General features: G+C 63.8%; 55 protein-coding genes (2 of these 55 running past the window's edge). 38 read left to right on the plus strand and 17 right to left on the minus strand.

What is annotated here, in order from left to right:
- The 3 genes from mscK to trxC form a co-directional block, all read left to right on the plus strand.
- Window positions 1-123: the end of a mechanosensitive channel MscK gene (gene mscK / locus ABM562_RS21565; protein ID WP_115089331.1), read on the plus strand. 3228 nt of this gene lie to the left of the window's left edge; 123 of the gene's 3351 nt are visible here — the last part of the coding sequence; its start codon lies beyond the left edge, outside the window; it ends in the stop codon at window positions 121-123.
- 58 nt (window positions 124-181) lie between these two features.
- Window positions 182-1642, plus strand: a complete 1461-nt coding sequence (gene selO, locus ABM562_RS21570) for a protein adenylyltransferase SelO (protein WP_460423283.1) — start codon at window positions 182-184, stop codon at window positions 1640-1642.
- A gap of 79 nt (window positions 1643-1721) precedes the next feature.
- On the plus strand, window positions 1722-2156 hold the full coding sequence (gene trxC, locus ABM562_RS21575) for a thioredoxin TrxC (RefSeq protein WP_134061217.1): 435 nt from the start codon (window positions 1722-1724) through the stop codon (window positions 2154-2156).
- Here the strand turns inward: trxC and ABM562_RS21580 are convergent.
- Window positions 2153-2926 (minus strand): ParA family protein, encoded by a 774-nt coding sequence (locus tag ABM562_RS21580; RefSeq protein WP_038997609.1) that lies wholly within the window; start codon window positions 2924-2926, stop codon window positions 2153-2155. The two genes, trxC and ABM562_RS21580, sit on opposite strands and share 4 nt — an antisense overlap.
- A 316-nt stretch (window positions 2927-3242) precedes the next feature.
- On the opposite strand from ABM562_RS21580, the gene ABM562_RS21585 reads away from it, so the two are divergent.
- The 22 genes from ABM562_RS21585 to ABM562_RS21690 are packed head-to-tail and all read left to right on the plus strand — an operon-like array spanning window position 3243 to window position 22124.
- Window positions 3243-3959 carry a beta-ketoacyl synthase chain length factor gene (locus ABM562_RS21585; protein ID WP_134061216.1) on the plus strand — a complete coding sequence of 239 codons (717 nt, stop codon included), beginning with the start codon at window positions 3243-3245 and terminating at the stop codon, window positions 3957-3959.
- Window positions 3935-4747, plus strand: coding sequence for a lysophospholipid acyltransferase family protein (locus ABM562_RS21590; protein WP_115089343.1), 813 nt, complete (start codon window positions 3935-3937; stop codon window positions 4745-4747). The genes ABM562_RS21585 and ABM562_RS21590 overlap by 25 nt, the downstream gene beginning before the upstream one ends.
- On the plus strand, window positions 4722-4994 hold the full coding sequence (locus ABM562_RS21595; protein WP_010222262.1) for a phosphopantetheine-binding protein: 273 nt from the start codon (window positions 4722-4724) through the stop codon (window positions 4992-4994). The genes ABM562_RS21590 and ABM562_RS21595 overlap by 26 nt, the downstream gene beginning before the upstream one ends.
- Window positions 4995-5003: 9 nt before the next feature.
- Window positions 5004-5258 (plus strand): acyl carrier protein, encoded by a 255-nt coding sequence (locus ABM562_RS21600; protein WP_115089345.1) that lies wholly within the window; start codon window positions 5004-5006, stop codon window positions 5256-5258.
- On the plus strand, window positions 5255-5800 hold the full coding sequence (locus ABM562_RS21605) for a COG4648 family protein (RefSeq protein WP_115089347.1): 546 nt from the start codon (window positions 5255-5257) through the stop codon (window positions 5798-5800). The genes ABM562_RS21600 and ABM562_RS21605 overlap by 4 nt, the downstream gene beginning before the upstream one ends.
- Window positions 5797-7476, plus strand: a complete 1680-nt coding sequence (locus ABM562_RS21610) for an acyl-CoA synthetase family protein (RefSeq protein WP_115089349.1) — start codon at window positions 5797-5799, stop codon at window positions 7474-7476. The genes ABM562_RS21605 and ABM562_RS21610 overlap by 4 nt, the downstream gene beginning before the upstream one ends.
- Window positions 7469-8203: a glycosyltransferase family 2 protein gene (locus ABM562_RS21615; RefSeq protein WP_115089352.1), complete on the plus strand. Its 735-nt coding sequence runs from the start codon at window positions 7469-7471 to the stop codon at window positions 8201-8203. Before ABM562_RS21610 ends, ABM562_RS21615 begins: the two co-directional genes overlap by 8 nt.
- The gene (locus tag ABM562_RS21620) at window positions 8200-9138 is read left to right on the plus strand and encodes an LpxL/LpxP family acyltransferase (RefSeq protein WP_115089354.1); all 939 of its coding nucleotides are present in this window, start codon (window positions 8200-8202) and stop codon (window positions 9136-9138) included. Before ABM562_RS21615 ends, ABM562_RS21620 begins: the two co-directional genes overlap by 4 nt.
- On the plus strand, window positions 9119-10663 hold the full coding sequence (locus tag ABM562_RS21625; protein WP_115089356.1) for an HAL/PAL/TAL family ammonia-lyase: 1545 nt from the start codon (window positions 9119-9121) through the stop codon (window positions 10661-10663). Before ABM562_RS21620 ends, ABM562_RS21625 begins: the two co-directional genes overlap by 20 nt.
- Window positions 10656-11081: an acyl-CoA thioesterase gene (locus ABM562_RS21630; protein WP_115089357.1), complete on the plus strand. Its 426-nt coding sequence runs from the start codon at window positions 10656-10658 to the stop codon at window positions 11079-11081. Before ABM562_RS21625 ends, ABM562_RS21630 begins: the two co-directional genes overlap by 8 nt.
- A complete protein-coding gene (locus ABM562_RS21635) occupies window positions 11078-11677 on the plus strand; it encodes an outer membrane lipoprotein carrier protein LolA (protein ID WP_115089358.1) in 600 nt (199 codons plus the stop codon). Before ABM562_RS21630 ends, ABM562_RS21635 begins: the two co-directional genes overlap by 4 nt.
- Entirely contained in the window at window positions 11667-13979 is a 2313-nt protein-coding gene (locus tag ABM562_RS21640) for an MMPL family transporter (RefSeq protein WP_115089359.1), read from the plus strand. The genes ABM562_RS21635 and ABM562_RS21640 overlap by 11 nt, the downstream gene beginning before the upstream one ends.
- On the plus strand, window positions 13976-15136 hold the full coding sequence (locus ABM562_RS21645; protein WP_115089360.1) for a sodium:proton antiporter: 1161 nt from the start codon (window positions 13976-13978) through the stop codon (window positions 15134-15136). The genes ABM562_RS21640 and ABM562_RS21645 overlap by 4 nt, the downstream gene beginning before the upstream one ends.
- Window positions 15123-16370, plus strand: coding sequence for an NAD(P)/FAD-dependent oxidoreductase (locus tag ABM562_RS21650; protein ID WP_460423287.1), 1248 nt, complete (start codon window positions 15123-15125; stop codon window positions 16368-16370). Before ABM562_RS21645 ends, ABM562_RS21650 begins: the two co-directional genes overlap by 14 nt.
- Window positions 16367-17101, plus strand: a complete 735-nt coding sequence (locus tag ABM562_RS21655; RefSeq protein WP_115089362.1) for a class I SAM-dependent methyltransferase — start codon at window positions 16367-16369, stop codon at window positions 17099-17101. The genes ABM562_RS21650 and ABM562_RS21655 overlap by 4 nt, the downstream gene beginning before the upstream one ends.
- Entirely contained in the window at window positions 17098-17583 is a 486-nt protein-coding gene (locus ABM562_RS21660; RefSeq protein ID WP_460423289.1) for a hypothetical protein, read from the plus strand. Before ABM562_RS21655 ends, ABM562_RS21660 begins: the two co-directional genes overlap by 4 nt.
- A complete protein-coding gene (locus ABM562_RS21665; protein ID WP_258578658.1) occupies window positions 17580-18779 on the plus strand; it encodes a beta-ketoacyl-[acyl-carrier-protein] synthase family protein in 1200 nt (399 codons plus the stop codon). The genes ABM562_RS21660 and ABM562_RS21665 overlap by 4 nt, the downstream gene beginning before the upstream one ends.
- Window positions 18776-19246 (plus strand): hotdog family protein, encoded by a 471-nt coding sequence (locus ABM562_RS21670; RefSeq protein ID WP_115089365.1) that lies wholly within the window; start codon window positions 18776-18778, stop codon window positions 19244-19246. Before ABM562_RS21665 ends, ABM562_RS21670 begins: the two co-directional genes overlap by 4 nt.
- Window positions 19239-19967 carry a 3-oxoacyl-ACP reductase FabG gene (gene fabG, locus ABM562_RS21675; RefSeq protein WP_460423292.1) on the plus strand — a complete coding sequence of 243 codons (729 nt, stop codon included), beginning with the start codon at window positions 19239-19241 and terminating at the stop codon, window positions 19965-19967. Before ABM562_RS21670 ends, fabG begins: the two co-directional genes overlap by 8 nt.
- Complete coding sequence (locus ABM562_RS21680) at window positions 19967-21193, plus strand: beta-ketoacyl-ACP synthase (RefSeq protein ID WP_115089367.1); 1227 nt, start codon at window positions 19967-19969, stop codon at window positions 21191-21193. Before fabG ends, ABM562_RS21680 begins: the two co-directional genes overlap by 1 nt.
- A gap of 25 nt (window positions 21194-21218) precedes the next feature.
- On the plus strand, window positions 21219-21662 hold the full coding sequence (locus ABM562_RS21685; RefSeq protein WP_115089369.1) for a hypothetical protein: 444 nt from the start codon (window positions 21219-21221) through the stop codon (window positions 21660-21662).
- 15 nt (window positions 21663-21677) lie between these two features.
- On the plus strand, window positions 21678-22124 hold the full coding sequence (locus tag ABM562_RS21690; RefSeq protein WP_115089371.1) for an excinuclease: 447 nt from the start codon (window positions 21678-21680) through the stop codon (window positions 22122-22124).
- A 1-nt stretch (window position 22125) separates the two neighbouring features.
- Here the strand turns inward: ABM562_RS21690 and ABM562_RS21695 are convergent, their stop codons facing one another.
- Window positions 22126-23025, minus strand: coding sequence for a LysR family transcriptional regulator (locus ABM562_RS21695; protein ID WP_115089373.1), 900 nt, complete (start codon window positions 23023-23025; stop codon window positions 22126-22128).
- Window positions 23026-23193: 168 nt separating this feature from the next.
- On the opposite strand from ABM562_RS21695, the gene ABM562_RS21700 reads away from it, so the two are divergent.
- Window positions 23194-24408, plus strand: a complete 1215-nt coding sequence (locus ABM562_RS21700; protein WP_460423346.1) for an MFS transporter — start codon at window positions 23194-23196, stop codon at window positions 24406-24408.
- A 67-nt stretch (window positions 24409-24475) separates the two neighbouring features.
- Here the strand turns inward: ABM562_RS21700 and ABM562_RS21705 are convergent, their stop codons facing one another.
- The 10 genes from ABM562_RS21705 to pilM form a co-directional block, all read right to left on the minus strand.
- Window positions 24476-24823 carry a YgiW/YdeI family stress tolerance OB fold protein gene (locus tag ABM562_RS21705; protein WP_346617473.1) on the minus strand — a complete coding sequence of 116 codons (348 nt, stop codon included), beginning with the start codon at window positions 24821-24823 and terminating at the stop codon, window positions 24476-24478.
- 140 nt (window positions 24824-24963) lie between these two features.
- Entirely contained in the window at window positions 24964-26025 is a 1062-nt protein-coding gene (gene hemE, locus ABM562_RS21710) for a uroporphyrinogen decarboxylase (protein ID WP_134061207.1), read from the minus strand.
- Between the two features lie 189 nt (window positions 26026-26214).
- Entirely contained in the window at window positions 26215-27633 is a 1419-nt protein-coding gene (locus tag ABM562_RS21715; RefSeq protein ID WP_010222236.1) for an FAD-dependent oxidoreductase, read from the minus strand.
- A gap of 33 nt (window positions 27634-27666) precedes the next feature.
- Window positions 27667-32112, minus strand: coding sequence for a glutamate synthase large subunit (gltB, locus tag ABM562_RS21720; protein ID WP_233674186.1), 4446 nt, complete (start codon window positions 32110-32112; stop codon window positions 27667-27669).
- 363 nt (window positions 32113-32475) lie between these two features.
- Window positions 32476-34080, minus strand: a complete 1605-nt coding sequence (locus ABM562_RS21725; RefSeq protein WP_115089380.1) for an SPOR domain-containing protein — start codon at window positions 34078-34080, stop codon at window positions 32476-32478.
- 16 nt (window positions 34081-34096) lie between these two features.
- Window positions 34097-35194, minus strand: a complete 1098-nt coding sequence (gene aroB, locus ABM562_RS21730; RefSeq protein ID WP_460423296.1) for a 3-dehydroquinate synthase — start codon at window positions 35192-35194, stop codon at window positions 34097-34099.
- Window positions 35195-35293: 99 nt separating this feature from the next.
- Window positions 35294-35812: a shikimate kinase AroK gene (gene aroK, locus ABM562_RS21735; protein WP_115089385.1), complete on the minus strand. Its 519-nt coding sequence runs from the start codon at window positions 35810-35812 to the stop codon at window positions 35294-35296.
- Between the two features lie 4 nt (window positions 35813-35816).
- A complete protein-coding gene (locus ABM562_RS21740) occupies window positions 35817-37058 on the minus strand; it encodes a type IV pilus secretin PilQ (RefSeq protein WP_460423297.1) in 1242 nt (413 codons plus the stop codon).
- A 24-nt stretch (window positions 37059-37082) separates the two neighbouring features.
- Window positions 37083-37886 (minus strand): pilus assembly protein PilP, encoded by an 804-nt coding sequence (locus ABM562_RS21745; protein WP_460423299.1) that lies wholly within the window; start codon window positions 37884-37886, stop codon window positions 37083-37085.
- A gap of 47 nt (window positions 37887-37933) precedes the next feature.
- Window positions 37934-39055, minus strand: a complete 1122-nt coding sequence (gene pilM / locus ABM562_RS21750) for a type IV pilus assembly protein PilM (protein ID WP_460423300.1) — start codon at window positions 39053-39055, stop codon at window positions 37934-37936.
- A 135-nt stretch (window positions 39056-39190) separates the two neighbouring features.
- Between pilM and ABM562_RS21755 the strand changes: the two genes are divergently transcribed.
- Window positions 39191-41644, plus strand: a complete 2454-nt coding sequence (locus ABM562_RS21755; protein ID WP_166675627.1) for a penicillin-binding protein 1A — start codon at window positions 39191-39193, stop codon at window positions 41642-41644.
- A gap of 186 nt (window positions 41645-41830) precedes the next feature.
- On the opposite strand, the gene ABM562_RS21760 is transcribed toward ABM562_RS21755, so the two are convergent.
- The 3 genes from ABM562_RS21760 to rpmE all read right to left on the minus strand — a co-directional run bounded on the left by ABM562_RS21760 (window position 41831) and on the right by rpmE (window position 44317).
- Window positions 41831-43099 carry a malic enzyme-like NAD(P)-binding protein gene (locus ABM562_RS21760; RefSeq protein ID WP_115089391.1) on the minus strand — a complete coding sequence of 423 codons (1269 nt, stop codon included), beginning with the start codon at window positions 43097-43099 and terminating at the stop codon, window positions 41831-41833.
- 178 nt (window positions 43100-43277) lie between these two features.
- The gene (locus ABM562_RS21765) at window positions 43278-44099 is read right to left on the minus strand and encodes a thermonuclease family protein (protein WP_134061201.1); all 822 of its coding nucleotides are present in this window, start codon (window positions 44097-44099) and stop codon (window positions 43278-43280) included.
- A gap of 2 nt (window positions 44100-44101) precedes the next feature.
- Window positions 44102-44317 carry a 50S ribosomal protein L31 gene (rpmE, locus tag ABM562_RS21770; RefSeq protein WP_010222223.1) on the minus strand — a complete coding sequence of 72 codons (216 nt, stop codon included), beginning with the start codon at window positions 44315-44317 and terminating at the stop codon, window positions 44102-44104.
- A 171-nt stretch (window positions 44318-44488) separates the two neighbouring features.
- On the opposite strand from rpmE, the gene ABM562_RS21775 reads away from it, so the two are divergent.
- From ABM562_RS21775 to ABM562_RS21785, 3 genes are all read left to right on the plus strand, one after another.
- Window positions 44489-46708: a primosomal protein N' gene (locus ABM562_RS21775; RefSeq protein ID WP_115089393.1), complete on the plus strand. Its 2220-nt coding sequence runs from the start codon at window positions 44489-44491 to the stop codon at window positions 46706-46708.
- A 218-nt stretch (window positions 46709-46926) separates the two neighbouring features.
- Window positions 46927-48663 (plus strand): arginine--tRNA ligase, encoded by a 1737-nt coding sequence (gene argS / locus ABM562_RS21780; protein ID WP_134061199.1) that lies wholly within the window; start codon window positions 46927-46929, stop codon window positions 48661-48663.
- A gap of 1 nt (window position 48664) precedes the next feature.
- Window positions 48665-49354, plus strand: a complete 690-nt coding sequence (locus tag ABM562_RS21785; RefSeq protein ID WP_038997644.1) for an SPOR domain-containing protein — start codon at window positions 48665-48667, stop codon at window positions 49352-49354.
- Between the two features lie 48 nt (window positions 49355-49402).
- On the opposite strand, the gene ABM562_RS21790 is transcribed toward ABM562_RS21785, so the two are convergent.
- Complete coding sequence (locus tag ABM562_RS21790) at window positions 49403-49822, minus strand: NINE protein (protein ID WP_115089394.1); 420 nt, start codon at window positions 49820-49822, stop codon at window positions 49403-49405.
- A 139-nt stretch (window positions 49823-49961) separates the two neighbouring features.
- Between ABM562_RS21790 and ABM562_RS21795 the strand changes: the two genes are divergently transcribed.
- Entirely contained in the window at window positions 49962-50705 is a 744-nt protein-coding gene (locus ABM562_RS21795) for a C40 family peptidase (RefSeq protein WP_415842488.1), read from the plus strand.
- Here ABM562_RS21795 and ABM562_RS21800 read toward each other — a convergent pair.
- The gene (locus ABM562_RS21800) at window positions 50702-51730 is read right to left on the minus strand and encodes a type IV pilus twitching motility protein PilT (RefSeq protein ID WP_460423303.1); all 1029 of its coding nucleotides are present in this window, start codon (window positions 51728-51730) and stop codon (window positions 50702-50704) included. The genes ABM562_RS21795 and ABM562_RS21800 overlap by 4 nt on opposite strands.
- 66 nt (window positions 51731-51796) lie before the next feature.
- Here ABM562_RS21800 and ABM562_RS21805 point away from each other — a divergent pair, with 66 nt between their 5' ends.
- The 7 genes from ABM562_RS21805 to rdgB form a co-directional block, all read left to right on the plus strand.
- Window positions 51797-52483, plus strand: a complete 687-nt coding sequence (locus tag ABM562_RS21805; protein ID WP_115089397.1) for a YggS family pyridoxal phosphate-dependent enzyme — start codon at window positions 51797-51799, stop codon at window positions 52481-52483.
- A gap of 38 nt (window positions 52484-52521) precedes the next feature.
- A complete protein-coding gene (gene proC / locus ABM562_RS21810) occupies window positions 52522-53340 on the plus strand; it encodes a pyrroline-5-carboxylate reductase (protein ID WP_115089398.1) in 819 nt (272 codons plus the stop codon).
- 10 nt (window positions 53341-53350) lie between these two features.
- A complete protein-coding gene (locus ABM562_RS21815; protein ID WP_115089399.1) occupies window positions 53351-53941 on the plus strand; it encodes a YggT family protein in 591 nt (196 codons plus the stop codon).
- 165 nt (window positions 53942-54106) lie between these two features.
- Window positions 54107-55246 (plus strand): homoserine O-succinyltransferase MetX, encoded by a 1140-nt coding sequence (gene metX / locus ABM562_RS21820; RefSeq protein WP_115089400.1) that lies wholly within the window; start codon window positions 54107-54109, stop codon window positions 55244-55246.
- Between the two features lie 7 nt (window positions 55247-55253).
- A complete protein-coding gene (metW, locus tag ABM562_RS21825) occupies window positions 55254-55874 on the plus strand; it encodes a methionine biosynthesis protein MetW (protein ID WP_038997652.1) in 621 nt (206 codons plus the stop codon).
- A 24-nt stretch (window positions 55875-55898) separates the two neighbouring features.
- Window positions 55899-56333 carry a DUF4426 domain-containing protein gene (locus ABM562_RS21830; RefSeq protein WP_115089401.1) on the plus strand — a complete coding sequence of 145 codons (435 nt, stop codon included), beginning with the start codon at window positions 55899-55901 and terminating at the stop codon, window positions 56331-56333.
- On the plus strand, window positions 56330-56628 hold the 5' portion of the coding sequence (gene rdgB / locus ABM562_RS21835) for an RdgB/HAM1 family non-canonical purine NTP pyrophosphatase (RefSeq protein WP_460423306.1). Its footprint extends 298 nt past the window's final position; the window shows 299 of its 597 coding nt (coding positions 1-299); it begins with the start codon at window positions 56330-56332; the stop codon falls past the right edge of the window. Before ABM562_RS21830 ends, rdgB begins: the two co-directional genes overlap by 4 nt.

Here is a 56628-nt window from a genome sequence, read left to right on the forward strand (position 1 = left end):
CTGAAGAACATGCAGGGCCAGGAGTACAAGATGGTCCCGGTGGAAAACCTCGACAAGACCGTGCTGCCAAACGCCACGAATGGCGACAAGCCCGGCGACGAGGCCCCGGGCAAACCGGCCTGACTGGACGCCAACGGCCATACCCTTGCAGAATACTCAGGTTTTCTCCAGGAGATGGCCGTTGAAAGCCCTCGACGAACTGACTTTCGATAACCGTTTCGCCCGCCTGGGCGATGCCTTCTCTACTTCGGTGTTGCCCGAGCCGATCGCCGAGCCGCGCCTGGTGGTCGCCAGCGAAGCGGCCATGGCGCTGCTCGACCTGGAGCCAACCGAAGCCCATTCCCCGGTATTTGCCGAACTGTTCGGCGGCCACAAGCTGTGGGCCGAGGCCGAGCCGCGGGCGATGGTCTACTCCGGGCATCAGTTCGGCTCCTACAATCCGCGCCTGGGTGATGGCCGCGGCCTGTTGCTGGGCGAAGTGCACAACGACGCCGGCGAATCCTGGGACCTGCACCTCAAGGGCGCCGGGCAGACGCCATACTCGCGCATGGGGGATGGCCGTGCGGTACTGCGTTCGTCGATCCGCGAGTTCCTCGCTTCCGAAGCCTTGCCAGCCCTGGGCATCCCCAGCAGCCGAGCGCTGTGCGTGATCGGCTCGAGCACCCCGGTCTGGCGTGAAACCCAGGAACGCGCGGCCATGCTGCTGCGCCTGGCACCGAGCCATGTACGCTTCGGCCATTTCGAGTATTTCTATTACACCCGCCAGCCCGAACAGCAGCGCATCCTCGTCGATCACGTACTCGACACGCACTTTGCCGAATGCCGCGAAGCGCCCGAGCCGTACCTGGCCATGTTCCGCACCATCGTCGAGCGCAATGCCGAGCTGATCGCTCGCTGGCAGGCTTACGGTTTCTGCCACGGGGTGATGAACACCGACAACATGTCGATCCTGGGCATCACCTTCGACTTCGGCCCCTATGCCTTCCTCGACGACTTCGACGCCAACTTCATCTGCAACCACTCCGATGACCAGGGCCGCTATAGCTACAGCAACCAGGTGCCCATCGCCCACTGGAACCTCAGCGCCCTGGCCCAGGCCCTGACGCCGTTCATCAGTGTCGAAGCGCTGCAGGAAACCCTCGGGCTATTCCTGCCGCTGTACGAGGCCCATTACCTGGACCTGATGCGCCGGCGCCTGGGCCTGACCCGGGCCGAAGACGACGACAAGCCGCTGATCGAACGCCTGCTGCAACTGATGCAACCGGGCGCGGTGGACTACACCCTGTTTTTCCGTAATCTCGGCGACCAGCCCGCCGAGCAGGCGCTGCAGGTGGTGCGCGACGACTTCATCGACCTGGCCGGCTTTGACCTGTGGTCAGCAGACTACCTCGCACGCCTGCAGCGCGAACCCGGCAACGCCGAAGGCCGGCGCGAACGCATGCATGCGGTCAACCCGCTGTACATCCTGCGCAACTACCTGGCCCAGCGCGCCATCGAGGCGGCTGAGAGGGGCGATTACGAGGAAGTACGCCGGCTGCACCAGGTGCTGAGCAAGCCATTCGACGAGCAGCCGGGAATGCAAGCCTACGCCCAGCGGCCACCTGAGTGGGGCAAGCACCTGGAGATCAGTTGCTCGTCGTGACGGACTTGAACTATTTAACCTGTAGGAGCGGGCTTGACCCGCGAACGACCGCAAACCGGTCGCAATCTCCGGAGCTGTCATGACTGACCCACTACTCATCCCCTGCCCCCACTGCAACGGCCTCAACCGCATTCCCGGCGAGCGCCTTGGCGACAGTCCGAAATGCGGTCGCTGCAAGAACCCGGTCCTGCTGAGCACGCCGTTCGATTTGCAACAGGGCGACTACGCCAGCCAGATCAAGGGCGACCTGCCGCTGCTGGTCGATGTCTGGGCCGACTGGTGCGGGCCGTGCAAGTCGTTTGCGCCGATCTTTGCCCAGGCGGCCAGCCAGTTGAGCGGGCGCTGTCGCCTGGCCAAGCTGGACAGCGAAGCCAACCAGCAACTGGCCGGACAATTGGCGATTCGTTCGATTCCCAGCCTGATCCTGTTCAGAAACGGCCGGGAAGTGGCACGCCAGAGCGGTGCATTCCCACTCCAGCAACTGCTGGAGTGGCTACGCAGCCAGGGGATTTAAGCGTTTTCTTCGAGCAGGGCGTGCAGTTCGACGAACTGCTGGGTCAGCTTGTGCCGCGGTTCCAGGTGAATCAGCGGCAGGCTGGCCTGGTGTGACTCACGCATTTTCACCGAGCTGTTGAGGTACACCGGCAGCACCGGCAGGCCCTCGGCGATCAATTCGTCAAGCATCTGCTGGGGCAGGCTGGCGCGGGCCTGGAACTGATTGACGACGATGCCTTCGACCTGCAGCTCTTCGTTGTGATCGTCCTTGAGTTCTTCGATTTCGGCCAGCAGGCCATACAGCGCCTGGCGGGAAAAACTGTCGCAATCGAAGGGAATCAATACACGATCAGCGGCGATCAACGCAGAAACAGCGTAGAAGTTAAGCGCCGGCGGAGTATCCAGGTAGATTCGGTCATAGTCCTCATCCAGCTCATCCAGCAGTTTGCGCAGCTTGTTGATCTTGTGCTTGGCCTCAAGCTTGGGCTGCAGGTCCGCAAGCTCGGCGGTGGCGGTCACCACATGCAGGTTGTCGAAGGGCGTTTCGTAGATATCGACTTTGTTCTTCTTGGCAAACGGTCCGGAGGACAGGGTCTGCTTGAAGAAGTCGGCAATGCCCATGGGAATGTCCTCGCCGGTCAGGCCGGTGAGGTACTGGGTCGAGTTGGCCTGGGCATCCAGGTCGATCAACAGCGTCCGATAGCCTTCATTGGCACTCACCGCCGCCAGGTTGCAGGCAATGCTCGATTTGCCAACGCCACCTTTCTGATTGAACACCACGCGCCGCATGGAATGACCTCCGTGTGTCTGGGGATGACCGAGTATGTGTGCACAGGGTCCACTTGACCAGCACCGTCGGGCTCAAGTTGTCGAGGAATCGACCGACAACCCGTGACCGCCGTTGGTCGGGAAAAAACCAGGCTTACCTGACGAAGCAGAACATTCGAGGTCTGTTTCAAACTGCAGTTTTGTAACCAGTATTTGCTACACGCCGACGGCACCGGGATAATGCGCGCCACTCGGCGATTGCGCCACACCCTGTCAGGTCGTTGTTCCGAGTTACTCCCTCGGCAAGGAAGTCCCTCAGGGCGGGAAGTACAGCAAAGTGATCACATTCAATATCAGCCAGTGGCGCGCGTGGGCACCAGGCCTGCAGACGGCTGCCGATTGGCAGGCCTGGAGCCAGGCAAACCACTTGCCAGAAATGGCTGAACAGGCACCGGATGTGTCGTTTTTGCCGGCCATGCAACGCCGTCGTCTAAGCCGCCTGGCGCGCATGGCTTTTGCCGTGGGCTGGCCACTGGCCGAAGGTTTGCAAGATTTGCCGCTGGTGTTCGTTTCCCGGCATGGCGAAACCCCGCGCACCTTCGAAATCCTCAGCGACCTGGCCAATGAGCAGCCGCTGTCGCCAACCCAGTTCAGCTTGTCGGTACACAACGCGGTCATCGGCCTGTGGTCGATCATGCGTGGCGAAACCAGTGAAATGACCGCCCTGGCTGCTGCCGGCGACGGTTTCGAACAAGGCGTAATGGAAGCCGCCTGCCTGCTGCGCGAAGGCGCGCCCGCGGTGCTGTTGATCGTCACCGAAGAACAGCCGCCAGCGGCCTATGGCCCAAGGATCGATGACGTGCCTTTCGCCTATGCCCTGGGCCTGTTGTTGACCCCCGGCGATGACTGGCAACTGGACCTGGGCGGTAAAGCCGCCGTTGCTGCGGTAACAGAACCCCATGCCTTGAGCTGGTTGCGTTGCCTGCTCACTGGCCAACGCACTTGTACCCACACCTGGAAGAGCCGCACATGGAACTGGCAACGCAAGCCATAAGCAGACCGCGTGACGCCTATTACTGGCGCCTGCTCGCCACCGCCATCAGCTTCCTGCTGTTCGGCATCGGCGGCCTGTGCCTGCGCCTGCTGGTCTTCCCGTTGCTGGCCTGTCTGCCCGGCGATGCCGCACGCCATCGCCAGCGCGCCCGGCACACCATCAGTTGGCTGTTCTGGCGCTTCATCCGCTTCATGGCCGCCAGCGGCGTGCTCACCTATGAGGTCAAGGGCGCCGAAAAGCTCGGCCGCCCGGGGCAGATGATCATCGCCAACCACCCGTCGCTGATCGACGTAGTGTTCCTCATCGGCCTGGTGCGCCAGGCCAACTGTGTGGTCAAGCAGAGCCTCTGGCACAACCCCTGCACCCGCGGCCCGGTGCGTTCGGCCGAATACATCAGCAACGACGGCAGCATCGACATGCTCGACAGCGCCGTAACGGCGCTGCAAGGCGGCCAGACCCTGATCATCTTCCCCGAAGGCACCCGCACCCAGCCGGGCCAGCCGCCTGCCTTTCATCGCGGCGCCGCAGCCATTGCCCTGCGCGGTGCAAAGATCATCACCCCGGTCACCATCAAGGTCACCCCCAGCACCCTGACCAAGGCCGAACCCTGGTACCGCATTCCCCAGTGCCGGGTGCATTTCAGCCTGCAGGTCGGTGCCGACATCGACCCGCAGGCCTTCGCCGCACAAGGCCCTGCCCCGCAGGCCTCGCGCAAACTCAATGATCACCTGCATCAGCACTTCACCAAGGAGCTCGCCGAAGATGAGCGATCCACAGAACACCCTTAACCACGACATCAAGCTGTTGATCATCGACGCCCTGGGCCTGGAAGACATCAGCGCCCAGGACATCGGCGACGAGCAGACCCTGTTCGGCGAAGGCCTGGGTCTGGATTCGGTGGACGCCCTCGAGCTCGGCCTGGCGATCCAGAAAAAGTACGGCATCAAGATCGACGCCGACGCCAAGGACACCCGCAACCATTTCACCAGCGTGGCCAGCCTTGCGGCTTTCGTCACCGCCAAACAGGCAGCCTGAGACAGCACCATGCAAACCCGCGAAGACATCTTCAACACCCTGCGCGACGCCCTGGTCGAACTGTTCGAACTGGACCCGGCCAGCATCAGCCTGGAGTCGAACCTGTATCAAGACCTGGAAATCGACAGCATCGACGCCGTCGACCTGATCGATCACATCAAGCGCCAGACCGGCAAGAAAATCGCCGCCGACGAGTTCAAGGCCGTGCGTACGGTCAATGACGTGGTCGAGGCGGTGTACCGCCTGGTCAACCCTGCGGCATGAAACGCCTGATCGGCCTCGGCCTGCTGCTGGCCGGTCTGCTGTACCCCTTTGCGGTGCATTTTGGCATGGCCCACTTTGCCCCCTGGCAGTTCGGCCTGCTGCTTGGCGGCCTGTGGCTGGCGCGCGCCTTGAGCGAACCGCGGCGGCCCGGCGGACACTGGATGGCCGTGGCGGCGATTGCCTTCTGCGCGTTGCTGGCGCTGTTCAACAGCCCGCAGCTGCTGCGTTGGTACCCGGTGCTGATCAGCGCTTTCATGCTTGGCCTGTTTGGCCTGAGCCTGAAATTCGGCCCGCCGGTGGTCGAGCGCCTGGCGCGGCTGCGTGAGCCGGAGTTGCCCGCCGTGGCAATTCACTACACGCGCCAGGTAACCAAGGTCTGGAGCCTGTTCTTCCTGGCCAACGGCCTGGTCGCCGCCGCCCTGACCCTGTGGGCGCCACTGAGCTGGTGGACCCTGTACAACGGCCTGATCGCCTACGGGCTGATGGGCCTGCTGTTTGCCATTGAATGGCTGATTAGACAACGCGTGCGAGGACGCTCATGAAATGGATTGCCCTTGAGCAACTGCTGCATCCGGCCAGCGCGCCGCGCCCGGTCAGCGTCGCCCCGGCGCTGGACCACGCGAGCTTGTGCCAGCAAGCCCTGCAACTGGCCGCAGGCCTTCAGCAGCGAGGTGTAAAGCGCATTGCCGTGCACCTGGAAGACGCCGCGCAACTGGCCGTCGCGCTGCTCGGGGCCTGGCGCGCCGGGGTGCAGGTGCTGCTGCCTGCCGACCTGCAAGCCCAGACCCGCCAGCGCTGGCTCGGCGAGGTCGAGCTGTGGCTGAGCGACCAAGCGCAGGACACCGCACTCGAGGCACTGTTGCAAGCGCCCCTGGCCGCCGCTGACCTGGACCTGGACAACTGCCAGCTGAGCCTGTGCACCTCCGGCTCCAGCGGCGAAGCCAAACGCATCGACAAGAGCCTGCGCCAGCTGGCCAATGAAGTGCAGGCCCTGGAACAGCTGTGGGGCAAGGACCTGGGCGCTGCCTGCATCATCGGCAGCGTCGCCACCCAGCACATCTACGGCCTGCTGTTTCGCGTGCTTTGGCCGCTGTGCGCCGGGCGCCCGTTCGTGCGCCGCCAGTTGCCCTTCCCCGAAGACCTGCAGCGCGCCAGCCGCGAGCACCCGGCCTTTGCCTGGGTCGCCAGCCCGGCGCTGCTCAAGCGCATGGGCGACAACCTCGACTGGCCAGCATTGAGTGCGGTACGCCGGGTGTTTTCCTCCGGCGGCGAACTGCCGGCCAGCGCCGCCCAGGCCTTGCACCAGCGCTTGCAGCAATGGCCGACGGAAATCCTTGGCAGCTCGGAAACCGGCGGCATCGCCTGGCGCCAGGGCGACAGCCTGTGGCAGCCATTTGCCGAGGTGCGCCTGAGCCAGAACCAGGACGGTGCGCTGCGCATTGAATCGCCTTACCTGCCACCCGGTCATATCGAACAAAGCGCCGATGCCGTCGAGTTCGCCGCTGACGGTCGCTTCCGCCTGCTCGGGCGCCTGGACCGCATCGTCAAACTGGAAGAAAAACGCATCTCCTTGCCGATGCTGGAACAGGCCCTGGTCGAGCACGTCTGGGTCGAGGAAGCGCGCCTGGCGGTGATCCAGGAAAACCGCGCCAGCCTTGGCGCCCTGCTGGTGCTCAGCGCCGCAGGCCTGTATGCCTTGCGCAACCAGGGCCGCCGTGCGGTCACCGAAGGCCTGCGCCAACACCTCAGCCAGCACTGCGAAGCCCTGGCCCTGCCCCGGCGCTGGCGACTACTGCGGCAACTGCCGTTCAACGCCCAGGGCAAACTGCCCCAGGCCGAACTCGAAGCCCTGCTGCTGGCACCACGGCCGAAAGGCCCGGACGTCCTGAGCCAGGCCGAGGTGGACGGCGAGCTACAGCTGCAACTGGCAGTGTCGGCGGACCTGGCCTATTTCAACGGTCACTTCCCGCAGACCCCGGTGCTGCCAGGCGTGGTCCAGGTCGACTGGGCGCTGGCCCTGGGACAACAATTGCTCGACCGGCCGCGCCAGTTCGCCGGCATGGAAGTGCTGAAATTCCAGCAACTGGTGCGCCCCGGCGACCCGCTGCAGCTAACCCTGCGTTTCGATGCCGAACGCAGCAAGCTCTACTTCGCCTACAGCAACGCCGGAGCGCCCTGCTCCAGCGGCCGCATCGTGCTGGAGGCCGTCGGTGAATAAGCCTTGTGCGGTGATCCCGGTGTACAACCACGAACTGGCGGTGCCGGCGGTGGTTGCCGACCTGCTCGCAGCCGGCCTGCCCTGCGTACTGGTCGATGACGCCAGCAGCCCGGCCTGCGCCACCGTGCTGCGCCAGCTGGCCGAGCACCAGCAGGTGTTCCTGGTACAGCTGAAGGTCAACCAGGGCAAGGGCGGCGCGGTCATGGCCGGCCTGCGCGAAGCCGCACGCCTGGGCTTCAGCCATGCCCTGCAGGTGGATGCCGACGGTCAGCATGACCTGGCCGATGTCAGCCACTTTCTCGAACAGTCGCAGGCGTATCCACAGGCGCTGATCTGCGGTTATCCACAGTACGACGCCAGCGTGCCCAAGGGCCGTCTGTATGCGCGCTACCTGACCCACGTATGGGTGTGGATCAACAGCCTGTCGCTGCAGATTCCCGATTCGATGTGCGGTTTTCGGGTCTACCCGCTGCCGCCGACCCTGGCGCTGATCGAGGCGGTGAACCTCGGCAAGCGCATGGACTTCGACCCGGAGATCCTCGTGCGCCTGGCCTGGCGCAACCAGCCGATGCGCTGGCTGCCCACCAAGGTGCATTACCCGGCCGACGGCCTCTCGCACTTTCGCCTGTTCCACGACAACGCATTGATCTCGAAGATGCACACCAAGCTGTTCTTCGGCATGTTGCTGCGCGCCCCGGCCATCCTCTGGCGGCGGTGGCAGGCATGAGCAACGGCGAACAACACTGGGCCGAACACCAGGAACGTGGCAGCTTCTGGCTGATGAAGCTGACCGCCCTGGGCATCAAGCTGCTCGGTCGGCGCCTGCTCAGCCCGGTGCTGTATGGCATCGTCCTGTACTTCTTCGTGTTTGGCCGCCGTGCCCGGCAGAGTATCTGGCAATACCAGCAGCGCCTGGCCGACTGGAGCGGGCAAGCCAGCCTGCGCCCCAGCCACACGCGGGTGTTCGGCCAGTTCATGGCCTTCGCCGATGCCCTGCTGGACAAGCTCGACGTATGGAACGGCAAGCTGCGCCTGGAACAGATCGAGATCGTCGACCCCGGGCAGTTGCGCGGCCAGCTGCGCGCCGAGCGCGGACAGATGCTGGTGGGGGCGCACCTGGGCAATCTTGAAGTCTGCCGCGCCCTGGCCGAGCTTGGCGAGCAGGTGACCATGAACGTGCTGGTGCACACCAAGCACGCCGAACGCTTCAATCGCCTGCTCGGTGAATCGGGTGCGACCAACCTGCGGCTGATCCAGGTCAGCGAGCTGGACCCGGCGATCATGCTGCAACTGAGCCAGCGCCTGGACCGCGGCGAATGGCTGGCGATTGCCGGCGACCGCGTGCCGCTGCATGGCGCGCGTACGGTCGAGGCGGATTTCCTCGGCCACCGCGCCGCCTTCCCGCAGGGCCCGTGGCTGCTGGCCGGGCTGCTCAAGTGCCGGCTCAACCTGTTCTTCTGCCTCAAGCAGCAAGGCCGCTACCAGGTGCTCCTCGAACCCTTCGCCGAGGCCATCGAGTGGCGCCGCGGCCAGCGCGATCAGGTGATCGCCGACTGGGCCGGGCGCTACGCCGAACGCCTGGGCCACTATTGCCTGCAAGCGCCGCAGCAATGGTTCAATTTCTACCCTTTCTGGAAGACCGATGACGATGCATCCGCATAAGCCCGTGACCTTCGGCGCGCTGCCGTTGGCAATCGAAGACGTCCTCGCCCTGGCCCACCGCCAGGCCGAAACCCGCCTGCAGGACGACAGCGACTACCGCGCGCGGATTGCCCGTGGCGCGCAGTTCCTCGACTCGCTGCTGGACAAGGAAGGGGTGATCTACGGGGTGACCACCGGCTACGGTGACTCGTGCGTGGTGGCGGTGCCACTGGAGCATGTCGAGGCCCTGCCCAAGCACCTGTACACCTTCCATGGCTGCGGCCTCGGCCAGTTGCTCGATGCGCCATCCACCCGCGCCGTACTGGCCGCCCGCTTGCAGTCGCTGTGCCATGGTGTGTCCGGCGTGCGCGTCGAGTTGCTGGAGCGCCTGCAGGCGTTTCTTGCCCACGACATCCTGCCGCTGATTCCCCAGGAAGGCTCGGTCGGTGCCAGCGGCGACCTGACGCCACTGTCCTACGTGGCCGCGACCCTGTCGGGCGAGCGCGAAGTCATGTACCGCGGCGAGCGCCGCAGCGCTGCTGACGTACACCGCGAACTGGGCTGGCAGCCGCTGGTGCTGCGGCCCAAGGAAGCCCTGGCGCTGATGAACGGCACCGCGGTGATGACCGGCCTGGCCTGCCTGGCGTTCGCCCGCGCCGATTACCTGCTCAAACTCGCCACACGGATCACCGCGCTGAACGTGGTCGCCCTGCAAGGCAACCCGGAACACTTCGACGAGCGCCTGTTCGCCGCCAAGCCGCATCCGGGGCAAATGCAGGTGGCTGCCTGGTTGCGCCATGACCTGGCCATTGACGCGCCGACCGCGCCGCTGCATCGCCTGCAGGACCGCTACTCGCTGCGCTGCGCGCCGCATGTGCTGGGCGTGTTAGCCGACAGCCTGGGCTGGCTGCGCGGCTTTATCGAGACCGAACTGAACAGCGCCAACGACAACCCGATCATCGACGCCGAAGCCGAACGCGTACTACACGGCGGCCACTTCTACGGCGGCCATATCGCCTTCGCCATGGACAGCCTGAAGAACCTGGTGGCCAACGTCGCCGACCTGCTCGACCGCCAGCTCGCCTTGCTGGTCGACACGCGCTACAACCACGGTCTGCCGAGCAACCTGTCGGGCGCCAGCGCCGAGCGGGCGATGCTCAACCACGGCTTCAAGGCCGTGCAGATCGGCGCCAGCGCCTGGACCGCCGAAGCCCTGAAAAACACCATGCCGGCCAGCGTGTTCTCGCGCTCCACCGAATGCCACAACCAGGACAAGGTGAGCATGGGCACCATCGCCGCCCGCGATGCCCTGCGCACGCTCGAACTGACCGAACAGGTTGCCGCCGCGACCTTGCTGGCGGCCAACCAGGGCGTCTGGCTGCGCAGCCGCGAAGCCGATGCCCGTGACCTGCCACCGGCCCTGGCCGAGATGCACAGTGCGCTGCTCGAAGACTTCGCCCCGGTGATCGAGGACCGCGCCCTGGAAGGCGACCTGCGCCTGTGCCTGAGCCGAATTGCCGAACAACACTGGAGGCTGCATGCGTAGTCAGGGAGTGCTGCACGTCGATACCGAAGTGCTGGTGCCGTTCTTCGATGTCGACAGCATGCTGGTGGTCTGGCACGGCCACTACGTCAAGTATCTGGAAGTAGCGCGCTGCGCGCTGCTCGACCGCCTCGAACACAACTACCTGCAGATGCAGGCCTCCGGCTTCGCCTGGCCGGTGATCGACCTGCAGTTGCGCTATATGCGTGGCGCCACCTTTGGCCAGCGCCTGAACGTGCGTGCCAGCCTGGTGGAGTGGGAGAACCGCCTGAAGATCAACTACCTGATCAGCGACGCCGCCACCGGCGAACGCATGACCCGCGCCAGTTCCGTGCAGGTCGCGGTCGAAATCGCCAGTGGCGAGATGCAACTGGCCTCGCCGCAGGTGATGCTCGACGCCGTGAACAAGGTGCTCAAATGAACACGCTGCTGCGTAGCCTGCTGTGCATCGGCCTGCTTGCCAGCTGCACCCTGGCTCAGGCCTTTGGCCTCGATGACCTGAGCAAGCAATTGGGCGAGCCTGCAGTCATCAAGGGCCCGTTCATCCAGGAAAAACACCTGCGCGCCCTGACGCAGCCGTTGCTCAGCAAGGGCCAGTTCGTCCTGGCCCGTGACCACGGCCTGCTCTGGCTGCTGCAAACACCGCTCAAGCAGGACTACCGCCTCAACGCCCAGGGCATCGCCCGCCGCGACCCGTCCGGTTGGCAGATGCTGCCGGGCAAGAGCGCCGGCGCCGAGCAGAACCGCCTGTTCTTCGCCGTGCTGCAAGGCGACAGCAGCGGCCTGCAGCGTGACTTCGAGCTGAGCCTGCAAGGCGATGCCAAGCACTGGCAATTGCGCCTGACCCCGCGTTCGCTGCTGCTCAAACAGGTGTTCAAGCAGATCGATATCGACGGCGGGCGCTACGTCGAACGCATCCAGCTGCTGGAAACCCAGGGCGACAGCACGGTACTGCGCATGCCATCGAGCAGCAGCGCCAGCCTGACCGACACGGAGCGCCGCGATTTTGCCGAGTGAGCGCCTGTTGCCACGGCTGTTTTTGCTGCTGCTGATCGCTGTGCTGGCCCTGGCCGGCTGGCAGTGGCACCGCGCTGCACCCTTGTCTGCCGACCTGATGACGCTGGTGCCCGGCGCCACCCAGGACCCGCTGGTGCAACGCGCCGAGCAGCGCATGCAAGAGCCGCTGAACCGCGAGATGCTGGTACTGGTCGGCCACCCCCAGCGTGACCAGGCCATTGCCCTGGCCCAGCGCCTGGCGGAACAATGGCAGGCCAGTGGCTTGTTCGAGAAGGTCCAATGGAGCCTGCAGACTGACCTGCAAGCACTGCGTGAACAGTTGCTGCAAGGGCGCCTGGCGATGCTCTCGCGCGCTGACCGCAGCAGCCTGATCGACAATCCGCAAGGCTTTATCGAGCAGCGCGTACAGAACCTCTACGACCCCTTTGCCGGCTTCAGCCTGGTGCCCAGCCAGGACGACTGGCTGGGCCTGACCGGGCGCATCCAGAACAGCCAGCCACGCCCTGCCGCAGTACAGCTGGACACCGCCAGCGGCGCGCTGGTGGCCGAAGCGGACGGGCAGAACTGGGTACTGCTGCGTGCCCGCACCCTGGGTAATGCGTTCGATATGCAACTGCCCCTGCAAGTCGCCGACCTGCTCGCCAGCGGCCGGGTTGAAGCCGGGCACAACGGTGCCCGCCTGCTGGCCGCCAGTGGTTTGCTGTACGCCGCCAACGGCCAGCGCCAGGCCAGCCAGGAAATCACCTGGGTCGGCGGCGGCGCCACGGTTGGCATCCTGTTGCTGCTCCTGCTGGCGTTCCGCCGTTGGCGCATTCTTCTGGCCTTCGTTCCGGTACTGGTCGGCATGTTGTTCGGCGCGGTGGCCTGCGTGGCGCTGTTCGGCCAGATGCACGTGATGACCCTGGTACTCGGCTCAAGCCTGATCGGCGTGGCCGTCGACTACCCGCTGCACTATCTGTCCAAGAGCTGGAGCCTGCGCCCCTGGCAGGCCTGGCCGGCCTTGCGGCTGACCTTGCCGGGCCTGAGCCTGAGCCTGGCCACCAGTTGCATCGGCTACCTGGCCCTGGCCTTCACGCCGTTCCCGGCCCTGACCCAGATCGCAGTGTTTTCCGCCGCGGGCCTGATCGGCGCCTACCTCAGTGCCGTGTGCCTGCTGCCGGCACTGCTCAAGGGCATCGACCTGCAGCCGGCGCAGTGGCCGCTGCGCATTGCCCAATGGCTGGTGGATCTGCGTGAGAAACTACTGAGCAAGATTCCCAGCCCGGTGTTGCTCGGTTTGCTGATCCTGTTCTGCGCTGCCGGTCTATGGCAGCTGGACAGCCGCAACGACATCCGTCAGTGGGTCGGCAGCCCGCCGCAACTGCTCGAAGAAGCCCAGGCTGTGGCACGTATCACGGGCTACCAGCCGACCAGCCAGTTCTACCTGGTTCGCGGCGCCGACCAGACGCAGTTGCTGGGTCGCCTGCAAGCGCTGAGCACGCGGCTCGATGAACTGGTCGAAACCGACAAGCTCAAGGGCTACATGGCCCTCAGCCAACTGGTCGCCAGCCCTGGCGAACAAGAACAGGTACGCGATGCACTCGGCAAGCTGCCGCTGCAACCGCTGTTGGCCCTGGGCGTGCCGCAAAGCGCGCTACAGGCCGAACTGACACAACTGCAGGCACTGGCTGCCCTGGACATCGATCACGCCCTCAGCGGCCCGCTAGGCGAGCCATGGCGCACCTTGTGGCTGGGCACCGACGCTCAGGGCGTGGCCGCCATCGTCAGCCTGCAAGGCTTGAACGATCCGGCGTTGCTGCGCCTGCAAGCCGACGACCTTGAAGGCGTGCAACTGGTGGACCGCCTCGGCGACCTCAACCGGGTGTTCGCTGCCACCCAGGTCAGTGCTGCAGAGCTCAAGCTGTTGTCGTGCGCGCTGATCGTGGTGCTGTTGATCCTGCCGTTTGGCCTCGGCGGTGCCCTGCGCATCGTCGCCCTGCCATTGCTCGCCGCGCTCTGCAGCCTGGCTTGCCTCGGCTGGCTGGGCCAGCCGCTGACCCTGTTCAGCCTGTTCGGCCTGCTGCTGGTCACCGCCATCAGCGTCGACTACGCGATCCTCATGCACGAGCAGATCGGCGGCGCCGCCGTCAGCCTGCTCGGCACCCTGCTCGCGGCGACCACCACCTGGCTGTCGTTCGGCCTGCTGGCGGTGTCGAGTACCCCGGCGGTGAGCAACTTTGGCCTGGCAGTCAGCCTCGGCCTGGCCTTCAGTTTTGTCCTGGCGCCCTGGGCTGCCACCGGCCACAAGGAACAGGCGGCATGAGTATCGTGTTGTTCTGGGTCCTGGCCCTGGCACTGTTCTGGATCGCCAGTGAGCTCGGCCGGCGCCTGGGGCTGATCCCGATTGTCAGCCAGTTGCTGCTGGCGACCCTCGGCCTGCCGCTGCTGATGCTATTCTGGGTCGAGCCGCACTGGCAGCTCAGTGGCGCCGCGCTGGTGGCGCCGTCCTGGCTGAAAACCCTGTATGGCCTGAGTTTCGCCCTGCTGCTGGGGCATATTCTGGCTGACGTGGTGGAGCTGAAATTCGACCGTCAGAGCCTGAAGATCGCCCTGCCCAGCTTCTTCGTGCCCTTCGCCTGTGGCCTGGCCTGCGGCGCGTTGTTGCTGCCCGAACAGCCCTGGCTGACCACCCTGGCCCTCGGCCTGGTGTTTGCCATCACCGCCATCCCGGTGCTCTACCTGTACCTGCGCAACATCGACTACCCACCCGCCGCAACCCGCCGGCTGATGCAGTCGGCGATCCTCATCGACCTGACCTGCTGGCTGCTGTTCGGCCTGGGCAAGGGCAGCCTCGAACCCGTGAGCCTGTTGCTGCCACTGCTCGGTGCCTGCCTGCCGTTACCACTGTATGCCCTCGGTGTGCGTCGGCCCTGGGTCTACAGCCTGGGCTTTTTCGGCCTGCTGTTCGTCGCCGAGCACTACCGGCTCAACGCGCTGATCTTCGGCATCGGCTACCTGTGCTGCCTGGCCTGGCTCAAGTTGCCGCTGCGCATGCCGTTATCGGAGCTGTGGATAAAACGCCTGCAGAACGGTGTGGCGATCCCGCTGATCCTGACCTTCGGCATCATCCAGATCGATATCCACAACGTGCTGCAGGGCTTCGATGCCATCCAGTTGAGTGCCCTGCTGCTGTTGCCGATCGTCAGCAAGCTGCTCGGCAACTGGCTGGGCCTGTGCTGGGCGACGCCGTCGTTCGCCGGCGCGAGCAAATGGCGGGAAAGCCTGCTGCTCAATATTCGCGGCTTGAGCGAGATCGTCTTTCTCAACCTGCTGCTGCAACAACAGTTGATCAGCCCGGCGCTGTACTTCGCGCTGATGCTGATGAGCCTGGTCGCCACGCTGATGCCCGCGCTGGCCGGCCTGCACCGGATTCCATTGAAGACTGCCCAACCGGCAAGGAGGCCTTATGCCGAACACTGAACTGCAACAACGGCAGGTATTGATTATCGGCGCCGGCCCGTCCGGCGCCATCGCCGGGGCCTTGCTCAAGCGCAACGGCCACGACGTGCTGATCATCGAGCGCCAGCGCTTCCCGCGTTTTTCCATCGGCGAGAGCCTGTTGTCGCACTGCATCGACTTCGTCGAGGAAGCCGGCATGCTCCCGGCCCTCGAAGCGGCAGGCTTCCAGCGCAAGAACGGCGCGGCCTTCGCCTGGGGCGATGAGTACAGCGCCTTTGATTTCGGCGACACCTTCAGCAATGGCAAGCCGAGCACCTTCCAGGTCCAGCGCGCCCAGTTTGACCAGTTGCTGGCCGACCAGGCGGCAGCCCAGGGCGTGGAAATCCGCTACGAAGAAGAGATCATCGCCGCCGACTTCGAGCGCCCGCGCCCACAGGTCCGCGTGCGTCGCCTGGATGGCAGCGAGTACCGTGTCGAAGCCGAATTTGTCCTCGATGCCAGCGGTTATGGCCGCGTGCTGCCGCGCCTGCTGGACCTCGAAGCACCGTCGAATTTCCCGGTGCGCCAAGCGGTGTTCACCCACATCGAAGACCGCATCGACCACCCGGCTTTCGACCGGGAAAAGATCCTCATCACCACCCACCCGCAGCACCGTGATATCTGGTTCTGGACCATTCCGTTCAGCAATGGCCGCTGCTCCCTGGGGGTGGTCGCCGCCGCCGAGCACTTTGCCGCCGCGCCGGCCGACCTGGATGCCTGCCTGAAGGACTTCGTCGCCCAGACGCCAAGCCTGGCCAAGGTGCTGGCCAATGCCGCATGGGACACTCCGGCGCGGACCATCGGCGGCTATTCGGCCAACGTCAAGACCCTGCATGGCCCGGGCTTTGCCCTGCTCGGCAACGCCGCCGAATTCCTCGACCCGGTGTTCTCCTCCGGGGTGACCATTGCCATGCGTTCGGCGAGCATGGCCGCCGACGTGCTGCACCGTCAGTTGCAGGGCGAAAGCGTCGACTGGCAGAGCGAGTTCGCCGAGCCGCTCAAGCGCGGCGTCGACACCTTCCGCGCCTACGTTGAAGGCTGGTACAACGGCAGCTTCCAGGACGTCATTTACCACCCGGCCAGCTCGCCGGAAATCCGCGCAATGATCAGCTCGATCCTTGCCGGTTACGCCTGGGACCAGCGCAACCCGTTCGTCAGCGAGCCCAAGCGGCGCCTGCGCATGCTCGCCGAAGTCTGTGCCAGGACGCCGGCATGAGGTTCCTCAGCGACAGCTACGTCGAGGAGACCCGCTTCGGCTTCTGGTTCCTGCGCAGCCACACCTGGCAGCACCATGTGCTGCGGGTAGCGATCAACGATCTGCGCCGGCTGTTCGACCAGGCACCACCCAGCGCACCCGTGCTGCTCGATGCCGGCTGCGGCCAGGGCAAGTCGTTCCAGTACCTGCAGCAGGTGTTCGCCCCCGGCCGGTTGCTGGGCACCGACGCCGACCCGCACAGCCTCGAGCTGAGCCAGGCCGAAGCCGGGCGCCTGGGCCTGAATGTCGAACTGCGCGGCAGTGACTGCGCGGCGTTGCAGTTTGCCGACAACAGCGTCGATATCCTTTTCTGCCACCAGACCTTCCACCACCTGGTCGAGCAGGAACAGGCCCTGGCCGAGTTCTACCGGGTACTCAAGCCCGGTGGCTACCTGCTGTTCGCCGAGTCCACCGAAGCCTATATCGACACCTGGGTGATCCGCTGGCTGTTCCGCCACCCCATGCACGTGCAGAAAAGTGCCGAACAGTACCTGCAGATGCTCCGCGACCAGGGCTTCGAATTCGGCGCGCAGAATGTTTCCTACCCGTACCTGTGGTGGAGCCGTTCCAGCGACTTCGGCCTGCTCGAACGCTTTGGCCTGCGCAAGCCGCCACCGGTCGGCCAGCGCGAAGAAACCCTGGTCAACGTGGTTGCCCGTAAACCTTTGAAGCCAGCCGAGCCGAGTGCATGAAACGCCTGTTGCTGATCCTCGCCTTCGCCCTGTTGAGCGCCTGCGCCAGCCGTGCGCCGCTGCCCGCGCAGTTGCCGCCGCTGACGCTGCCGATGCAGCTGCACATCCAGCGCGAACAGGCAGGAGAAAGTCAGGACTGGCTGCTGGTGATCCAGCGCGAGAACGCCAGCCTGCGCTGGTCGTTGCTGGACTTGCTGGGTATTCCGCAAGCCCGGCAGTTGCTCAACGACGGTCAGTGGCAAGCCGATGGCCTGCTGCCGCCCAACCCGGGCGCCCGTGAATTGTTCGCCGCCCTGCTGTTCGCCCTGACCCCGGCCGGGCAGCTGCAAGCGCTCTACCCCGGTGCCCACCAGCAAGGCCAGCAGCGCTGGCTGGGTGAGCGCTGGCGCGTCGACTACCGACAAGCCGACGACTTCACCTTGAACCTGGGCCAGGGCCTGCGTTATCTAGTCAGCCCACTGCCCAGCGAGAACACGCCATGACCGCTTACCTCAATGCCCTGGGCCTGGTCTGTGCCCTGGGGCGCGGCCAGGCCGAAGTCGCCCGCAAGCTGTTTGCCGGCGACTGCTCGGGGATGCGCGTGGAAGACGGCTGGGTGCCGGACCGCAGCCTGCCGGTGGCGGGCGTGCAAGGCGAGCTGCCTGAGTTGCCAGCCGAGATGCAGGCCCATCACAGCCGCAACAACCAGTTGCTGTACGACGCCTGCCTGCAGATCGGCGCCCCGATCGAAGCGGCCATCGCCCGCTTTGGCCGCCAGCGCATCGGCATCGTCCTGGGCACCAGCACCTCGGGCATCAAGGAAGCCAGCGACGACATCGCTCACTACCTGCGCGAACACGCGTTTCCGGCCAGCTACGACTATGCCCAGCAGGAGCTCAGCGCCCCGGCCAATTTCCTCGCCGACTGGCTGCAACTGAGCGGCCCGGCCTATGTGATCTCCACTGCCTGCACCTCCAGTGCCCGGGCCTTGATGAGTGCCCGCCGCCTGCTTGATCTCGACATGTGCGATGCGGTGATCTGCGGCGGTGTCGACAGCCTGTGCAAGCTGACCCTCAACGGTTTCAGCGCCCTGGAAGCGGTCAGCGCCGAGCGCTGCAACCCGTTTTCGGTCAACCGCAACGGCATCAACATCGGTGAAGCTGCGGTGGTGTTTCTGATGACCCGTGAAGCCCACGCTGAAGGCAACAACATTGCCCTGCTCGGCGCCGGCGCCAGCTCCGATGCGCATCACATCTCGGCGCCCGAACCCGGCGGCAAAGGCGCCTTGCAGGCCATGCGCAAGGCACTGGACAATGCCGGCCTGCAACCAGCACAGATCGATTACCTGAACCTGCACGGCACCGCCACCCGCCACAACGACGCCATGGAAAGCCTGGCCGTGCATGAGTTGTTCGGCAGCCAGTTGGCCTGCTCGTCGAGCAAGCCCATGACCGGCCATACTTTGGGTGCGGCCGGCGCTCTGGAAGCAGCGTTCTGCTGGTTGAGCCTGGCCGCCGACAATGCCGAAGGGCGCTTGCCGCCGCATGTCTGGGATGGCGTGGATGACCCACAGCTACCGGCCCTGAAGCTGGTCGATGCCAGCCAACGCCTGCCGGCCCGAGGCCCGCGGCGCCTGATGAGCAACTCGTTCGCCTTCGGCGGCAACAACGTCAGCCTGATTCTCGGAGACACCCCATGATCACCTGGCCACTGGCCGAACTGCTGCCTCATGCCGGCGACATGATCCTCATCGATCAGGTCGAGTCGTTCGATGAAGAGCAGATCCACACTCAACTGACCGTGCGCCCCGGCGGCCTGTTCAACCGCGCCGACGGCAGCCTGCCGGCCTGGGTCGGCATCGAGCTGATGGCCCAGAGCGTCGCCGCCTACGCCGGTTGTCGCGCGCGCCAGCAAGGCCGGCCGGTGGAGCTGGGCTTTTTGCTCGGCACGCGCAAATTCGAATGCAATGTCGAACATTTCCCTGCCGGCGCCCACTTGCGCATCCATGCCCTGCGGTCGCTCGAAGACGACAACGGCATGGGCGTGTTCGAGTGTCACCTGCGCGGCCCGGGCATCCATGCCATGGCCCGCTTGAACGTTTTTCGCCCGCCGCAAGTTGCCAGCTACCTGGCCGAAGCGGGCCCAGAGGAGTCCCCCCATGACTGACACCATCCTGGTCACCGGTTCCAGCCGTGGCATTGGCCGGGCCATCGCCCTGCGCCTGGCCCGGGCCGGTTTCGACCTGGTCCTGCATTGCCGAAGCGGCCGCAGTGAAGCCGACGCCGTTGCAGAAGAAGTCCGGGGCCTGGGCCAGCAAGCCCGCGTGCTGCAATTCGACGTTGCCGATCGCGCTGCCTGCGCGACCATCCTCACCGATGACGTGGAAACCCACGGTGCCTACTATGGCGTGGTCTGCAACGCCGGCCTGACCCGCGACGGCGCCTTCCCGGCGCTCACCGAAGAGGACTGGGACCAGGTGCTACGAACCAACCTCGATGGCTTCTACAACGTCCTGCACCCGCTGATGATGCCGATGATCCGCCGACGCAAAGCGGGGCGCATCGTTTGCATCACTTCGGTATCGGGAATGATCGGCAACCGTGGCCAGGTCAATTACAGCGCTTCCAAGGCCGGGGTGATCGGCGCCGCCAAGGCTCTGGCAATCGAGCTGGGCAAGCGCAAGATCACCGTCAACTGCGTGGCCCCTGGGTTGATCGATACCGCCATGCTCGACGAGCACGTGCCGGTCGATGAGCTGCTGAAGATGATCCCGGCACAGCGCATGGGCACCCCGGAAGAAGTCGCCGGCGCGGTGAATTTCCTCATGTCGGCCGAAGCCGCCTACATCACCCGCCAGGTGCTGGCAGTCAACGGAGGCCTGTGCTGATGAAACGTGTGGTCGTCACCGGCATGGCCGGTATCACTTCGCTGGGCAGCGACTGGCAGACCATTGCCGGCAACTTCGCCAGCAACCGCAGCGGCATTCGCCGCATGGACGAATGGGACCGTTTCGAGGAGCTCAACACGCGCCTGGCCGGCCCCATCGATGACTTCAAGGTGCCGAGCGGCTGGACCCGCAAGCAACTGCGCAGCATGGGCCGGGTCTCGCGCCTGGCCGTGGCGGCCGCGCAGAACGCCCTGCGCGATGCCGGCCTGCTCGACGACCCGTCGATCCGCGACGGGCGCATGGGCGTGGCCTGCGGCTCGTCCACCGGCAGCACCGACGAGATCAAGGCGTTCGGCAACATGCTGCTCAACTCGGTGGCCGAAGGCCTCAATGCCAACTCCTATGTGCGGATGATGCCGCACACCACCGCGGCCAACATCAGCATTTTCTTCGGCCTTACCGGGCGCCTGATCCCCACTTCGAGCGCCTGTACCAGCGGCAGCCAGGGCATCGGCTATGCCTATGAAGCGATCAAGTTCGGCCGCCTGCCGTTGATGCTCGCCGGCGGCGCCGAAGAGCTGTGCCCGACCGAAGCCATGGTCTTCGACGCACTGTACGCCACCAGCCTCAAAAACCATGCCCCCCACACCAGCCCGAGCCCCTATGACAGTGGCCGCGACGGCCTGGTGATCGGTGAAGGCGGCGGCATGCTGGTGCTCGAAGAGCTCGAACACGCCCTGGCCCGTGGCGCGCACATCTACGCCGAGATCGTCGGCTTTGGCAGCAATGCCGACGGCCAGCACACCACCCGTCCGGAGCAGGCAACCATGCGCCGGGCCATGGAGCTGGCGCTGGAAGACGCCAGCCTCGCGCCGGCTGCCATCGGTTACGTGAACGGCCACGGCACCGCCACCGAGCAGGGCGACATCGCCGAAACCCTGGCCACCAGCAGCCTGTTCGGCCCGCGCATGCCGATCAGCTCGCAAAAAAGCTTCCTCGGCCACACCCTCGGTGCTTGCGGCGCGCTGGAGTCCTGGTTCAGCATCGAGATGATGAACAGCGACCGCTATGTGCACACCCTCAACCTGGAGCACATCGACCCGCGCTGTGGCGAGCTGGACTACCTGTGCGGCGAGTTTCGCAGCATGAGTCACGACTATGTGATGAACAACAACTTTGCCTTTGGCGGGGTCAACACCTCGCTGATTTTCCGTCGCTGGAACTGAACTGAAACCTGCTGGAGAGAAAGGAATGTCTTCATTGATTCGCGCCGCTGTCCTCGGCCTGGCCCTGGCGGGCCTCGCTGGCTGTACCTCGAAACCGGTACTGACCCCGCAAGAGCAACTGGTGGTTGGCCACAACTACAGCCAGGAGCAGGTACAGCAGGCCATCCTCAAGGCCGTGGCCGAGCGTGGCTGGACCGCCCGCAAGATCAGCCCGAACCTGATCCAGGCCGACATCCTGGTGCGCAACACCTTCTACGCCGCCGTCGACATCCGCTACAGCGTCAGCAACTTTCGCATCAATTACCGCGACAGCCGCGAGCTGGGCTACAACAACGGCAAGATTCACCGCAACTACAACCGTTGGGTGAACAACCTCGACAAAAGCATCCTGCAAGAGCTGAACAGGATGGAAGCGCAAAACATCATGCAACGCGCCATCAACGAACAGCATTCGAACACTGTTAAATAATCAAGGAACGACCCGATGCGCCTGAAAACCTGGACCGCCACCGCCACTCTGCTGCTCTGCGCCCTGCCCGGCCTCAGCCAGGCCCGTGACACCACCCACTACCTGCCGTTCGAGAAAGTCGTGGCGCAGATGACCGCCGAGAACAAGCTCGACGGTTCGGTGAAGTTCTACCTGGCCGGCGTGCAGCCCAAGGGCAAGGTCACCGTAGTCAGCCCGGCGGCGGTCACCAACAAGAAGACCAACGCCTTCAACAAGACTGACGAAGCGGCCTGTGAATGGGCCCTGCAATCGGCGCTGCTGACCATGCAGGACGCCGCGCGCAAGGTTGGCGCCAACGCCGTGACCAACATCAGCAGCTACTACAAGCGCAACGAGCGCAAGGACGCCACCACCTACGAATGCCATGCCGGTGCGGTCATGGCTGGCGTTGCGCTGAAGGGCGACCTGGCCAAGGTCCAGTAACTCAGCTGCGTTCCAGGGCCTGCCGGGTCAACAGCTCGGCAAAGGCCCTGGCCATCGCTGACGGCGCATCGCGGCGCTGCACAAGCCACACGGCCGTCACCGCGTCGTCGTCGAGCAAGGTCCGGTACACCACCCCGTCGATACGCATGCGCTGGAACGAGGCCGGCAACACCGATACCCCCAGCCCCGCCGCCACCAGGCCGATGATGGTCATCGCCTCCCCCGCCTCCTGGGCAAAATGCGGACTGAACCCGGCCTGACGCGCCAGGCTCAGCAACTGCGCGTGCAAGCCGCTGCCATAGCTGCGCGGAAAGAACACGAACGGCTCGTGGGCCAGGGCCGCCATGCGCACCCCGGCTTCGCTACTTTGCGCCAACGGGTGAGCGGCATTGATCACTGCCACCAGTGGTTCGCGAAACAGCTCGACAGCATTCAGGCTCTCGGGCAACGCCAGCGGCCGCATCAGGCCGACTTCGATCGACTCGTCGAGCAAGGCATCGGCCACGTCGCGGCTGCTCATCTCCTTGAGGTTCAGGTGCACCGCCGGGAAGCGTTGGCGAAAGGCGTGAATGGCCTTGGGGATGCTCGAATTGAACGGCGCCGATGAGGTGAAGCCGATCTTCATCTCGCCCAGCTCACCCAGTTGCGCACGTCGGGCGACATCGGCAGCCTTGTCGACTTGCGCCAGCACCAGCCGTGCCTCTTCGAGGAACAGGCGCCCGGCCTCGCTGAGCTCGACCCGACGATTGGTACGCTCGAACAAGCGTGCCCCCAGCTCCTGTTCCAGGGCCTGGATCTGCTGGCTCAACGGCGGTTGGGAGATCCCCAGGTTCTGCGCCGCCCGGCCAAAATGCAGCTCTTCGGCGACGGCGATGAAGTAGCGCAGGTGACGCAATTCCATGGCAGCTCCAATAGGTCGTAAAACCTCTTAAACAGGTCGAACAATATATTGGAAATGATCATTAGCCAGCTATATGCTTTTTTCACTGCCTGCCAGGCCGTAGCGCCCCCGAGGTCACCCGTGAAAACTGCTGTTGCGCCACACTCCCACGAACTCCCCCCTGCTCCCCTGGACGAAATCGTCGCCACCTTCAACGAAAGCTGGATCGAAAAAGGCACCCCGGCCTTTTTACGTACCGTGCTGGCGCTGTTCTGCGGCGGCTTTGCCACCTTTGCCCTGCTGTACTGCGTGCAGCCGATGATGCCGCTGCTGTCCCAGGAGTTCTCGATCAGCGCCGCGCAAAGCAGCCTGATCCTCTCGGTATCCACCGGTATGCTGGCATTCGGGCTGCTGATCACCGGGCCGATTTCCGACCGCATCGGACGCAAGCCGGTGATGGTTTTCGCCTTGTTTTGCGCAGCGCTGTGCACCATCGTCAGCGCCCTGATGCCCAGCTGGCACGGCGTACTGCTGACCCGCGCCTTGCTCGGGCTGTCGCTGAGCGGCCTGGCGGCGGTGGCCATGACTTACCTCAGCGAAGAGATCCACCCCCAGCACATCGGCCTGGCCATGGGCCTGTACATCGGTGGCAATGCCATTGGCGGCATGAGCGGGCGCTTGATCACCGGCGTGCTGATCGACTTCGTCAGCTGGCACACGGCGATGCTGGTGATCGGCGGCCTGGCGCTGGTTGCGGCGGCGGTGTTCTGGAAGATCCTCCCGGAATCGCGCAACTTCCGCCCGCGCTCGCTGCACCCGCGCAGCCTGCTTGATGGCTTCACCCTGCACTTTCGCGATGCCGGCCTGCCGTGGCTGTTCCTCGAAGCCTTCCTGCTGATGGGCGCTTTCGTCACCCTGTTCAACTACATCGGCTATCGCCTGCTGGCCGAGCCCTATCACATGAGCCAGGCGCTGGTCGGGCTGTTGTCGGTGGTGTACCTGTCGGGGATCTACAGCTCGGCACAGATCGGCGCGCTGGCCGACAAGCTGGGCCGGCGCAAGGTGTTCTGGGCCACCATTTTGCTGATGTTCAGCGGCTTGCTGGTGACCCTGCTCAGCCCCTTGCTGCTGATCATCGTTGGCATGCTGGTGTTTACCTTCGGCTTTTTCGGCGCGCACTCGGTGGCCAGCAGCTGGATCGGCCGACGGGCGACCAAGGCCAAGGGCCAGGCGTCGTCGTTGTACCTGTTCAGTTACTACGCGGGGTCGAGTGTGGCGGGGACAGCGGGCGGGGTGTTCTGGCATCAGGCGGGGTGGAACGGCATCGGCCTGTTCATTGGCAGCTTGCTGGTGGTGGCCTTGCTGGTGGCGGTGCACTTGAGCCGGTTGCCGGCCAAGGCTTGAGCTGAGGGCCGCTACGCGGCCCATCGCCGGCAAGGCCGGCTCCCACAGGAGCTGGCCTGCCACTGGATCAGTTGATTACTTCAACCCGATCAACATCCACTTCACGGCTCATCAGGTGCTTCTCGACTTCACCGGTCAGCTTGACCTTGGTCTTGTCGTTGAAGGCCACCGGCGGCAGGTCTTCGTCATCGATCTCGACGGTGATGGTGCCGGTGGTGTCCTTGAACTCGTACTTGTCATCGTTGTTCACTTTCTTGATGACGTAGCCTTGCAGCACAACCGGGGTGTCGTCAGCGGCATCATTGGCGGCGGCAACTGTGGTCACCGACTGGGCGCCAGGGCCGGTGTAGCCGGCAGCCAGGGCAGCGGTGCTGAACAGCGGGGCAAGCAGCAGAGCGAGGTAACGAGCTTTCATGGTGAAGATCCTGTGTGGGTTTCGATGGAGCCAGATTACCCAGGCAGGCTGAATTGAACCTTAATGGCAGTGGGAGCGGGCTTGCCCCGCGATCGCGCTGGTTCAGCCAGGTCGCAATCGCGGGGCAAGCCCGCTCCTACTTAGTGGTACTGCGCCGACAGCTCGTGCACGGCGTTGATGAACGCGCCGGCGTGCTCCGGATCAACCTCCGGGGTGATGCCGTGACCGAGGTTGAACACATGACCGGTGCCATGGCCGTAGCTGGCGAGGATGCGCCCGACTTCGGCACGAATGGCCTCCGGCTTGGCGTACAGCACGGTCGGGTCCATGTTGCCCTGCAGGGCGACCTTGCCACCGACGCGCTGACGGGCTTCGCCGATGTCGCAGGTCCAGTCCAGGCCCAGGGCATCAGCGCCGGCATCGGCGATGCTTTCCAGCCACAGGCCGCCGTTCTTGGTGAAGAGGATCACCGGCACCTTGCGCCCTTCGTGCTCGCGGATCAGGCCGCTGACGATCTTGCGCATGTAGGCCAGGGAGAACTCCTGGTAGGCCGCCGCCGACAGGTTGCCACCCCAGGTATCGAAGATCTGCACCGCTTGCGCGCCGGCGAGGATCTGCCCGTTGAGGTAGCTGATGACCGACTGCGCGAGCTTGTCGAGCAGCAGGTGCATGGCCTGCGGATTGTCGTAGAGCATGGCCTTGGTCTTGCGGAAGTCTTTCGACGAGCCGCCTTCGACCATGTAGGTGGCCAGGGTCCAGGGGCTGCCGGAGAAGCCGATCAGCGGCACGCGGCCATTGAGCTCGCGGCGGATGGTGCTGACCGCGTCCATGACGTAGCCCAGGTCCTTCTGCGGATCAGGGATCGGCAGCGCTTCGATGTCGGCCAGGGTGCTGATGACCTTCTTGAAACGCGGGCCTTCGCCGGTTTCGAAGTACAGGCCCTGGCCCATGGCGTCAGGGATGGTGAGGATGTCCGAGAACAGGATCGCGGCGTCCAGCGGGTAGCGGTCCAGCGGTTGCAGGGTGACCTCGCAGGCAAACTGCGGGTTCATGCACAGGCTCATGAAGTCGCCGGCCTTGGCGCGGCTGGCGCGGTACTCCGGCAGGTAGCGGCCGGCCTGGCGCATCATCCACACCGGGGTGACGTCTACGGGTTGCTTGAGCAGGGCGCGCAGAAAACGATCGTTCTTCAAGGCAGTCATGTCGGCATCCGGAAAAAAAGTGGGGGCATTTTCTCAGAGCCCAACGTAAAAGGCACGGTATCAACCGTGCCTTTTGTCTATCGACTTGTGACAGGTCAATAGATTTCCTTAAAAGCATCGCTGGCAAGCCAGCTCCCACAGTGTACGCGGTGACTTTGTGGGAGCTGGCTTGCCAGCGATGAGGCCCGATCAGACCTCCAGGTAATCCAGAATCCCCTCGGCGGCATTGCGCCCCTCGAAGATCGCCGTCACCACCAGGTCGGAACCGCGGACCATGTCGCCACCGGCGAAGATCTTCGGGTTGCTGGTCTGGTGCTTGTAGGTGTTCTTCTCCGGTGCCACCACGCGGCCCTGGCTGTCGGTCTGGATGCTGAACTGCTCGAACCACGGCGCCGGGCTCGGGCGGAAGCCGAAGGCGATGACCACGGCATCGGCCGGGATGATCTCTTCGGAGCCCGGGATCGGCTCGGGGCTGCGGCGGCCACGGGCGTCCGGCTCACCGAGACGGGTCTCGACCACCTTCACGCCTTCGACCTTGTCTTCACCGACAATCGCAATCGGCTGGCGGTTGTAGAGGAACTTCACGCCTTCTTCCTTGGCGTTCTTCACCTCTTTGCGCGAGCCGGGCATGTTCGCCTCGTCCCGACGGTAGGCACAGGTCACGGCCTTGGCGCCCTGGCGGATGGAGGTGCGGTTGCAGTCCATCGCCGTGTCGCCGCCACCGAGTACCACGACCTTCTTGCCCTTCATGTCGACGAAATCTTCCGGCGACTTTTCAAAGCCCAGGTTGCGGTTGACGTTGGCCACCAGAAAATCCAGGGCATCGTGCACGCCGGGCAGGTCTTCACCGGGGAAGCCGCCCTTCATGTAGGTGTAGGTGCCCATGCCCATGAACACGGCATCGTATTCCTCGAGCAGCTGCTCCATGCTGACATCCTTGCCCACCTCGGTGTTGAGGCGGAACTCGATGCCCATGCCGGTGAAGACTTCGCGGCGATTGCTCAGCACGGTCTTTTCCAGCTTGAACTCGGGGATGCCGAAGGTCAGCAAGCCGCCGATTTCCGGGTTGCGGTCGAACACCACCGGAGTCACCCCGCCGCGCACCAGCACGTCGGCGCAACCCAGGCCGGCCGGACCGGCGCCGATGATGGCAACGCGCTTGCCGGTCGGCTTGACCTTGGACATGTCCGGGCGCCAGCCCATGGCGAAAGCGGTGTCGGTGATGTACTTCTCCACCGAGCCGATGGTCACCGCGCCAAAGCCGTCGTTGAGGGTGCAGGCACCCTCGCACAGGCGGTCCTGCGGGCACACCCGGCCGCAGACTTCCGGCAGGGTGTTGGTCTGGTGCGACAGCTCCGCGGCGGCGAGGATGTTGCCTTCGGCGACCAGCTTCAACCAGTTGGGGATGAAGTTGTGCACCGGGCACTTCCACTCGCAGTACGGGTTGCCACAGCCCAGGCAGCGGTGGGCCTGTTCGGCCGACTGCTGGGGTTTGAAGGGCTCGTAGATTTCCACGAACTCTTTCTTGCGTTGACGCAACAGTTTCTTCTTCGGATCCTTGCGCCCGACCTCGATGAACTGGAAGTCATTACTCAGACGTTCAGCCATGTTCAAAACCTCATCAAACTCTTCAGGCGCATATCACTGCGGGTTGGCACGGGTGCTGGACAGCAGGTTCTTCAGGTTGGCCGCCTTCGGCTTGACCAGCCAGAAGCGCCGCACGTAGTCGTCCAGGTTTTCCCAGAGCTCACGACCCCATTCGCTGTTGGTTTCTTCGACGTATTCAGCCAGCACGCGCTGCAGGTGGCTGCGATAAGCCTCCATGGCCTCGCCGCTGATGCGCTGGATCTCGACCAGTTCGTGGTTGAGCTTGTCGACGAAGCTGTTGTCCATGTCCAGCACGTAGGCAAAACCACCGGTCATGCCCGAGCCGAAGTTGTAACCGGTCTTGCCCAGAACGCAGACAAAGCCACCGGTCATGTACTCACAGCAGTGATCGCCTGTGCCCTCGACAATCGCGTGGGCACCGGAGTTGCGCACGGCAAAGCGCTCGCCCGCGGTACCGGCGGCGAACAGCTTGCCGCCGGTGGCGCCGTACAGGCAGGTGTTGCCGATGATGGCGCTGTGCTGGGTAGCGAACGGGCTGCCCGCAGGCGGTACGATCACCAGCTTGCCACCGGTCATGCCTTTACCGACGTAGTCGTTGGCATCGCCTTCGAGGTACATGTTCAGGCCACCGGCGTTCCATACGCCGAAGCTCTGCCCGGCAGTGCCCTTGAAGCGGAAGGTGATCGGTGCCTTGGCCATGCCCTGGTTGCCGTGCAGGCGGGCGATTTCGCCGGAAATCCGCGCGCCGATGGAGCGGTCGCAGTTGCAGATGTCCAGGGCGAACTCGGCGCCCGACAGGTCGCGGATGGCCGGCAGGGCCATATCGACCATCTTCTCGGCCAGCACGCCCTTGTCGAACGGCGGGTTGCGGTCGACTTCGCAGAACTGCGGCTTGTCGGCCGGCACGTGCTCGCTGCCCAGCAGCGGGCTGAGGTCCAGGTGCTTCTGCTTCTCGGTTTCGCCGGGGAGCATTTCCAGCAGGTCGGTACGCCCGATCAGCTCGCCGAGGCTGCGCACGCCCAGCTTGGCCAGCCACTCACGGGTTTCTTCGGCGACGTAGGTGAAGAAGTTCACCACCATGTCGACGGTGCCGATGTAGTGATCCTTGCGCAGCTTGTCGTTCTGGGTGGCGACGCCGGTGGCGCAGTTGTTCAGGTGACAGATACGCAGGTACTTGCAGCCCAGGGCGATCATCGGTGCGGTACCGAAGCCGAAGCTTTCGGCGCCAAGGATCGCCGCCTTGATCACGTCCAGGCCGGTTTTCAGGCCGCCGTCGGTCTGCACCCGGACCTTGCCGCGCAGGTCGTTGCCGCGCAGGGTCTGGTGGGTTTCGGCCAGGCCAAGCTCCCACGGCGCACCAGCGTACTTGATCGAGGTCAGCGGCGAAGCGCCGGTACCGCCGTCGTAGCCGGAGATGGTGATCAGGTCGGCATAGGCCTTGGCCACGCCGGCGGCGATGGTGCCAACACCCGCTTCTGCCACCAGCTTGACCGAAACCAGCGCCTGCGGGTTGACCTGCTTGAGGTCGAAGATCAGCTGCGAGAGGTCCTCGATCGAGTAGATGTCATGGTGCGGCGGTGGCGAGATCAGGGTCACGCCAGGCACGGCGTAGCGCAACCGGGCGATCAGGCCGTTGACCTTGCCGCCAGGCAGTTGCCCGCCCTCACCCGGCTTGGCGCCCTGGGCCACCTTGATCTGCAGCACTTCGGCGTTGACCAGGTACTCGGGGGTTACGCCAAAGCGGCCGGTGGCCACCTGCTTGATCTTCGAGCTCTTGATGGTGCCGTAGCGGGCCGGGTCTTCGCCGCCCTCACCGGAGTTCGAGCGCGCACCCAGGCGGTTCATCGCCTCGGCCAGGGCTTCGTGAGCCTCCGGCGACAGCGCGCCAAGGGAGATACCGGCGGAGTCGAAACGCTTGAGAATCGCTTCCAGCGGTTCGATCTCGCTCAGCTCCAGCGGCTGCTCCAGGGTTTTCACCTTGAGCAGGTCGCGAATCATCGACACCGGGCGCGTGTCGACCAGCGCGGTGTATTCCTTGAACTTGCTGTAGTCGCCCTGCTGCACGGCGGCCTGCAGGGTGTTGACCACGTCCGGGTTGTAGGCGTGGTATTCGCCACCGTGGACGAACTTCAGCAGGCCGCCCTGCTGGATCGGCTTGCGCGCGCTCCACGCTTCGGCGGCGAGCAGCTTCTGCTCGTTCTCGATGTCGACGAAACGGGCGCCTTTCAGGCGGCTGGCAACGCCACGGAAGCTCAGGTTCACCACTTCTTCCGAGAGGCCGACGGCTTCGAACAACTGCGCACCACGGTAGGAACCGACAGTCGAGATACCCATCTTCGAGAGGATCTTCAACAGGCCCTTGGAGATGCCCTTGCGGTAGTACTTGAACACTTCGTCCAGGTCACCGAGCACTTCGCCGGTGCGGATCAGGTCGGCCAGCACTTCATAGGCCAGGTACGGATAGACGGCCGAAGCACCGAAACCGATCAGCACGGCGAAGTGATGCGGGTCGCGGGCGGTGGCGGTTTCCACCAGGATGTTGCTGTCGCAACGCAGGCCCAGCTCGGTCAGGCGGTGGTGCACGGCACCCACGGCCAGCGAGGCATGTACCGGCAGCTTGCCCGGGGCGATATGGCGGTCGCTCAGCACCAGCTGGGTCTTGCCGCTGCGCACGGCTTCTTCGGCCTGGTCGGCGATGTTGCGCACCGCTGCTTCCAGGCCAAGGCCTTCTGCGTAGTTGAGATCGATCAACTGACGCTCGAAACCGGGACGGTCGAGGTTCATCAGCGAACGCCACTTGGCCGGCGAGATCACTGGCGAGCTGAGGATCACCCGCGAGGCGTGCTCGGGGGATTCCTGGAAGATGTTGCGCTCGGCACCCAGGCAGATCTCCAGCGACATGACGATCGCTTCACGCAGCGGGTCGATCGGCGGGTTGGTGACCTGGGCGAACTGCTGGCGGAAGTAGTCGTAGGTCGAACGCACGCGCTGCGAAAGGATCGCCATCGGCGTGTCGTCGCCCATCGAACCGACCGCTTCCTGGCCTTGTTCGCCGAGCGGACGCAGCACCTGGTCGCGCTCTTCGAAGGTGACCTGGAACATCTTCATGTATTGCTTGAGCTGGTCAGCGTCGTAGCTGGCCACGCCCTGGTCGTCGCTGAGGTCAGCCTGGATGCGCAGGGCATTCTGACGCAGCCAGCGCTTGTACGGGTGGCGCGACTTCAGGCGGTTGTCGATGGCATCGGTGTCGAGGATCTGCCCGGTTTCGGTGTCCACGGCAAAGATCTGCCCCGGGCCGACACGGCCCTTGGCGATCACGTCCTCCGGCTTGTAGTCCCACACGCCGATTTCCGACGCTAGGGTGATGTAGCCGTTCTTGGTGGTGACCCAGCGCGCCGGGCGCAGGCCGTTGCGGTCGAGCAGGCACACCGCGTGGCGGCCTTCGGTCAGTACCACACCGGCCGGGCCGTCCCACGCTTCCATGTGCATGGAGTTGTATTCGTAGAAGGCGCGCAGGTCGGCGTCCATGGTCTCGACGTTCTGCCACGCCGGCGGAATGATCATGCGCACGCCACGGAACAGGTCGATGCCGCCAGTGACCATCAGTTCGAGCATGTTGTCCATGCTCGAGGAGTCGGAACCGACACGGTTGACCAGCGGGCCGAGCTCTTCGAGGTCGGGGATCAGGTCGTTGGCGAACTTGGTGCGACGCGCCTGGGCCCAGTTGCGGTTACCGGTGATGGTATTGATTTCGCCGTTATGGGCGAGGAAGCGGAACGGCTGCGCCAGCGGCCATTTCGGCAAGGTGTTGGTCGAGAAGCGCTGGTGGAACACGCAGATCGCGGTTTGCAGGCGCTCGTCGCTCAGGTCCGGATAGAAGGCGGCGAGGTCCGCCGGCATCATCAGGCCTTTGTAGATGATGGTCTTGTGCGAAAAGCTGCAGATGTAGTGGTCGGTGTCGGCGGCATTGGCCACCGAAGAGCGACGACGGGAACTGAACAGCTTGATGGCGAATTCCTGATCGCTCAGGCCTTCACCGCCAACGAACACCTGCTCGATCTGCGGCAGGCGCTCCAGGGCCAGGCGGCCGAGGACGCTGGTGTCGATCGGCACTTTGCGCCAGCCCACCAGTTGCAGGCCCGCCGCGAGGATCTCGCGGTTCATGTTGGCGCGCGCGGCTTCAGCCTTGGCGTTGTCCTGATTGAAGAACACCATGCCTACCGCGTACTGCTTGGGCAGCTCATTGCCGAACTGTTCGCGGGCCACGGCGCGCAGGAACTGATCGGGCTTCTGCATGAGCAGACCGCAACCGTCGCCGGTCTTGCCGTCGGCGTTGATCCCACCGCGGTGGGTCATGCAGGTCAGGGCCTGGATGGCCGTTTGCAAAAGGTGGTGGCTGGGTTCGCCCGTCATATGGGCGATCAGGCCGAAACCACAGTTATCCTTGAATTCTTCGGGATGGTACAGACCTGTTTTCATAGACACTTTCTCACCAGGTTCGCCTCTCACCAAGGCAAATCTTTTTTTAGTACAACCACTTACCATCCACGCCGAACGAATGCCAGCTTTGCGGGGGCAATAGGGGAGCCATTGTTGCACAGCGACAGGGAAGCCCACAAATTTACGACGAATTGCCGTAAATCCATGTCGCGTTTTTGAATGTTTTTAAGCGTGCGCCGTGGTAACGGCATGGCTTGAGTCTGAAGCGTTTCAGCCTGGACTGCAAGATGGGCTTGTGGCCGGCAGTCTGGGACAGAAAAGCCTGCCGCGCAGTACGCAGCAGGCTTGACCGATGTTCAGGAGTCGCTCAGCAGGTGGCGGGGGTAGTGCCACCAGGCTATATCAGCGGGTCGAGGCCAGTTCTTGTTGGACGCTGGCGACGGTACGTGGCCAAGGTTTACCAGCCTGGACCTTGGCTGGCAAGGCCTTGATTGCAGCCAGAGCAGCATCACGGCTGGCAAAGTTGCCGTAAGTGATGACGTACAGTGGCTTGCCCTGCAGGGTTTTCTTGAAGTAGCGATAGTCGCCACCTTGAGCCTTGACGAAGGCCTGGGCCGACGCTTCGGAGCTGGTACCGAGGATTTGCACGACATAATTGCCCGGTTTCTGCCCGGCATACCAGCTACCACCGGCCGCAGGCTTGGCCGCCGGCTTCTCTGCAGGTTTAGGCGCAGGCTTGGCGGTTGCAACCTGGGTTGGCGCAGGCTTGGCCACCGGTGCAACCGGCTTGCTGGCAACTGGCGCTACCGGCTGCTGCACAGGTGCAACCGGCTGTGCCGCAGCAACAGGCTGTGCTGGCGTTGGCGCCGGGCCAGCGGCGACACCCGCTGGCGGTGCAATCGTGGTGACGGTCGGCGGTTGCAGAGCGGTTTCGCCAGCCGGCGTGGATTCTTCGCCTTCACCCATGCCGGTGGACTCGGCCAGCGGGCCACGCATGACCGGTTGCGACTGGCCTACCAGCGGCAGGGGCATCGGCTGCGAGTTGCCGGCGAATTCGATCGCCGGGCCGCCATTGTTCGACTGGGCATTGCCTGGCTGACCTTCGCCCAGTGGCAGTTGCGCCTGCTCGGCAGGGGCAGTAGGCGCCTGGTCACCCTTCTTCGGCATCAGCACGGCGGCCGCAACGGCGACCACAACGACTGCAGACAACGCCAGCACATGTTTCTTCGGCATATTGAACCCCATTGATGGTCGCTTCGCCGTTGTGCGGCTGGCGATCATGGCTTCGATCAAGGTATCGCGGGCGACCTGGTTGATTGCCCCAGGCCAGCCGTCAGAGTTTTGGTGAATATCAACGATCTGCTCACTGCTGAACACCTCGATGCCCCGCCCGGCACCTTCCAGGCGCTGCTCGAGGTATTCACGGGTTTCTTCTTCGCTGTAGGGCTCAAGCTCGATGACGTGAAACCGCTCTTGCTCGGCATTGAGCTCTTCCAGCCCGGCGATCAGTGACGGCTCGCCAAACAGGAAGACATGCGGACGCCCTTCCGGAGTGCCCGCCGCCAACTCCAGCAAGGCTTGGAGTGCCGACTCGCCAAGTTGTTCCGCATCGTCCACCAGCAGATAGACTTCCTGCCCGGTCAGTGCCAGTTGCACCACCTGGGCAAGAATGTCCGGAACTTCAGCCTGGGCCACGCCCAGCGACTGGGCAACCTGGGCGAGCAGGCTGGCGGCATCGCTGGCGCCACGGGCGGAAACCACCACGCTCTGCACCGATTGCTTGTTGGTGCTGGCCACCAGGGCCTGGCGCAGCAGGGTCTTGCCACTGCCTTGAGGGCCGGTGACCACCAGCAGCAACTGGCTGTAACGGGCCAGGTGGTGCAGTTGACCGAGCACCGGCTTGCGCTGGGCAGGGAAGAATTTGAAACCCGGCACCCGTGCAGCGAAGGGGTCGTGGTTCAACTGGTAATGGCCGAGAAAGGCCTCGTCGGCATGCAAACTAGTCATCGGACGCTCATCAACCTCAAAGCTGGGCCACGATCGCGCGGTAATCCGCGGCCAGCGTGGCCTGAAGAATCTCTTTTGAATAGTCGTCGGTGACCACCGCTTCGCCCATGCGGCGCAGCAGGACCAGACGCAGACGACCGTCGAGTACCTTTTTATCTACTGCCATGTGTTCCATGAACTGCGCCGGGGACATCTGTGCCGGCGGCACAACCGGCAAGCCTGCATCCTGGAACAGACGGATACCACGGTCACGCTCCTGCTGGCTGATCCAGCCCAGGCGCATGGACATCTCCAGGGCCATTACGGTGCCAGCAGCGACGGCCTCACCGTGAAGCCACACACCATAGCCCATGTGGGTCTCGATGGCGTGGCCAAACGTGTGGCCCAGGTTCAGGGTGGCGCGCACGCCCGACTCGCGTTCATCGGCGCCAACCACCGCGGCCTTGGCCGCGCAGGAACGGCGGATGGCTTCAGTCAGCGCCGCCTGGTCGAGGCCGCGCAGGGCCTGCATGTGCTCTTCGAGCCAGCCAAGAAACGGTTCGTCACAGATCAGGCCGTACTTGATCACTTCGGCCAGGCCCGCCGACAGCTCGCGCGGTGGCAGGGAATTGAGGCTGCGGGTGTCGATCAGCACCGCGTTGGGCTGATAGAAGGCACCGACCATGTTCTTGCCCAGCGGGTGGTTGATACCGGTCTTGCCACCCACCGACGAATCGACCTGGGACAGCAAGGTCGTCGGCACCTGGATGAAATCCACGCCGCGCTGGTAGCAGGCAGCAGCAAAGCCGGCCATGTCGCCAATCACCCCGCCGCCAAGCGCGACCACGGTAGTACGGCGGTCGTGGCGGGCAGTCAGCAGCGCATCGAAGATCAGCTGCAGGGTTTCCCAGTTCTTGTAAGCCTCACCATCCGGCAAAACCACCGGCAGCACCGAATAGGCACCCAGGGTCTTGCGCAGACGGTCGAGATAGAGGGGCGCGACAGTCTCGTTGGACACGATGGCGACCTGCCGGCCAGCGATATGCGGCGCCAGCAGTTCAGGCTGATCCAGCAGGCCTTCGCCAATGTAGATCGGGTAGCTACGTTCGCCCAATTCGACCTTTAGTGTCTGCATGTGTCCCCACAATGAACTAGGCGCGGCATCGATGGCTCGAACCGCGCGATAACGGTGTGCCCTGTCACGGCATGACTGGTCGCCGAGGATAGTCCTGGCTTAACGGGGCGGCAACTTCTGCAAGCGCTCGAGAATATCCTGCACCACCATCCGCGGCGGCCGTTCGTCGGTTTCCACCACCAGATCGGCAATCTCGCGGTAAAGCGGGTCGCGAACCTCCAGCAGCGCGCGCAAGGTCGCCTCCGGGTTGGCCGTGCGCAGCAACGGCCGGTTGCGATCACGCGAGGTGCGCCCGACCTGCTGCTCGACCGAGGCGTGCAGGTACACCACCCGCCCGCCGGCATGCAGGGACTGGCGGTTGGCATCGCGCATCACCGCGCCACCACCGGTAGCCAGCACCACGCCATCTAACGCGCAAAGCTCGGCGATCATCGCCTGCTCGCGGTCACGAAAGCCCGGCTCGCCTTCCTTATCGAAGATCCACGGGATATTGGCGCCGGTGCGCAATTCAATTTCCTTGTCGGAATCCTTGAACGGCAGGCGCAGCTCTTTGGCCAGCAGGCGGCCGATGGTGCTTTTGCCAGCACCCATCGGCCCCACAAGTATCAAATTTCGCACAGAATCAACGACTCACAGCAATCGCCTGGTCACTCATGATACGCGGAGTCAGGAAGACCAGCAGCTCGGATTTTTTCTCTTGTAGAACATCGCGACGAAACAGCCGCCCAACATACGGCACATCGCCGAAAAATGGCACCTTGTCGACAACTTTACTTTGCACCGTCGAGTACACGCCGCCGATCACGATGGTCTCGCCATCATTGATGCGTACCTTGGCGTTGACCTCGTTCTTGCGAATCGCCGGCACGTGATCAAGGGCATTGAGGTAGTCGGGCTCGTCCTTGGTCACCTTGACCGCCATGATCACCCGGTTGTCCGGGGTAATCTGCGGGGTCACCTCAAGAGACAGCGACGCCTCGCGGAAGGTCACGGACGTGGCACCGCTGCCGCTGGTTTCCTGGTACGGCACTTCGGTGCCCTTGAGGATCCGCGCGGTTTCCTTGTCGGCGGTAACCACCTTGGGCTGGGAGATGACTTCGCCGTTGCCGGTCTTTTCCATGGCGCTGAGTTCCAGATCGAGCAGTATGTTATTGCGCACCAGGCCAACCCCGATGCTAGCCGCCGCCCGATCGACACCGAGGTCGACAAAAGTCTCGGCGCTGCCAAGGCTCAAGCCCTTGCCCACCTGCACAGCCCCACCCCAGCGCACCCCAAGACTCTTCTCGAAATCGACATTGGCCTCGACGATGCGTGCTTCGATCATCACCTGACGAACCGGCACGTCCAGTTCGCCGATCAGCCTGCGCAGCTCTTCCAGGCGCTCCGGCGGCTGACTGGCGACCAGGGTGTTGGTGCGCTCGTCGACACTCAGCGAGCCGTGGCTGGCGCCCCCGGCCTCATGGGCCATCAGGGCATGGAAAAGCTCGGCAATATCAGTGGCCTTGGCGTGGTGAATCGGGATCAGCTCGCGCCGTGACGGCACTGATCCGGCCAGCTCGGCAAGCGGCGCGACCAACAGCACATTACCGTCCTTGCGTTGCTCCAGGCCCTTGCTGCGCAGCACCAGGTCCAACGCGTGATCCCAGGGCACATCCTGCAAACGCAAAGTCACCTTGCCCTGCACCGCATCACTGGCCACCAGGTTGACCCCGGAAAAGTCAGCCAGCACCTGCAACACCGTGCGTACCTCGACATCCTGGAAATTCAACGACAGCGGCTCACCGCCGTACAGCTGCTTCCCCGCAAACGCACCGGCAGACAGGCAGCTCCCTATCAGCGCGGCAACAACACCTCCCTTGCCCATCGATGACCTCCCTGGTCAGCACCTTCATCGCAGGGCGAGTATTCGCCGCCGCGCTTGCCAGCCTTGGCCGGCGACAAAAACCTGCTCGATGACTTCGATCTGGCGCTCACCGACCTCGACAACCTGCCCCTGATCACGGCCCAGCCGGTCGCCGACCTGCAGCCGATGCACCCGGCCATCGGCCTGAATCAGCGCGTAGCGGACTCCGCGACTGGCCAGGCTACCGACCATCTCTAGCCGCTCCAGCGCCAGGCGCTGCAACCCATCGGCATACGGCTGCAGAGCAGAAGGCGCAAAGGGATCGCGCAGCACAGTGACTGCTCGTCGCTCGGGAAGCGACGGCTGCAGCCCCTCTGCCAAGGCATGCAGCGAGTGCTGACGATAGGACCGGGCTTGCAGCTCCATGTGCATAAGCCCCGCATCGGCCGGCTTGAGCGAAAGGCCATGCAAGGTCACCAGCCGCGATTGCCCGGCCAGGTCAGCAAAGAACGCGGCGAGGGCCGAAAAGGCGCCACGCAGACGCAGTTGCAGGGGGAGTTCAAGGTAGTGCTCCGCGGACGACGCTTCGAGTACCTGCAACTGTTCGATGGCCACCTCATGGGCCTCGGCCAGGCGGGACAGGGTTTCGAACACCGCAGGCTCGTCACTCCCCACCGACAATTGCCAGCGGGCTTGTTGCAGTCGGCTGCGCACTGCTGCGGCCTGCTCGACGCTGCCTGCACCCTCGCGCGGCGATTGATCGGCCACTTGGGCTGCCTGCGTCATCAACGGCCGCAAATGCAGGGTGTAAGCCAAGCCCGCCAGCAGTGCCAGCAACCCTATCAGCATCACAACCTGCACAGGCCAGATGCACCGTGCTACCCGACCCCAGAAGCTCAAGGCTCAACCTTCAGGGCTGCGACCAGCTCGAACGCATGGCCTTCCTCGACTGCACTCACCTGCTGTAATTCGGCAGAACTGATCAAGGGTGAAGACGAAAGGCTGCCTGCCAACTGCGCAACCGCTGAAGCCGACTGAGCCATCCCGGCAAGCCTTAGCGCAGTCGGCTCCTGGCTCAGGGCGGTGAGGTACAGTCCGTCGGGCATGGCCCGCTCGACCTGCTCGAGCAAATCCACGGCGAAATAGCGACCGGCCTGCAAGCCCTCCAACTGACGCAGTTCATGCAACAAGGCCTCAGGCTCCCGCTGCCCACCGCCCTGTTTGAGCGCGGCCTGACTCAACGCCTGTTCCTGCAACACGCCCCGAAAATGGTAATCAACAACCCCGGTGGCAACAGCCGCCAGCAGCACAACACCGGCACAGCCTGCCTGAAACCTTCGAATACGCAGTTGATGGCGGCGCTCGCGCCATGGCAACAGGTTTAGCCGCACACCCCGCATGGCCAGGCCGCAGGCAACGGTCAGGCTCGATGCCTCGTGGGAAAGATCGGCGTCGATCTGCAGCGTTGCCGCATCGTCAGTGGTCGCACGCTGCAATGCATGGCTATCAACCTCCAGCACCCTGGCGCTCAGCCCTGCGACTTCAAAGGTGCCCTCCAGCACATCCAGCAACCCGCGATGGCAGGCCGCAACAGCCACCTGCACGCTCACAGCATCGCCGGCAGGCGGCTCCAGCACCCGGTAATCCAGAGCGGTGTCTTCAAGGTCAAAGGGGATGAACTGCTCGGCGGCATCGCGCACCTGTGCAGCGACTTCGGCATCGCTCAGGCCTGTCGGCAGCGTCATCAATTTGCTGATGGCCCGCGTGGCCGGCAATGCCACAGCGGCCTGCCGACAGCGGCTACCACTGCGCTGCAGCGCGCGTTTCAAGGCCTGGCCGACCACTTCGGGGTCGGCAATCCAGCCGTCCAGCATGGCCCCTGCAGGCAGCGGCTCAAGCGCCCAGGCCCGCACGTGCCAGGCGCCTTTGCGTCGGTGCAACTGCACCAGTCGGATAGACGGAGGGGCAATTTCTATCCCCAGGAGTGAACCGGCATCCATGCCGAAGCGTCCAAGCATTGGTTTTTTCCTTGCTGACGACAGCCGCGCGCGTAACGCGGCGAGTTGAAAAATGCTTATAATGCCCAGCGTTTATCCTTTGTCCGCTGGCCCCGCGCGCAACCCATTCTTCTATCTGGACGCCCAAAAGCCTTGATACGCCTGCTGAAGTTCTTCTGGTGGTCTTTCGTCGCAGTCATCTGCGCGCTCGTGCTCGGTCTGAGCGGCGCATTTCTGTATCTTAGCCCCAGCTTGCCCTCGGTAGAGGCCCTCAGAAGCATCCAGTTGCAGATCCCTTTGCGGGTCTACAGCAGCGACGGCAAGCTGATCGCCGAGTTCGGCGAAATGCGCCGCTCGCCCATCCGTTTCGCCGACATTCCGCCGCATTTCATCCAGGCTTTGCTGTCGGCCGAAGACGACAATTTCGCCAATCACTACGGCGTCGACCCCAGCAGCCTGATGCGTGCTGCAACACAATTGCTCAAGTCCGGGCATATCCAGACCGGCGGCAGCACCATCACCATGCAGGTGGCGAAGAACTTCTTCCTCAGCAGCGAACGCAGCTTCTCGCGCAAGACCAACGAGATTCTCCTGGCCCTGCAGATCGAACGCGAACTGACCAAGGACGAGATCCTCGAGCTGTACGTCAACAAGATCTACCTGGGCAACCGCGCCTACGGCATCGAGGCCGCAGCGCAGGTGTACTACGGCAAATCGATCCGCGATGTGAGCCTGGCGCAGATGGCGATGATCGCCGGCCTGCCGAAAGCACCGTCGCGCTTCAACCCGCTGGCCAACCCGGTGCGCGCCAAAGAGCGCCGCGACTGGATCCTGGGGCGCATGTACAAGCTCGGCAAGATCGACGAAGCCAGCTACCAGGCGGCCCTGGCCGAGCCGATCAACGCCAGCTACCACGTACCGACTCCAGAAGTTAACGCCCCTTACATCGCCGAAATGGCCCGCGCTGAAATGGTCGGCCGCTACGGCAGCGATGCCTACACCGAAGGCTTCCGCGTCACCACCACGGTGCCGAGCGACCTGCAGGAAATCGCCAACAAAGCCGTACTCAACGGCCTGACGGCCTACGACGAGCGCCATGGTTACCGTGGCCCCGAGTCGCGCTTCCCGGGCAAGACCCGCGACGCTTGGGTGCAGGAACTGAGCAAGCAACGCCCGCTGGGCGGCCTGGAACCGGTGATCGTCACCGAAGTCAGCAAGGCCGGCCTGCAGGTGCTGACCCGCGCCGGCAATCAGGAGAGCGTAGCCTGGGACACCATGAAGTGGGCCCGCCCGTTCCTCAACACCAACAGCCAGGGCCGTGCGCCGCAGCAACCCTCGGACGTTGCCCAGGTCGGTGACCTGATCCGCGTACAGCGCCTGGACGACGGCAGCCTCAAGTTCAGCCAGGTGCCAGGGGCGCAGAGCGCACTGGTATCGCTGGACCCGAACAGCGGCGCGATCCGCGCCCTGGTCGGCGGTTTCTCGTTCGAACAGAGCAACTACAACCGCGCCATGCAGGCCAAGCGCCAACCAGGTTCGAGCTTCAAGCCGTTCGTGTACAGCGCCGCGCTGGACAACGGCTATACCGCCGCCAGCCTGGTCAACGACGCGCCGATCGTGTTCGTCGACGAGTACCTGGACAAGGTCTGGCGGCCGAAGAACGACACCAACACCTTCCTCGGCCCGATCCGCATGCGCGAGGCGCTGTACAAGTCGCGCAACCTGGTATCGATCCGCCTGCTGCAGGCCATGGGTGTCAGCTCGACCATCGACTACATCAGCAAGTTCGGCTTCAACAAGCAGGACCTGCCGCCCAACCTGTCCCTGGCCCTGGGCACCGCAACCCTGACGCCGATGGAAATCGCCACCGGCTGGAGCTCCTTTGCCAACGGCGGCTACAAGATCAGCCCGTACCTGATCGAGCGCATCGAAAGCCGCAACGGCGAGACCCTGTTCACCGCCAACCCGCCACGTGTGCCGCAAGCCGAGCAGGTCGAAGCCGGCATCGCCGCACCAGAGCAGGCAATCAGCACCCAACTGCCAGGTGAAGGCCTAAGTACCGTCACCAGCAACGAACCTGCTGCCATCGTTCAACCGCCGGCCGTGGCCGAGCGCATCATCGACGGTCGCACCAGCTACATCCTCACCAGCATGCTCCAGGACGTGATCAAGCGCGGCACCGGGCGCCGCGCCCTGGCCCTGGGCCGTACTGACCTGGCCGGCAAGACCGGCACCACCAACGAGTCCAAGGACGCCTGGTTCTCCGGCTACAACGCCGATTACGTAACCACGGTGTGGACTGGTTTCGACCAGCCGGAAACCCTTGGCCGCCGCGAGTATGGCGGCACGGTGGCGCTGCCGATCTGGATGAGCTACATGGGCGCCGCGCTCAAGGACAAACCCAACCATGCCCCGGCCGAGCCGGAAGGCATCCTCAGCCTGCGCGTCGACCCGGTCAGTGGCCGGGCAGCGGCACCGGGTACACCGAATGCCTACTTCGAACTGTTCAAGGCCGAAGATACGCCACCGTCGGTCAATGAGCTGGGCAACGGCAGTGCGCCAGGCAGCCCGCTGCCAGCGGACGAAGCGGCACCGATCGACCTGTTCTGATGGCCAATGGGGCTGCTTCGCCAGCCCATCGCCGGCAACGCCGGCTCCCACAATCGCGCTGCATACGCTGAACCTGTGGGAGCTGGCCTTGCCAGCGATGACGCCAACACCCACCCACAGACGATCCCCCACAAAAAAGCCCCGACTCTCGCGAGCCGGGGCTTTTGGTTACAACGCTACAACAGCTTAGCCGTTGAACACGTCATCCACGCTTTTCAGCGGGTAGTTCTTCGGATACGGCAGGGTCGCTACGCCAGTCTCGATTGCGGCCTTGGCCACGGCATCGGAAACGACGGTGATCAGACGGGCATCCATTGGCTTCGGAATGATGTACTCACGGCCAAATTCCAGGGCGTCGACGCCGTAGGCTGCGCAAACTTCCTTCGGCACTGGCAGCTTGGCCAGGTCTTTCAGGGCGTTGGCGGCGGCGATCTTCATTTCTTCGTTGATGCGCTTGGCGCGAACGTCCAGGGCACCGCGGAAAATGAACGGGAAGCCCAGTACGTTGTTGACCTGGTTCGGGTAGTCGGAACGACCGGTGGCCATGATCACGTCATCACGGGTGGCGTGAGCCAGCTCCGGGGAGATCTCTGGGTCAGGGTTGGAGCAGGCGAACACGATCGGGTTCGGCGCCATCGACTTCAGGCCTTCAGCGCTCAGCAGGTTCGGACCGGACAGGCCGACGAACACGTCAGCGCCTTGCAGGGCATCAGCCAGGGTGCGCTTGTCGGTAGCGTGGGCGAACACTGCCTTGTACTGGTTCAGGTCGTCACGGCCAGCGTGGATCACGCCAGTACGGTCAACCATGAAGATGTTCTCGATCTGTGCGCCCATGCTCACCAGCAGCTTCATGCAGGAGATGGCGGCAGCACCGGCGCCCAGGCAGACGATCTTGGCGTCGGCCAGGTTTTTGCCAGCGATTTCCAGGGCGTTGATCATGCCGGCGGCGGTAACGATCGCGGTGCCGTGCTGGTCATCGTGGAATACCGGGATGTCGCACTGTTCGATCAGCGCGCGCTCGATTTCAAAGCACTCTGGCGCCTTGATGTCTTCGAGGTTGATGCCGCCGAAGGTGATGGAAATGCGCTTGACGGTGTCGATGAAGGCCTGCGGACTCTCGGAGTCGACTTCGATGTCGAACACGTCGATACCGGCGAAACGCTTGAACAGAACGCCCTTGCCTTCCATGACCGGCTTGGACGCCAGTGGGCCGAGGTTACCCAGGCCGAGGATGGCGGTGCCGTCGGAAATGACTGCTACCAGATTGCCCTTGCCGGTGTACTTGTACGCCAGCTCTGCATCGCGAGCAATTTCGCGTACCGGCTCAGCAACGCCTGGGCTATAGGCCAGCGCCAGGTCGCGAGCAGTCGCGGTAGGTTTGGTGAGCTCGACGCTCAGTTTCCCCGGACGAGGCTGAGCATGATATTCGAGAGCGGCGGTTTTCAGATCTGACATGGTGGGCATTCCGCTATTTACTGTTCTGACGGACCGCCGAGGATACGCAAAGAGCAAAGGGCCGACAAGACTGGTCGGTCACTTGTGTCAAGGCCTTTAACCTACGACTTTCCGCCAAGAGCCGCAGTCTGCAAGGGTTTCGATGTGTACAATCGAAATTAAAAATGTAGACAATTTTTTATCTTTCGACCCTTTCCAGCATCGAAGGATCGGTCAGCGGTAGCAACCAGCGCTGCTGACCAGGCTTCAGGCCACCTTTGCGGGAACGATCCAGCACCCAACCGCGGGCTTCGATGTGCCGACCTTTCAGATCAGTAAAGAAGGAAGAGGGGAAATTGCGCTGCAGGCGCGCCGGCACCTGGAGCACCAGAGAATCGTCAATTTCGATCCAGATACCACCGCGATTGCGCTCGATATCCATCACCTTTCCACTTATCAGTGCAAAGCCAGACTGGCGCAACTCGCTTGCCGGGGTCTGTGGCGCTTGCCGCCACAGGCCCTTGCCGGCCTGACGAGCGGCGCGCTCGGCCTGCTCCTGGCAGACTGTCAGTGAGACGTTTGGCGCCACCGCAACCCGGTAACCAAGGCCTTCACTGAGCAGTTGTGCTTCGAAATTGTCGCCAGAGCGGCCGTAGACATGCGCCAGAGTGCGGCCGTATTTGTCCCGCGCCTCGACCCCGGGAACCAGGCCAACCTGGCCGCCACTGGCCTTGACCAGGGCCTGCAAGCGTTGGCGTGCGGCCTCGGCGAAGGCTTCACTGGTGCGACCCTTGCGACCGATTTCCGGTGCATTGATGCCGATCAAGCGAACGCTGCGACCATCATTCAGACGCAAGGTATCGCCGTCGACCACCTGACGCACGCTGACGACCTGCGCATCGACGGGTGCCGTGCAGAACGCCAGGGCCGGCAACTGCCAAATCGCGCCCATAAAAAAGGCGCCCGCGAGGGACGCCTTTTTCAGCAGCAATGCCAAACCCATGGGGCCAGCTTCGCGCAATCTTACTTCTTGGCACCGAACATGCCGAAGCGATCGGCGAACTTCTGTACGCGGCCGCCGGTGTCCAGGACCTTCTGCTTACCGGTGTAGAACGGGTGGCAGAGGTTGCAAACGTCGATCGGCAGGGCCTTGGCCAGAGTCGAACGAGTTTCGAATTTGTTACCGCAGCTGCAGGTAACTTCTACAGCTTCGTATACCGGATGGATATCGGCTTTCATGGTGTTTCCTCAGTGCTGACGTGCCGCCACTCAACACCATTGTTGAATACCGCACGCAAAATAGGGTCGGAATAATACCAGAGCAAACAGCCAACGCAAGTTGTCGCTTACACCGGCGGTCGTCTGCTAGGCTCGCCGGACCCTGGAATTCCCCTGCAGAGAACCTTTCGCGTGTCCGACGTCATTCTACGCCTTGCCCTGCCCTCGCCCCTGCGGCGGCTGTTCGACTACAGGGCACCGGCGAGCATGGCGCGCCAGGCACTGACCCCGGGCATGCGTATTCGCGTACCGTTCGGTCGACGCGAGATGATCGGCATCCTCATCGAAATCAGCGAAACCAGCGAGGTACCGGCCGACAAACTGAAGCCGGCCATTGCCCTGCTCGACCCGGTGTCGCCACTGCCGCCGGCACTGTTCAAGTTGTGCCTGTGGACCGCGCAGTATTATCAGCACAGCCTCGGCGACACCCTTAGCTGGGCGCTGCCGGTGCTGCTGCGCCAGGGCGAGCCGGCCGAGGCGCGCCAGGAGCGATTCTGGCAAGTGGCCCCGGGGGCACGCCTGGACGACCCGCGCATCACCCGCGCGCCACGGCAACGCGAAGCCCTGGCGACCCTGGCGCAGCACCCCCACGGCGTGGCCCACACACTGCTGAGCAAACTGATGCTGAGCAAGGACAGCCTCGACCTGCTGCTGGCCAAGGAGCTGGTTCAGGTCGAAGTACGCCGCCACCTGCCCCAGGAGCGCCACGAACACTGGCTGGCGCAGCCGGAGCTGCCACTGAACGACGAGCAGCGCGCTGCCTTCAACGCCGTGCGTTCGGGCTTTGACAGCTTTCATGCCTTTTTATTGGCCGGGGTCACCGGCAGCGGCAAGACCGAGGTCTACCTGCAGTTGATCCGCGAAACCCTGGAAGCCGGCAAGCAAGCGCTGATCCTGATCCCGGAGATCAACCTCGGGCCGCAAACCCTGGCGCGCTTCGAGCAGCGTTTCAACGCGCGCATCGCCTTGCTGCACTCGGCGGTCAACGACCGCGAGCGCCTGGATGCCTGGCTGGCCGCCCGTGACGGTGAAGCCGACATCATCATCGGCACCCGTTCGGCACTGTTCACACCGATGAAAAACCCGGGGCTGATCATCATCGATGAAGAGCACGACGGCTCGTACAAACAGCAGGAAGGCCTGCGCTACCACGCCCGCGACCTGGCGCTGGTACGCGCGCGCCAGGAGAACATCCCGATCCTGCTGGGCTCGGCCACGCCTTCGCTGGAGAGCCTGCACAACGCCCACAGCGGCCGCTACGGCCTGCTGCACCTGCACCAGCGCGCTGGCGGCGCCCAGCAGCCACGCTTCTTGCGCCTGGATGTAAAAAGCCGGCCGCTGGACAGCGGAATCAGCGGTCCGATGCAGCAAGCCATTGGCCAGACCCTGGCTGCCGGCCAGCAAGTACTGGTGTTCCTCAACCGCCGCGGCTTTGCCCCGACACTGCTGTGCCATGACTGCGGCTGGATGTCCGAATGCCCGCGCTGCGATGCACGGATGACCGTGCACCAGCGCTCCAACGAGCTGCGCTGCCACCACTGCGGCTATGACGAGCGGGTGCCGCGCCAGTGCCCGCAGTGCAACAAGGTCGACCTGCGCCCGGTCGGCGCCGGTACCGAGCGCGCCGAAGAGCGCCTGAGCATTCTCTTTCCGGATTACCCGGTACTGCGCGTTGACCGCGACAGCACCTCGCGCAAGGATGCGATGAACCAGTTGTTCGCCACCATCCAGCGCGGCCAGCCGTGCATCCTGGTCGGCACCCAGATGCTCGCCAAGGGGCATCACTTTCCGCGGGTGACCTTGGTGTCGATCCTCGATGCCGACGGCGGACTGTTCTCCGGCGATTTTCGCGCCAGCGAGCGCATGGCGCAGATGATCGTCCAGGTCGCCGGCCGGGCCGGGCGCGCCGAAGAGCCGGGCAAGGTGATCATCCAGACCCACCTGGCCGACCATCCTTTATTGGTGCAACTGACCGAACAAGGCTACTTCGCCTTTGCCGAACAGGCCTTGAGCGAGCGCCGCGCCGCCGGTTTGCCGCCTTTCGCGCACCTGGCCCTGCTGCGCGCTGAAGCGCACAAGCCAGGGCAAGCCGAGGGTTTTCTCGATGAAGCCTGCAGCGCCGCCGAGCAGTTGCTGGCCGAACAGAACTTGCACGGTATCGAGCTGCTCGGCCCGGTACCGGCACCCATGGAGCGCCGTGCCGGGCGGTTTCGTGCGCAATTGTTGCTCCAGGCCAATGCCCGGGCACCTTTGCATCGACTGATCAGCGCCTGGTTGCTAGTGTTGGAGCAGATGCCGTCCGGGCGGCAGGTGCGTTGGTCGCTGGATGTCGATCCGGTGGATTTGTACTGACAGAGATGGCCCCATCGCTGGCAAGCCAGCTCCCACAATGTCTACAGTGACTGCACAATTGAAAATCCCCAGAGACTCCTGTGGGAGCTGGCTTGCCAGCGATGAGGGCCGAACAGAACGCCCCAAAGGTTGGCAACCTCGCCCCGGCAACGGATAATGTCCAGTTTTTCCACCTGCGCATCGAAGCGCCGCCGCGCTTGCGGTCGAAAGAGAAGCCCATGAAAGACACCATTCGCCAGCTGATCCAGCAAGCCCTCACCCAACTCGTCACCGACGGTGTGCTGCCTGAAGGGCTGACGCCGGCGATCCAGGTGGAGAACGCCCGGGACAAGACCCACGGCGACTTCGCCAGCAACATCGCGATGATGCTGGCCAAGCCGGCCGGCATGAAGCCGCGCGACCTGGCCGAGAAGCTCATCGCCGCGCTGCCTGCCGACGAGCAGGTCAGCAAGGTCGAGATTGCCGGCCCAGGCTTCCTCAACTTCTTCCAGAACACCCAGGCCCTGGCTTCGCGCCTGGATGCTGCCCTGGCCGACGCCAAGCTTGGCGTGAAGAAAGCCGGCCCGCAGCAGAAGGTGGTAGTCGACCTGTCGGCACCGAACCTGGCCAAGGAGATGCACGTCGGCCACCTGCGCTCGACCATCATCGGTGACGCCGTGTCGCGCGTGCTGGAGTTCCTCGGCGATGACGTGATCCGTCAGAACCACGTTGGCGACTGGGGCACCCAGTTCGGCATGCTGATGGCCTATCTGCAGGAAAACCCGATCACCAGCGACGAGCTGTCGGACCTGGAAAACTTCTACCGCGCGGCGAAAAAGCGCTTCGACGAATCCGAAGAGTTCGCCGACCGTGCCCGTGGCCTGGTGGTCAAGCTGCAAGCCGGCGACCCGGAATGCCTGAAGCTGTGGACTCGCTTCAAGGACATCTCGCTGTCGCACTGCCAGAAGACCTACGAGCTGCTCAACGTCAAACTGACCATGGCTGACGTCATGGGCGAAAGCGCCTACAACGATGACCTGGCCAATGTCGTCAACGACCTCAAGGCCAAGGGCCTGCTGGTCGAAAGCAAGGGCGCCCAGTGCGTGTTCCTTGAAGAGTTCAAGACCGCCGAAGGCGAGCCATTGCCGGTCATCGTGCAGAAAGCCGACGGCGGCTACCTGTATGCCACCACCGACCTCGCTGCCGTGCGCTACCGCAGCAACGTACTCAAGGCTGACCGCGCCCTGTACTTCGTCGACCAGCGCCAGGCCCTGCACTTCAACCAGGTGTTCGAAGTGGCCCGCCGCGCCGGTTTCGTCGGCCACCCGATGCACATGGAACACATGGGCTTTGGCACCATGAACGGCGCCGACGGCCGTCCGTTCAAGACCCGCGACGGCGGCACGGTGAAGCTGATCGACCTGCTCACCGAAGCCAAGGAACGTGCCTACGCCCTGGTCAAGGAGAAAAACCCTGAGCTGCCCGAGGCCGACCTGCGCGCCATTGGCGAAGTCGTCGGGATTGGCGCGGTGAAGTACGCCGACCTGTCCAAGCACCGCACCAGCGACTACAGCTTCAACTTCGAACTGATGCTCAATTTCGAAGGCAACACCGCGCCTTACCTGCTGTACGCCTACACCCGCGTTGCCGGTGTGTTCCGCAAGCTGGGCAAGAGCTTCGACGAAGTCGACGGCCAGATCATCCTGCAAGCGCCACAGGAGCAGGACCTGGCTGCACGCCTGGCGCAGTTCGGCGAGATCCTCAACAACGTTGCCGAAAAAGGTACCCCGCACGTGCTGTGCGCCTACCTGTACGACGTTGCCGGCCTGTTCTCCAGCTTCTACGAGAACTGCCCGATCCTCGGCGCCGACACCCCTGAACAGCAGCAGAGCCGCCTGCGTCTGGCGGCCCTGACCGGTCGTACCCTCAAGCAAGGTCTGGAACTGCTCGGCCTGGAAACCCTGGAGCGCATGTAAGTTGGCTGCCAAGAAAAAACCTGCACCCAAGCGCGGCGCCAGCCGCTATCAGGCACCTGCCAAGCAACCGATCCCGGGCTGGCTGTGGCTGGCAATCGGCCTGTCGGTGGGCGCCTTTGTCGTTTTCCTGATGAAGCTCGAGCCGGGCAACGGCGAGGTCAAGCGTACCAAGCCCGAGCAACAGAAGGCCGAGAAGGTCGCCGAAGCCAACAAGACCGCACCCAGCCCGCAGCAGCCGGTGAAGCCGAAGTACGACTTCTATACCCTGCTGCCGGAATCGGAAGTGATCGTGCCGCCTGAAGCGGTACCGGAGAAAACCCCGCCGGTGCCGGCGCAACCTCCGGTCACCCCGGCGGAAGCGGCGAAGATCGACACCGCCCGCGCCCAGGCAGCGCTGATGGGGCAGACGCCACCGCCAGCACCACCGGTGATCAAGCCGGCGGCCACCACCCAGTTCTTCCTGCAGGCCGGTTCGTTCCGCAAGCAGGCCGATGCCGACAAGGTCCGCGCGCAGATCATCCTGCTCGGCCAGGCGGTCAAGGTGGAGTCCGGTACGGTGAAGGAAGAAACCTGGTACCGCGTGCTGGTCGGCCCGTTCAGCAACCGTGAACAGCTGACCGTGGCGCAGAAGCAACTGGCCGGCAGCGGCTTCAGCAACCTGCTGTTGCAACAGCGCCAGACCCGCCAGTAACCCCGCCCCAAGGCCTTGTCGCAGAGCGCTGCGACAAGGCCTCAGGCTTTAACGCCGCTGGGCGTTGGCCAGTGACACCTGGGTATTGAGCGTCCAGAAGTCATACAGCACCCCGACCAGAAACAGCCCGCCGGTGCACAGGTAGATCAGGCCAGTAATCCACTTGCCCTGGTACATGCGGTGCACGCCAAATATCCCCAGGAAGGTCAGCAGGATCCACGCCAGGCTGTAGTCCAGAGGACCAGGCTGAAAGCGCAGGTCAGCCTCGCGGTCCATTGCCGGAATCAGGAACAGGTCGATCAACCAGCCGATGCCGAGCAGGCCCAGGGTGCAGAACCAGAGGGTACCGGTAACTGGCTTGCCGTAGTAGAAGCGGTGCGCCCCGGTGAAGCCGAAAATCCACAGCAGATAGCCGATCACTTTGCTGTGAGTGTCGTGTAACGGACCGCCTTGTTGATAACTGTTCATTCATAGCCCCTGTGGGTTATCGATAAATTTTCTAAAGAAAAATGTGACTTTTCTGTGGCAACCCGACGTGTGGTCATTTGCCATCCCTCCCGCCGCAAACCCCTATCCTGTCTGGCCCGCGCCTTTCCAATGCAGGCCAATCGCCGCTTTTGCCGGTTTCTGGCGCAGCCCGGAATCGACCAACGGATCAAAATTTGATCAAAAAGCTGTTATAAAGTTGCGCGCCAACCCACCTAGAGCCCTGCCTATGCGTCCTTTTTTCAAGACATGGCTGACCATCTGCCTATTATTGCCACTGGCTGCCCACGCCACCAATCGTGAGCAACGGTTACCCAACGGTTTCTCCGGGTACACCTCCAATTCCACTGCTGTGCGTCCACACAAGAACGTCAGCAGCAACCAAGTCCAGCACAGCTCCAAGCGCAGTGCCCGTTCGAGCAGGCCGCTGCCGGTCGCCGCTGCCATGTCGCCACAGCAGAGCAGCGATGTGCTCAGCCGTGCGGTCAACGTGCTCGGCACCCCGTACCGCTGGGGCGGCAGCAGCCCAAGCAAGGGCTTTGACTGCAGCGGCCTGGTCAAGTACGCCTTCAACGACATCGATGAAGTCGACCTGCCACGCACGTCCAACGCCATGGCCAGCGGCCACGGCATCAAGGTCGATCGCAACGACCTCAAGCCCGGCGACCTGATCTTCTTCAACATCAAGAGCCGCCGGGTCAACCATGTGGCCATTTACCTGGGCAACGACCGCTTCATCCATGCGCCGCGCACCGGCAAGCGGGTCAGCATCGACACCCTTGACAAGCCGTACTGGAAAAGCCGTTACGTGGTTGCCAAACGCGTCTTGCCAAAAAGCCAGCAACTGGCCCTGGCCAAGCGCTAGAATCGCCCCGGCGCCCGCTCACGGGCGCTATCTGGGCTGACCAGCCCTCGCCGCACCAGGCCCTGCAGGCAACCGTCCAGGGTCTGCATACCCTGCGCCCCGCCTGTCTGTAGCGCCGAATACAACTGCGCCACCTTGCCCTCTCGGACCAGGTTGCGCACCGCAGGCGTCGCCAGCAGGATCTCGTGGGCCGCCACCCGCCCACCGCCAACACGCTCGACCAACACCTGCGACACCACCGCCTGCAGCGACTCCGCCAGCATCGCGCGCACCAGTTGCTTCTCTTCGGCGGCAAATACATCCACCAGGCGATCGATGGTTTTCGCCGCCGAGCCGGTATGCACCGTGGCCAGCACCAGATGCCCGGTTTCCGCCGCAGTCAGGGCCAGGCGAATGGTCTGCGGGTCGCGTAGCTCACCGAGCATGATCACATCCGGGTCCTGGCGTAACGCGGCACGCAAGGCCTGGGCGAAGCCATGGCTGTGCCGGCCGATCTCGCGCTGGCTGATCCGGCTGCGCTGCGAGCTGTGGATAAACTCGATGGGGTCCTCGAGGGTGACGATATGCAGCGGCCGCTCGCGGTTCAGGTGATCGACTAGGGCCGCCAGGGTAGTTGATTTGCCCGAGCCGGTGGGCCCGGTGACCAGCACCAGCCCGCCCGACAGCTCGGCAATCTGCCGAAATACATCCCCGAGACCGAGGTCAGCCAGGCTGCTGACCTGCGCCGGAATCACCCGCAGCACCGCAGCGGCACCGTGCAGTTGCTGGAATGCATTGACCCGAAAGCGCGCCAATGCTGACACGGCAAAGGCAAAGTCGATATCCAGATGTGTTTCAAAATCCTTTTGCTGCGCCTCGGACATGATCTGACCGAGCATTTCAGCCATGTGGTCCGGCGTCAGCAGCGCCAGCTCCATTGGCCGCAAACGCCCCTCAAGACGCAGCGCCGGCACCTCGCCCGCCGCCAGGTGCAGGTCGGAAGCACCGGCCCGCACTGCCAGCGCCAGCAGTTCAGTCACATCCATGAGACTCCCCAAAGGCCGCCAAGCAGGTAGAATGCCGCAGACCCAAAGAGCCGCTGGCATCGATCAATGTCCACCATAGCAGACAACCTTTCCACGCTCGCCGCACGTATCCGTGCCGCCGCGCTGGCCGCCGGGCGCGAGCCTTCGGCCGTCCAGCTGCTGGCCGTGAGCAAGACCAAACCCGCCGCTGCCGTGCGCGAAGCCTTCGCCGCCGGGGTGCGCGATGTCGGTGAGAACTACCTGCAGGAAGCCCTGAACAAACAGGGCGAATTGACCGACCTGCCCTTGACCTGGCACTTCATCGGCCCCATTCAGTCGAACAAGACTCGTGCAATTGCCGAGCACTTTGACTGGGTACATTCCGTGGACCGCCTGAAAATCGCCCAACGCCTGTCCGAGCAACGCCCCGAGCACCTTGCAGCGCTGAACATCTGCCTGCAGGTCAACGTCAGCGGCGAAGCGAGCAAGTCCGGCTGCACTCCCGAGGAGCTGCCGGCCCTGGCCAGCGCCATTGCCGCGCTGCCACGCCTGCGCCTGCGCGGGTTGATGGCGATTCCCGAGCCAACCGACGACGAGACCGCGCAACTAGCTGCCTTCGCCCGGGTTCGCCAGTTGCAGGCGAGCCTTGGCCTGGAACTCGACACCCTGTCCATGGGCATGAGCCATGACCTGGAAGCCGCGATTGCCCAGGGCGCGACCTGGGTGCGTATCGGCACCGCGCTGTTCGGTGCCCGCGACTACGGCCAGCCCTGACCCATGCTTTTTCCCTATTTCCCTATCAAGGACCTGACATGAGCAAGACTCGTATTGCCTTTATCGGCGCCGGCAACATGGCTGCCAGCCTGATCGGCGGCCTGCGTGCCCAGGGCCTGGAAGCTTCGCAGATCCGCGCCAGCGATCCGGGCGCCGAGCAGCGGGCGAAAATCCATGCCGAGCACGGCATCGAGATGTTCGCTGACAACGCCCAGGCCATCGAAGGTGCCGATGTGGTGGTCTTGGCGGTCAAGCCACAGGCGATGAAAGCCGTGTGCGAAGCCCTCAAACCCAGCCTCAAGCCCGAGCAGCTGGTGGTCTCGATTGCCGCCGGGATCACCTGCGCGAGCATGAACAACTGGCTCGGCACCCAACCGATCGTGCGTTGCATGCCCAACACCCCGGCGCTGCTGCGCCAAGGCGTCAGCGGCCTGTTCGCCACCGCCCAGGTTTCGCCGGCCCAGCGCCAGCAGGCCGAGCAACTGCTGTCGGCCGTGGGCATCGCCCTGTGGCTGGACACCGAACAACAGCTCGATGCGGTGACTGCCGTGTCCGGCAGTGGCCCGGCGTACTTCTTCCTGCTGATCGAGGCCATGACCGCCGCCGGCGAAAAACTCGGCCTGCCACGGGAAACCGCCGCCAAGCTGACCCTGCAAACCGCCCTGGGCGCGGCGCACATGGCCGTCAACAGCGATGTCGACGCCGCCGAACTGCGCCGCCGGGTAACCTCGCCGGCCGGCACCACGGAAGCGGCGATCAAGTCGTTCCAGGCCAATGGATTCGAAGCGCTGGTGGAACAGGCGCTGGGTGCCGCTGCGCACCGCTCGGCCGAAATGGCCGAACAACTGGGCAACTAAGGAGCCGAAGATGATCGGATTGAACACCGCTGCAATCTATGTGCTGCAGACCCTCGGCAGCCTGTACCTGCTGATCGTGGTCCTGCGCTTTGTCCTGCAACTGGTGCGCGCGGACTTCTACAACCCGCTCAGCCAGTTCGCCGTACGCGCCACCCAACCGCTGCTCAAGCCTATGCGCCGGGTGATCCCGAGCCTGTTCGGCCTGGACATGTCGTCGCTGCTGCTGGCGATCATCATCCAACTGCTGGTGATGGGCCTGACCCTGCTGCTGGCCTACGGCACCACTGGCAACCCGCTGCAACTGCTGGTCTGGTCGATCATTGGCGTGACCTCGCTGTTTTTGAAGATTTTCTTCTTCGCCCTGATCATCAGCGTGATCCTCTCGTGGGTCGCGCCGGGCAGCCATAACCCGGGCGCCGAACTGATCAACCAGATCTGCGATCCGTTCCTCGCGCCGTTCCGCCGTATCCTGCCGAACCTGGGCGGCCTGGATATCTCGCCGATCCTGGCGTTCATGGCGCTCAAACTGATCGACATGCTGGTGATCAACAACCTGGCGGCGATGAGCGGGATGCCGGAGATTCTGCGTCTGCTGGTCTGATCGGTAACCGCAGCGCCCCTATCGCTGGCAAGCCAGCTCCCACAAGGTTCTCAACAACCTGTGGGAGCTGGCTTGCCAGCGATGTTTTTCAAGCCTTGGCACATTGCTTGCCGCCCACCCCGGTGGTCTTTAGACTTACGCCTCATTCAAGCGTGAGCAGGGTCGATGTCCACTGTCTTTCCCGAAGATTCGGTCGGTCTGGTAACACCGCAACTGGCACAGTTCAGCGAGCCGCTGGCGCTGGCCTGCGGTCGCTCGCTGGCCACCTATGAACTGATCTACGAAACCTACGGCACGCTCAACAGCAAGGCCAGCAACGCCGTGCTGATCTGTCATGCGCTGTCCGGCCATCACCATGCCGCCGGCTACCACAGCCCCGACGACCGCAAGCCGGGCTGGTGGGACAGCTGCATCGGCCCCGGCAAGCCGATCGATACCAATCGTTTCTTCGTGGTCAGCCTCAACAACCTCGGCGGCTGCAACGGCAGCACCGGCCCCAGCAGCATCAACCCGCTCACCGGCAAGCCCTACGGCGCCGATTTCCCGGTCCTGACCGTGGAAGACTGGGTGCACAGCCAGGCGCGCCTGGCCGATCGCCTGGGCATCCAGCAATGGGCTGCGGTGGTTGGCGGCAGCCTGGGCGGCATGCAGGCGCTGCAGTGGACCATCACTTACCCGGATCGCGTGCGTCACTGCCTGGACATCGCCTCGGCACCCAAGCTCTCGGCGCAGAACATCGCTTTCAACGAGGTAGCGCGCCAGGCCATCCTCACCGACCCGGAATTCCACGGCGGCTCGTTCCAGGACCAGGGTGTGATCCCCAAGCGCGGCCTGATGCTGGCGCGCATGGTCGGGCACATCACCTACCTGTCCGACGACTCCATGGGTGAGAAATTCGGCCGCGAGCTGAAAAGCGACAAGCTCAACTACGACTTCCACAGCGTCGAGTTCCAGGTCGAAAGCTACCTGCGCTATCAAGGCGAGGAGTTCTCCGGCCGTTTCGACGCCAACACCTACCTGCTGATGACCAAGGCGCTGGACTACTTCGACCCGGCCGCCAGCCACGGCGGTGACCTGGCGGCGACCCTGGCCCCTGTCACGGCGGACTACTGCGTGATGTCGTTCACCACCGATTGGCGCTTTTCCCCGGCGCGTTCGCGGGAGATCGTCGACGCGCTGATCGCCGCCCGCAAGAACGTCTGTTACCTGGATATCGACTCGCCCTATGGCCACGATGCCTTCCTGATCCCGACCCCGCGCTACATCACGGGTTTCACGAACTACATGAACCGCATCGTCTGCTGAGGACCCTATGAGAGCCGACCTGGAAATCATCCAAGACTGGATCCCCGCCGGCAGCCGGGTACTCGACCTCGGCTGCGGTACCGGTGAACTGCTGGCGTCGCTGCGCGACCACAAGCAGGTCGCCGGCTACGGCCTGGAAATCGACCCCGACAACATCGCCCAGTGCGTGGCCAAGGGCGTCAACGTCATCGAGCAGGACCTCGACAAGGGCCTGGGCAACTTCGCCAGCAACAGTTTCGACGTGGTGGTCATGACCCAGGCCCTGCAGGCCGTGGAGTACCCCGACCGGATTCTCGACGAAATGCTCCGCGTCGGCCGCCAGTGCATCATCACCTTCCCCAACTTCGGTCACTGGCGTTGCCGCTGGTACCTGGCGACCAAAGGCCGCATGCCGGTTTCCGACTTCATGCCGTATACCTGGTACAACACGCCGAACATCCACTTCTGCACCTTTGAAGACTTCGAGGCCCTGTGCAGCGAACGCCGCGCCCAGGTCCTCGACCGCCTGGCGGTCGACCATTTGCACCGCCACGGGTGGGCGAGCAAGCTATGGCCTAATCTTCTAGGTGAGATCGGCATTTACCGTGTCAGCAGCCCCGGCCTTACCGAACACAAGGTCGCGGTTTAACCCGCACACCGGAGGAGAACGATCATGGGTCGCTTGTTGAGCTGTTTACTGGTTGCCTGCCTGAGCCTGTCGGCGGTTGCCGCCGATGCCATCAAGGGCGAGCGCAAAGAAGTGTTCGGCGATACCACCGTGCACTACAGCACCTTTATTTCCACCTTTCTGACGCCCGAGACCGCCAAGGCGACTGAACTGGTGCGCAGCAAGAACCAGGGCGTGATCAACGTCTCGGTGATCAAGGCCGGCAAGCCGGTGGTCACCCAGGTCAACGGTACCGTCAAGGACCTGACCAGCAACTCGGTACCGCTGAAGTTCAAGCAGATCACCGAACAAGGCGCGATCTATTACATCGCCCAGTTCCCTGTTGAGCAACAGGAAACCCGTACCTTCACCATCAACGTTGGGGTTAACGGCAAGACCGAAACCATCAGCTTCAACCAAGAGCTTTTCCCAGGCGAATGATGACTTTTCAGCAAATCGTATTGGCCAGCCACAACGCCGGCAAACTCAAGGAACTGCAGGCCATGCTCGGTGACACCGTGCAACTGCGTTCCATTGGCGAATTCAGCAGCGTCGAGCCGGAAGAAACCGGCCTGTCGTTCGTCGAGAACGCCATTCTCAAGGCGCGCAATGCCGCGCGCATTTCCGGCATGCCGGCGCTGGCCGACGACTCGGGCCTGGCCGTGGACTTCCTGGGCGGCGCGCCCGGCATCTATTCGGCACGTTACGCCGACGGTAAAGGCGATGCAGCGAACAA

Source organism: Pseudomonas sp. ZL2, from assembly GCF_054788455.1.

What these genes read in the sequence shown, in the direction of transcription:
- trxC (WP_134061217.1), top strand. Translation starts at nt 1,722, where the DNA reads ATGACTGACCCACTACTCATCCCCTGCCCCCACTGCAACGGCCTCAAC.
- ABM562_RS21580 (WP_038997609.1), bottom strand. Translation starts at nt 2,926, where the DNA reads ATGCGGCGCGTGGTGTTCAATCAGAAAGGTGGCGTTGGCAAATCGAGC.
- ABM562_RS21590 (WP_115089343.1), top strand. Translation starts at nt 3,935, where the DNA reads ATGGAACTGGCAACGCAAGCCATAAGCAGACCGCGTGACGCCTATTAC.
- ABM562_RS21595 (WP_010222262.1), top strand. Translation starts at nt 4,722, where the DNA reads ATGAGCGATCCACAGAACACCCTTAACCACGACATCAAGCTGTTGATC.
- ABM562_RS21600 (WP_115089345.1), top strand. Translation starts at nt 5,004, where the DNA reads ATGCAAACCCGCGAAGACATCTTCAACACCCTGCGCGACGCCCTGGTC.
- ABM562_RS21605 (WP_115089347.1), top strand. Translation starts at nt 5,255, where the DNA reads ATGAAACGCCTGATCGGCCTCGGCCTGCTGCTGGCCGGTCTGCTGTAC.
- ABM562_RS21610 (WP_115089349.1), top strand. Translation starts at nt 5,797, where the DNA reads ATGAAATGGATTGCCCTTGAGCAACTGCTGCATCCGGCCAGCGCGCCG.
- ABM562_RS21620 (WP_115089354.1), top strand. Translation starts at nt 8,200, where the DNA reads ATGAGCAACGGCGAACAACACTGGGCCGAACACCAGGAACGTGGCAGC.
- ABM562_RS21625 (WP_115089356.1), top strand. Translation starts at nt 9,119, where the DNA reads ATGACGATGCATCCGCATAAGCCCGTGACCTTCGGCGCGCTGCCGTTG.
- ABM562_RS21630 (WP_115089357.1), top strand. Translation starts at nt 10,656, where the DNA reads ATGCGTAGTCAGGGAGTGCTGCACGTCGATACCGAAGTGCTGGTGCCG.
- ABM562_RS21635 (WP_115089358.1), top strand. Translation starts at nt 11,078, where the DNA reads ATGAACACGCTGCTGCGTAGCCTGCTGTGCATCGGCCTGCTTGCCAGC.
- ABM562_RS21645 (WP_115089360.1), top strand. Translation starts at nt 13,976, where the DNA reads ATGAGTATCGTGTTGTTCTGGGTCCTGGCCCTGGCACTGTTCTGGATC.
- ABM562_RS21650 (WP_460423287.1), top strand. Translation starts at nt 15,123, where the DNA reads ATGCCGAACACTGAACTGCAACAACGGCAGGTATTGATTATCGGCGCC.
- ABM562_RS21655 (WP_115089362.1), top strand. Translation starts at nt 16,367, where the DNA reads ATGAGGTTCCTCAGCGACAGCTACGTCGAGGAGACCCGCTTCGGCTTC.
- ABM562_RS21660 (WP_460423289.1), top strand. Translation starts at nt 17,098, where the DNA reads ATGAAACGCCTGTTGCTGATCCTCGCCTTCGCCCTGTTGAGCGCCTGC.
- ABM562_RS21665 (WP_258578658.1), top strand. Translation starts at nt 17,580, where the DNA reads ATGACCGCTTACCTCAATGCCCTGGGCCTGGTCTGTGCCCTGGGGCGC.
- ABM562_RS21670 (WP_115089365.1), top strand. Translation starts at nt 18,776, where the DNA reads ATGATCACCTGGCCACTGGCCGAACTGCTGCCTCATGCCGGCGACATG.
- fabG (WP_460423292.1), top strand. Translation starts at nt 19,239, where the DNA reads ATGACTGACACCATCCTGGTCACCGGTTCCAGCCGTGGCATTGGCCGG.
- ABM562_RS21680 (WP_115089367.1), top strand. Translation starts at nt 19,967, where the DNA reads ATGAAACGTGTGGTCGTCACCGGCATGGCCGGTATCACTTCGCTGGGC.
- ABM562_RS21685 (WP_115089369.1), top strand. Translation starts at nt 21,219, where the DNA reads ATGTCTTCATTGATTCGCGCCGCTGTCCTCGGCCTGGCCCTGGCGGGC.
- ABM562_RS21690 (WP_115089371.1), top strand. Translation starts at nt 21,678, where the DNA reads ATGCGCCTGAAAACCTGGACCGCCACCGCCACTCTGCTGCTCTGCGCC.
- ABM562_RS21695 (WP_115089373.1), bottom strand. Translation starts at nt 23,025, where the DNA reads ATGGAATTGCGTCACCTGCGCTACTTCATCGCCGTCGCCGAAGAGCTG.
- ABM562_RS21705 (WP_346617473.1), bottom strand. Translation starts at nt 24,823, where the DNA reads ATGAAAGCTCGTTACCTCGCTCTGCTGCTTGCCCCGCTGTTCAGCACC.
- hemE (WP_134061207.1), bottom strand. Translation starts at nt 26,025, where the DNA reads ATGACTGCCTTGAAGAACGATCGTTTTCTGCGCGCCCTGCTCAAGCAA.
- ABM562_RS21715 (WP_010222236.1), bottom strand. Translation starts at nt 27,633, where the DNA reads ATGGCTGAACGTCTGAGTAATGACTTCCAGTTCATCGAGGTCGGGCGC.
- gltB (WP_233674186.1), bottom strand. Translation starts at nt 32,112, where the DNA reads ATGAAAACAGGTCTGTACCATCCCGAAGAATTCAAGGATAACTGTGGT.
- ABM562_RS21725 (WP_115089380.1), bottom strand. Translation starts at nt 34,080, where the DNA reads ATGACTAGTTTGCATGCCGACGAGGCCTTTCTCGGCCATTACCAGTTG.
- aroB (WP_460423296.1), bottom strand. Translation starts at nt 35,194, where the DNA reads ATGCAGACACTAAAGGTCGAATTGGGCGAACGTAGCTACCCGATCTAC.
- ABM562_RS21740 (WP_460423297.1), bottom strand. Translation starts at nt 37,058, where the DNA reads ATGGGCAAGGGAGGTGTTGTTGCCGCGCTGATAGGGAGCTGCCTGTCT.
- ABM562_RS21745 (WP_460423299.1), bottom strand. Translation starts at nt 37,886, where the DNA reads ATGCTGATAGGGTTGCTGGCACTGCTGGCGGGCTTGGCTTACACCCTG.
- pilM (WP_460423300.1), bottom strand. Translation starts at nt 39,055, where the DNA reads ATGCTTGGACGCTTCGGCATGGATGCCGGTTCACTCCTGGGGATAGAA.
- ABM562_RS21760 (WP_115089391.1), bottom strand. Translation starts at nt 43,099, where the DNA reads ATGTCAGATCTGAAAACCGCCGCTCTCGAATATCATGCTCAGCCTCGT.
- rpmE (WP_010222223.1), bottom strand. Translation starts at nt 44,317, where the DNA reads ATGAAAGCCGATATCCATCCGGTATACGAAGCTGTAGAAGTTACCTGC.
- argS (WP_134061199.1), top strand. Translation starts at nt 46,927, where the DNA reads ATGAAAGACACCATTCGCCAGCTGATCCAGCAAGCCCTCACCCAACTC.
- ABM562_RS21790 (WP_115089394.1), bottom strand. Translation starts at nt 49,822, where the DNA reads ATGAACAGTTATCAACAAGGCGGTCCGTTACACGACACTCACAGCAAA.
- ABM562_RS21800 (WP_460423303.1), bottom strand. Translation starts at nt 51,730, where the DNA reads ATGGATGTGACTGAACTGCTGGCGCTGGCAGTGCGGGCCGGTGCTTCC.
- ABM562_RS21805 (WP_115089397.1), top strand. Translation starts at nt 51,797, where the DNA reads ATGTCCACCATAGCAGACAACCTTTCCACGCTCGCCGCACGTATCCGT.
- proC (WP_115089398.1), top strand. Translation starts at nt 52,522, where the DNA reads ATGAGCAAGACTCGTATTGCCTTTATCGGCGCCGGCAACATGGCTGCC.
- ABM562_RS21815 (WP_115089399.1), top strand. Translation starts at nt 53,351, where the DNA reads ATGATCGGATTGAACACCGCTGCAATCTATGTGCTGCAGACCCTCGGC.
- metX (WP_115089400.1), top strand. Translation starts at nt 54,107, where the DNA reads ATGTCCACTGTCTTTCCCGAAGATTCGGTCGGTCTGGTAACACCGCAA.
- metW (WP_038997652.1), top strand. Translation starts at nt 55,254, where the DNA reads ATGAGAGCCGACCTGGAAATCATCCAAGACTGGATCCCCGCCGGCAGC.
- ABM562_RS21830 (WP_115089401.1), top strand. Translation starts at nt 55,899, where the DNA reads ATGGGTCGCTTGTTGAGCTGTTTACTGGTTGCCTGCCTGAGCCTGTCG.